The 57671-nt window shown below is 70.8% G+C and carries 46 protein-coding genes and 4 pseudogenes (2 of these 50 running past the window's edge); 27 read left to right on the top strand and 23 right to left on the bottom strand.

Annotated features, from left to right (window positions below; translation table 11 throughout):
- Positions 1 to 84 carry the start of a DUF6284 family protein gene (locus OHT74_RS25060; RefSeq protein WP_328621457.1) on the bottom strand. The gene continues 174 nt to the left of window position 1, outside the view, so 84 of the gene's 258 nt are visible here — the first part of the coding sequence; the start codon lies at positions 82 to 84; its stop codon lies off the left edge, out of view.
- 685 nt (positions 85 to 769) lie between these two features.
- Here OHT74_RS25060 and OHT74_RS25055 point away from each other — a divergent pair.
- Complete coding sequence (locus OHT74_RS25055) at positions 770 to 1201, top strand: winged helix-turn-helix domain-containing protein (protein ID WP_328621456.1); 432 nt, start codon at positions 770 to 772, stop codon at positions 1199 to 1201.
- Here OHT74_RS25055 and OHT74_RS25050 read toward each other — a convergent pair.
- Complete coding sequence (locus OHT74_RS25050; protein ID WP_328621455.1) at positions 1195 to 2139, bottom strand: NAD-dependent epimerase/dehydratase family protein; 945 nt, start codon at positions 2137 to 2139, stop codon at positions 1195 to 1197. The two genes, OHT74_RS25055 and OHT74_RS25050, sit on opposite strands and share 7 nt — an antisense overlap.
- A gap of 11 nt (positions 2140 to 2150) precedes the next feature.
- Positions 2151 to 3557: a helix-turn-helix transcriptional regulator gene (locus tag OHT74_RS25045; RefSeq protein ID WP_328621454.1), complete on the bottom strand. Its 1407-nt coding sequence runs from the start codon at positions 3555 to 3557 to the stop codon at positions 2151 to 2153.
- A gap of 839 nt (positions 3558 to 4396) precedes the next feature.
- On the opposite strand from OHT74_RS25045, the gene OHT74_RS25040 reads away from it, so the two are divergent.
- The gene (locus OHT74_RS25040) at positions 4397 to 5050 is read left to right on the top strand and encodes a hypothetical protein (RefSeq protein WP_328621453.1); all 654 of its coding nucleotides are present in this window, start codon (positions 4397 to 4399) and stop codon (positions 5048 to 5050) included.
- Between the two features lie 66 nt (positions 5051 to 5116).
- Here the strand turns inward: OHT74_RS25040 and OHT74_RS25035 are convergent, their stop codons facing one another.
- Positions 5117 to 6490: a DUF6414 family protein gene (locus OHT74_RS25035; RefSeq protein ID WP_328621452.1), complete on the bottom strand. Its 1374-nt coding sequence runs from the start codon at positions 6488 to 6490 to the stop codon at positions 5117 to 5119.
- 18 nt (positions 6491 to 6508) lie between these two features.
- A complete protein-coding gene (locus OHT74_RS25030; RefSeq protein ID WP_328621451.1) occupies positions 6509 to 7672 on the bottom strand; it encodes an ATP-binding protein in 1164 nt (387 codons plus the stop codon).
- Positions 7673 to 8183: 511 nt separating this feature from the next.
- Here OHT74_RS25030 and OHT74_RS25025 point away from each other — a divergent pair.
- Positions 8184 to 8288 (top strand): annotated as a pseudogene (locus OHT74_RS25025) (haloacid dehalogenase); the annotation flags it as partial.
- A gap of 447 nt (positions 8289 to 8735) precedes the next feature.
- Positions 8736 to 9497 carry a class I SAM-dependent methyltransferase gene (locus tag OHT74_RS25020; RefSeq protein WP_328621450.1) on the top strand — a complete coding sequence of 254 codons (762 nt, stop codon included), beginning with the start codon at positions 8736 to 8738 and terminating at the stop codon, positions 9495 to 9497.
- Here the strand turns inward: OHT74_RS25020 and OHT74_RS25015 are convergent.
- Together OHT74_RS25015 and OHT74_RS25010 are read right to left on the bottom strand one after the other, a co-directional pair.
- Positions 9473 to 9802, bottom strand: a pseudogene (locus OHT74_RS25015) (phosphate ABC transporter ATP-binding protein); the annotation flags it as partial. The gene OHT74_RS25020 and the pseudogene OHT74_RS25015 overlap by 25 nt on opposite strands.
- A gap of 385 nt (positions 9803 to 10187) precedes the next feature.
- Positions 10188 to 10661 (bottom strand): phospholipase, encoded by a 474-nt coding sequence (locus tag OHT74_RS25010; protein WP_328621449.1) that lies wholly within the window; start codon positions 10659 to 10661, stop codon positions 10188 to 10190.
- Positions 10662 to 10965: 304 nt separating this feature from the next.
- Between OHT74_RS25010 and OHT74_RS25005 the strand changes: the two genes are divergently transcribed.
- Complete coding sequence (locus tag OHT74_RS25005; RefSeq protein WP_328621448.1) at positions 10966 to 11490, top strand: hypothetical protein; 525 nt, start codon at positions 10966 to 10968, stop codon at positions 11488 to 11490.
- Here the strand turns inward: OHT74_RS25005 and OHT74_RS25000 are convergent.
- Positions 11487 to 12260: an alpha/beta fold hydrolase gene (locus OHT74_RS25000; protein ID WP_328621447.1), complete on the bottom strand. Its 774-nt coding sequence runs from the start codon at positions 12258 to 12260 to the stop codon at positions 11487 to 11489. The genes OHT74_RS25005 and OHT74_RS25000 overlap by 4 nt on opposite strands.
- An 89-nt stretch (positions 12261 to 12349) precedes the next feature.
- Between OHT74_RS25000 and OHT74_RS24995 the strand changes: the two genes are divergently transcribed.
- The 5 genes from OHT74_RS24995 (at position 12350) to OHT74_RS24975 (ending at position 17981) form a co-directional block, all read left to right on the top strand.
- A complete protein-coding gene (locus tag OHT74_RS24995) occupies positions 12350 to 13048 on the top strand; it encodes a 4'-phosphopantetheinyl transferase family protein (protein ID WP_328621446.1) in 699 nt (232 codons plus the stop codon).
- Positions 13049 to 13367: 319 nt separating this feature from the next.
- Positions 13368 to 13781, top strand: a complete 414-nt coding sequence (locus tag OHT74_RS24990; protein ID WP_266666920.1) for a GNAT family N-acetyltransferase — start codon at positions 13368 to 13370, stop codon at positions 13779 to 13781.
- A gap of 170 nt (positions 13782 to 13951) precedes the next feature.
- Entirely contained in the window at positions 13952 to 15142 is a 1191-nt protein-coding gene (locus OHT74_RS24985) for a S8 family peptidase (protein WP_328621445.1), read from the top strand.
- Between the two features lie 399 nt (positions 15143 to 15541).
- Positions 15542 to 16834, top strand: coding sequence for a hypothetical protein (locus OHT74_RS24980; protein ID WP_328621444.1), 1293 nt, complete (start codon positions 15542 to 15544; stop codon positions 16832 to 16834).
- Positions 16835 to 16946: 112 nt separating this feature from the next.
- On the top strand, positions 16947 to 17981 hold the full coding sequence (locus OHT74_RS24975) for a WxL protein peptidoglycan domain-containing protein (RefSeq protein ID WP_328621443.1): 1035 nt from the start codon (positions 16947 to 16949) through the stop codon (positions 17979 to 17981).
- Between the two features lie 101 nt (positions 17982 to 18082).
- Here the strand turns inward: OHT74_RS24975 and OHT74_RS24970 are convergent, their stop codons facing one another.
- The 4 genes from OHT74_RS24970 to iolC are packed head-to-tail and all read right to left on the bottom strand — an operon-like array spanning position 18083 to position 23219.
- Positions 18083 to 19582, bottom strand: coding sequence for a CoA-acylating methylmalonate-semialdehyde dehydrogenase (locus OHT74_RS24970; RefSeq protein WP_266666913.1), 1500 nt, complete (start codon positions 19580 to 19582; stop codon positions 18083 to 18085).
- A 12-nt stretch (positions 19583 to 19594) separates the two neighbouring features.
- A complete protein-coding gene (gene iolD / locus OHT74_RS24965; protein ID WP_328621442.1) occupies positions 19595 to 21463 on the bottom strand; it encodes a 3D-(3,5/4)-trihydroxycyclohexane-1,2-dione acylhydrolase (decyclizing) in 1869 nt (622 codons plus the stop codon).
- Positions 21460 to 22287, bottom strand: a complete 828-nt coding sequence (iolB, locus tag OHT74_RS24960; RefSeq protein ID WP_266673030.1) for a 5-deoxy-glucuronate isomerase — start codon at positions 22285 to 22287, stop codon at positions 21460 to 21462. Before iolB ends, iolD begins: the two co-directional genes overlap by 4 nt.
- A 20-nt stretch (positions 22288 to 22307) precedes the next feature.
- Entirely contained in the window at positions 22308 to 23219 is a 912-nt protein-coding gene (gene iolC / locus OHT74_RS24955) for a 5-dehydro-2-deoxygluconokinase (protein WP_328623384.1), read from the bottom strand.
- A gap of 80 nt (positions 23220 to 23299) precedes the next feature.
- On the opposite strand from iolC, the gene OHT74_RS24950 reads away from it, so the two are divergent.
- From OHT74_RS24950 to OHT74_RS24940, 3 genes are all read left to right on the top strand, one after another.
- Positions 23300 to 24214 (top strand): sugar phosphate isomerase/epimerase family protein, encoded by a 915-nt coding sequence (locus tag OHT74_RS24950; RefSeq protein WP_328621441.1) that lies wholly within the window; start codon positions 23300 to 23302, stop codon positions 24212 to 24214.
- A gap of 20 nt (positions 24215 to 24234) precedes the next feature.
- Positions 24235 to 25245, top strand: coding sequence for a Gfo/Idh/MocA family protein (locus tag OHT74_RS24945; protein WP_328621440.1), 1011 nt, complete (start codon positions 24235 to 24237; stop codon positions 25243 to 25245).
- Between the two features lie 244 nt (positions 25246 to 25489).
- Entirely contained in the window at positions 25490 to 25690 is a 201-nt protein-coding gene (locus tag OHT74_RS24940) for a helix-turn-helix transcriptional regulator (RefSeq protein WP_266666901.1), read from the top strand.
- A gap of 109 nt (positions 25691 to 25799) precedes the next feature.
- On the opposite strand, the gene OHT74_RS24935 is transcribed toward OHT74_RS24940, so the two are convergent.
- Entirely contained in the window at positions 25800 to 26702 is a 903-nt protein-coding gene (locus OHT74_RS24935; protein ID WP_328621439.1) for an IS630 family transposase, read from the bottom strand.
- Positions 26703 to 27157: 455 nt separating this feature from the next.
- On the opposite strand from OHT74_RS24935, the gene OHT74_RS24930 reads away from it, so the two are divergent.
- Both OHT74_RS24930 and OHT74_RS24925 read left to right on the top strand, forming a co-directional pair.
- Positions 27158 to 27370, top strand: coding sequence for a DUF397 domain-containing protein (locus tag OHT74_RS24930; RefSeq protein ID WP_328621438.1), 213 nt, complete (start codon positions 27158 to 27160; stop codon positions 27368 to 27370).
- A gap of 125 nt (positions 27371 to 27495) precedes the next feature.
- Positions 27496 to 28188, top strand: a complete 693-nt coding sequence (locus OHT74_RS24925) for a GNAT family N-acetyltransferase (RefSeq protein WP_266666895.1) — start codon at positions 27496 to 27498, stop codon at positions 28186 to 28188.
- A gap of 175 nt (positions 28189 to 28363) precedes the next feature.
- Here the strand turns inward: OHT74_RS24925 and OHT74_RS24920 are convergent, their stop codons facing one another.
- Positions 28364 to 30655: an MMPL family transporter gene (locus OHT74_RS24920; protein WP_328621437.1), complete on the bottom strand. Its 2292-nt coding sequence runs from the start codon at positions 30653 to 30655 to the stop codon at positions 28364 to 28366.
- A 131-nt stretch (positions 30656 to 30786) separates the two neighbouring features.
- Here OHT74_RS24920 and OHT74_RS24915 point away from each other — a divergent pair, with 131 nt between their 5' ends.
- The 3 genes from OHT74_RS24915 to OHT74_RS24905 all read left to right on the top strand — a co-directional run bounded on the left by OHT74_RS24915 (position 30787) and on the right by OHT74_RS24905 (position 34274).
- On the top strand, positions 30787 to 31455 hold the full coding sequence (locus tag OHT74_RS24915) for a TetR/AcrR family transcriptional regulator (RefSeq protein ID WP_328621436.1): 669 nt from the start codon (positions 30787 to 30789) through the stop codon (positions 31453 to 31455).
- A 202-nt stretch (positions 31456 to 31657) separates the two neighbouring features.
- Positions 31658 to 31894, top strand: coding sequence for a heavy-metal-associated domain-containing protein (locus OHT74_RS24910; protein ID WP_266666889.1), 237 nt, complete (start codon positions 31658 to 31660; stop codon positions 31892 to 31894).
- A gap of 88 nt (positions 31895 to 31982) precedes the next feature.
- On the top strand, positions 31983 to 34274 hold the full coding sequence (locus tag OHT74_RS24905; RefSeq protein ID WP_328621435.1) for a heavy metal translocating P-type ATPase: 2292 nt from the start codon (positions 31983 to 31985) through the stop codon (positions 34272 to 34274).
- Between the two features lie 424 nt (positions 34275 to 34698).
- Here the strand turns inward: OHT74_RS24905 and OHT74_RS24900 are convergent, their stop codons facing one another.
- Both OHT74_RS24900 and recD2 read right to left on the bottom strand, forming a co-directional pair.
- A complete protein-coding gene (locus tag OHT74_RS24900) occupies positions 34699 to 35988 on the bottom strand; it encodes a citrate synthase (RefSeq protein WP_031145430.1) in 1290 nt (429 codons plus the stop codon).
- A gap of 182 nt (positions 35989 to 36170) precedes the next feature.
- Positions 36171 to 38417 (bottom strand): SF1B family DNA helicase RecD2, encoded by a 2247-nt coding sequence (gene recD2, locus OHT74_RS24895; RefSeq protein ID WP_328621434.1) that lies wholly within the window; start codon positions 38415 to 38417, stop codon positions 36171 to 36173.
- A gap of 293 nt (positions 38418 to 38710) precedes the next feature.
- On the opposite strand from recD2, the gene OHT74_RS24890 reads away from it, so the two are divergent.
- Both OHT74_RS24890 and OHT74_RS24885 read left to right on the top strand, forming a co-directional pair.
- Complete coding sequence (locus tag OHT74_RS24890) at positions 38711 to 39238, top strand: DUF937 domain-containing protein (protein WP_328621433.1); 528 nt, start codon at positions 38711 to 38713, stop codon at positions 39236 to 39238.
- A gap of 76 nt (positions 39239 to 39314) precedes the next feature.
- Positions 39315 to 39812 (top strand): annotated as a pseudogene (locus OHT74_RS24885) (GNAT family N-acetyltransferase); the annotation flags it as partial.
- Here OHT74_RS24885 and OHT74_RS24880 read toward each other — a convergent pair.
- A complete protein-coding gene (locus tag OHT74_RS24880; protein ID WP_266666881.1) occupies positions 39763 to 40719 on the bottom strand; it encodes an EamA family transporter in 957 nt (318 codons plus the stop codon). The pseudogene OHT74_RS24885 and the gene OHT74_RS24880 overlap by 50 nt on opposite strands.
- A gap of 112 nt (positions 40720 to 40831) precedes the next feature.
- Between OHT74_RS24880 and OHT74_RS24875 the strand changes: the two genes are divergently transcribed.
- Both OHT74_RS24875 and OHT74_RS24870 read left to right on the top strand, forming a co-directional pair.
- Positions 40832 to 41788: a LysR family transcriptional regulator gene (locus OHT74_RS24875; protein WP_328621432.1), complete on the top strand. Its 957-nt coding sequence runs from the start codon at positions 40832 to 40834 to the stop codon at positions 41786 to 41788.
- 10 nt (positions 41789 to 41798) lie between these two features.
- Positions 41799 to 43727 (top strand): glycoside hydrolase family 3 protein, encoded by a 1929-nt coding sequence (locus tag OHT74_RS24870; protein WP_328621431.1) that lies wholly within the window; start codon positions 41799 to 41801, stop codon positions 43725 to 43727.
- A gap of 84 nt (positions 43728 to 43811) precedes the next feature.
- Here OHT74_RS24870 and OHT74_RS24865 read toward each other — a convergent pair whose 3' ends face one another.
- From OHT74_RS24865 to OHT74_RS24850, 4 genes are all read right to left on the bottom strand, one after another.
- Entirely contained in the window at positions 43812 to 45245 is a 1434-nt protein-coding gene (locus OHT74_RS24865; RefSeq protein WP_266666874.1) for a S28 family serine protease, read from the bottom strand.
- A gap of 84 nt (positions 45246 to 45329) precedes the next feature.
- Positions 45330 to 45731, bottom strand: coding sequence for a hypothetical protein (locus OHT74_RS24860; RefSeq protein WP_266666872.1), 402 nt, complete (start codon positions 45729 to 45731; stop codon positions 45330 to 45332).
- Positions 45732 to 45860: 129 nt separating this feature from the next.
- Positions 45861 to 49697, bottom strand: a complete 3837-nt coding sequence (locus OHT74_RS24855; RefSeq protein WP_328623383.1) for an ABC transporter ATP-binding protein — start codon at positions 49695 to 49697, stop codon at positions 45861 to 45863.
- A gap of 139 nt (positions 49698 to 49836) precedes the next feature.
- Positions 49837 to 50433, bottom strand: coding sequence for a GntR family transcriptional regulator (locus OHT74_RS24850; protein ID WP_328621430.1), 597 nt, complete (start codon positions 50431 to 50433; stop codon positions 49837 to 49839).
- 162 nt (positions 50434 to 50595) lie between these two features.
- On the opposite strand from OHT74_RS24850, the pseudogene OHT74_RS24845 reads away from it, so the two are divergent.
- Both OHT74_RS24845 and OHT74_RS24840 read left to right on the top strand, forming a co-directional pair.
- Positions 50596 to 50981 (top strand): annotated as a pseudogene (locus OHT74_RS24845) (recombinase family protein).
- Positions 50974 to 52620, top strand: coding sequence for a transposase (locus OHT74_RS24840; RefSeq protein WP_328621429.1), 1647 nt, complete (start codon positions 50974 to 50976; stop codon positions 52618 to 52620). The pseudogene OHT74_RS24845 and the gene OHT74_RS24840 overlap by 8 nt, the downstream one beginning before the upstream one ends.
- 6 nt (positions 52621 to 52626) lie before the next feature.
- On the opposite strand, the gene OHT74_RS24835 is transcribed toward OHT74_RS24840, so the two are convergent.
- A complete protein-coding gene (locus OHT74_RS24835; protein ID WP_328621428.1) occupies positions 52627 to 54312 on the bottom strand; it encodes a thiamine pyrophosphate-binding protein in 1686 nt (561 codons plus the stop codon).
- A gap of 40 nt (positions 54313 to 54352) precedes the next feature.
- Positions 54353 to 55330, bottom strand: a complete 978-nt coding sequence (gene speB / locus OHT74_RS24830) for an agmatinase (RefSeq protein WP_266666864.1) — start codon at positions 55328 to 55330, stop codon at positions 54353 to 54355.
- Positions 55331 to 55446: 116 nt separating this feature from the next.
- Between speB and OHT74_RS24825 the strand changes: the two genes are divergently transcribed.
- The 3 genes from OHT74_RS24825 to OHT74_RS24815 all read left to right on the top strand — a co-directional run.
- A complete protein-coding gene (locus OHT74_RS24825) occupies positions 55447 to 56925 on the top strand; it encodes a PucR family transcriptional regulator (RefSeq protein WP_328621427.1) in 1479 nt (492 codons plus the stop codon).
- A gap of 131 nt (positions 56926 to 57056) precedes the next feature.
- On the top strand, positions 57057 to 57380 hold the full coding sequence (locus tag OHT74_RS24820; RefSeq protein ID WP_266666860.1) for a hypothetical protein: 324 nt from the start codon (positions 57057 to 57059) through the stop codon (positions 57378 to 57380).
- 176 nt (positions 57381 to 57556) lie between these two features.
- Positions 57557 to 57671: the 5' portion of an acyl-CoA dehydrogenase family protein gene (locus OHT74_RS24815; RefSeq protein ID WP_266666858.1), read on the top strand. 1043 nt of this gene lie beyond the right edge of the window; the window shows 115 of its 1158 coding nt (coding positions 1-115); the start codon lies at positions 57557 to 57559; its stop codon lies off the right edge, out of view.

The following is a 57671-nucleotide window of genomic DNA, read 5'->3' as shown; positions in this document are numbered from 1 at the left end:
AATCGCAGCGAGCTCGGCGTCCGCCGGTTCCAGGTCCGATGGCAGGACGGTAACGGGCTTCTGACGTGCAACGATGTGCTTCATGAGTCGTGTTCTCCCTAGCAGGTGGACGGCTCGCAGCGGCCCCGGTGTTCCAGCACCGGGGCCGCACTTCGTTGAAGCGGCTACTCGATTCCACGAACAGCCACGGCCGCCAACGCCCGGAGTGCAGAGTCGGGCGTTGGGGACCGTGGTCATTGGTGAAGGTCGGACTGGGCTTCGCACGGCACCGCTTGTTCCGGGGGCGGTCCGAGTCCCCGGAAGTCGTCGCAGCCAATGTCTGGCCGTGCGGATCTTTAGAGCCGATGGCGTGTCCCCCTACGGGGTGTGGGGCCCGGTTGTGACGCGGGCCCGTTCTCGGTCGGCTGGTCTCCACTCGCCTCGGCCGGTGCGGTCACGGCTGTCTTGCTGCGGTGGATCACGCTGTTGAGTTGGTGGTTCAGCATTTGCGCAGCTCAGAGCAGCCCAAAGAAGGCCCCTCATGAGTCGTTCTTCAGCGATTGAGCCGCCATTTCCCCGGCGGCCCTGCTTGTTGACAAGCCTCTCCGCGCAGAGCTCCGGAATCGAATGACGGCTTGTCATATGAGGCTCGGCACGTCCGCGCCGCCCTCGGTTCAACATGGTGCACCTAGTGCACCATGTTGGCAAGTAGCTCGCCCCCGCCCATCGGGAATGGATGCGGGGAGACTGGTGTACTAGGTACGACATCCCCGACTGGAGGAATCTCCCCGTGACAGAGTTTCGAGGGCAGCCGGCATACCTTCAGCTGGCCGATGACCTGCGGGAACGCATTCGCAGCGGCGAGATCACCGACGGCTCCCCCCTGCCGTCGGCACAGGATCTGATCACCAGCTCCGGCGCCTCAAGCACCGTGGTGAAGAACGCCGTCTCACTCCTGCGAGCCGAGGGATACGTCGTCGGCCACCAAGGCAAAGGGGTCTTTGCCCAGTTCCCGCCCCGACTCGCAGATCACTCGCGCGGTGCCGCGGATTGGGCCCTGCCACTGCTGCAGGCAGGCATGGAGGTTGAAGCAGCCCTACGCGAGACTCTGGGGAAGGGCGGCGCCGGTACCGCACACAGCAAAGCGGTCCTTGAGCGCTGGCAGGCGGCGTTCGCCAACCTGCCTGCGGGCGTCAAGGACCGCTTGACCAAGTCTCAGTGACTGCCGGCAGATACGACGGACCACGCGTCGCTCACCAGCTGCTCAAGGCTGGAGCGTTCCGGCTTCCACCCAAGATCAGCGGTGATCCTGGAAATGTCGGCAACTAGCCGCGGCGGCTCGGGCTGCGGGGGACGGTGCAGCACAGGCACGCCCCTGCCCGTAACCCGTTCCACCGTGGCCACGATCTCCCGCATGCTCGCCGGGGTGGCACCGACGTTGTAGACCCGGTAGGAGGCACAGGTATTGGCCTCAAGCGCCATCACGTACGCGCGCGCCAGGTCGTCAACGTGCACGAAGTCCCGGACTGCATCACCGTCGCCGTTCATTTCAAGCTGCGGGTAGCGGCCAGCTGCCACCGCCACGGCCTTCGGGATGATCCGGCTCTCGTCGGCATCGCCCACTCCGTTGACGGCACCCGAGATGTTGAAGCACCGAAGGCTCACCGCCTTGATCGCGCCTGTTTCCGCGCGAGCCTGCAACGCCCTATCGGCGGCCAGCTTCGACGTGCCGTACGGGTTACTCGGAGCCGGAACGGTGTCCTCGCCGATGGGCTGCTGCTCGGGTGCTCCGTAGACCGCCGCAGTCGAGCCGAGGACAACCGTCGGGGCCTGTGAGCCCGTAGACGCGGCGGCCAGGGCATCGAGCAAGGTCACCGTGCCGCCGGCGTTGACGGCTTCGTACTCCTCCGGGTGTTCGAAGGACTCCCGCACCCGCGTGAGAGCCGCCAGGTGGCACACGCCCTGGACACCCTCAAGAGCCTCCCTGAGGGCGGCCCCGTCACGGATGTCGCCTCGGAACACTCGGGACACTGGCAGCTCTGGTACGGAGGCGTCCGCCGACCGATGCGTGAGAGCCACGGTGTCGTGGCCCGCCTCGGCGAGCCGCCGCACGACCGCATTGCCTACGAACCCGTATGCACCGGTCACAAGTACGCGCACTGATCTGCCTCTCAGCCCAGGATGAGCCCGCGGTGCTGCCACGCCAGGTCGAGGCACGCGGCGGCAGCGGACGCCAGGGGTTCATTGTCCAGCAGACGCCGGACGTTGGACTCGGTGAACTCGATTCCCGCGCCACTCCCGCTGGCGTTGCCTGCCACAACGGCACCCTCGGAGTTCCGGGACACCATGCCGGAGAAGACCGAGTCGTACACGTCTGCCTCGATGACCACCACGCTCAGGATCTCGCCTGCAAGCGTGAGCGGGTCCAGCCCGATCCCGAAACAGTACGGGCGTACTTTGCCGTCGCGGCGAGCCTGGTTGAGCGTGCGGAAGGGCTCCGTTCCGTCGTAGTCGATCGGCTCCCCGCTGCTGCCGTCAGCCTCCGGGTCCCCGAGGAATTCCTCGGCGTACTCGCGAAGGACGTTGCGCCAGAGGTTGAAGTCGTTCGCCTGGTCCCAGGGCATGACCGAAGACGGCTGGAACACCCCGGCCGGCATGACGTGGTACGTCCCCCCGGCCAGAGCAACGTTGCTCGCGGACCGGTGGTGGAGCGGGAACGACGCGCCATCGGGCCCGAGGCGGATCGTCAGGGTGTCGATGGACGGCAGAAGTGCCCGATGGCCCAGGTCGAACGGGTCCCCGACGAGCGATCGGAATGGGAGTTCCGCCCAACTTGGCTCACCGATCCACGCCGGGTCGCTGCCCGTCTTCAGCCAAGCGCTCGCCAGCTCGTGCGCCACGCCCTCGCAGATGTCAGCCATGTCGAAGTAGGTCGTGTAGCCGAACGACAGCTTCGGACGGCCTTCCGTTCGCCCCACGTCGAGCAGACGGAAACTCGGCCGGTTCACGAACAGCGACGGCCGGTCGATCATCCGAATCGCCTGGGTATAGCGATCGAACTTGGCGCCGTGCGGTGCGAGCGGCCGGACTCCCTCTGCCTCCTTCTCCCGCCCGCTGATCTCTGGCGGACTGGTCTGCGTCAGCCAGGCCAGCTCGATGTCCGCGAAGTCGACCGGCTCGGGCCACATCCACGCCTCGAGGGTGAGTACCGGGCTGCTTCCTGCACGAGAGACGTCCGGGTAAAGGCGGGCAGCAGCCTGTGTAAGGTCAGCCCGATGGCGATTGAGTTCGCGGCGCGTCATCCGCCAACGCCGCTGATCGTCCACAGCAGCGAGCGGACTCCGCTCGCCCGAGCCACCTGTGGCTGCTCCGACTGTGACCGCGGCCTCGGCTGGCGGAAGCAGGCCAAGCTCGTCTTCGGGTAGCGCCAGCGCGTGAGCAAGCCGACGAAGCTCGACCATGTCCCGGATGGTCCGCTTGCCGCGTTCGAGTAAGGACACGTACGACTGGTCATAGCCAAGCAGGTCGGCAAGGTCCTGCTGCTTGAGCTTGTGGAGTGCTCGATACGCCTTGAGCACCTCGGCCAGGTTCGACCCGTCGGGAGGGGCACTCCGCTCGGTATCACCACCAAGCCAGTGCGGCGAGGCAGCGGCCGATACGGCTTTTGAGGAGCTACCTGAGGCCGCAGGGCCGACAGCCCGGCGACAGGGACTACACACTGTGTCGGTGTTACTTCGGCTCAACTTCGTTCCGCACCTGGTGCAGAGGGACGACGCGATCGGTGAAACAGTCATGAGCTTCTGATCCCTTCAAAGGTAGAGAGGACAGCGACTTCAACGGCGGAACTGAGCTTCAGTGTTACGCAGTTGACTGCCAGACCATTTCAAGCCTATGGATACACCAAGCGGCCCCAGGCGGTTCTGGACGGGTTCGAGTCCGTCGGTAGAAGTCTCCCTACTGCATCAAGCACCCCGCTGCGCCGACGGCCGCCCTGCGAGTGGGGTAGGCCAAAGGGCCTGAGTCGAGCCCCGAGCGGCCGTCGATTCCATCCCTCACCGACGTGCCTCCGGCGGGAGCGCTCAGGCTCCGGAATGGCGGGGGCGCCGCTTGCGAGTGCCAGCCCGCGGATGGCTGGGGGCGGGGAACTCCCGTCCCGCCCGCCGTCGGCCCAGGCAAGCCAAGCAGACATGGCACCGTGGCGTCCAGGTCGTTCGTATAGTGGCGCGCTCCACCTGGACGCCCGGTGCCACGTCCGCTCCACATGCGTGTGGGCCGACGGGAGACGGGACGGGAGTTGGGTGAGGCGTGCCTACGGCGCGGCCTAGACCCCGTCTGCGACTGCTAGTCCAGTCCCTGCCACCGCCAACTCCCCATACCTGTACGGTAACTGAGATGCATACAGAAGGAGGGGGAGAGAGTGCCTGAAGACGATGCAGGAGAGGATCCGTCCGGCGCCAGTCCGGACGGTTTCTGGATTGACGGAAAGCGTCACGCCTGGCAGATAGGAAGAGAGCCAGAGACCGACCAGGACTGGGTTACTGAATATCGACTCCTACTCAGCGACAACAACGTAGTGACTAGGTTGTGGTCGAGCAAGGACAACGAAGCCGAGGAGCTTACGCGTAAAGTAGCCGAGCTGACTGAAGAAAATCGAAAAAACGCGGCTGCACGCGAGCAGCCTATGTATCACCTAGGCAAGCGCCCAGAAACACCTGAGGAAATTGAAGCCGAGGTCCGCCTTCGCGAACTTGAGCGACGCTGGGAGGTGGAGCTAGCAGATCGGAAGCATCGGGCAGACCTCACCTTCGAGCACTCTGGGCTCATCCGGCGCGCAGAGAGCGTTCGTGGCTGGGCGTTGGTTGCTGTCGTTTTCGCGATCATCGCCTCACCTTGGGTTGCCATGATCGCCGGGGTTGCCGCGCAGGACTTCAGTCTTTACGTCACTCCAGTCACAGGCATCGCTGGGGCCATCATCGGTTACTGGTTCGGCCAGGGACAACAGAACCCGCTCCTACCTCCCACGATCGCCGACTCCCCGGCCCCAGCGCCGAGATCAGGTTCATCGCAGTAAGTGCCGCACCCAGCGGCCCACAACATCGGTAGATCGCGGTTATCTAGCCGATCGAGCAAGCGATAATCACCAGTAGATGGCCACGATTTCGACATCAAGGAACTTCTCGTTCTGCGGCTCTTCCAGGCGCCCATCCCGGCTCTCGGGGCGAATCGAAAGACTTCCGTCGAGCATGAGCCCTGATTGGATTAGGGCTTCGCTGCGCATTCGAGCTTGATCGTCTCTCGAAATCTGGCATGCTAGCGCAGATGAGACCTGGCTCGCCACTTCTCCAAAGACAGCTCGGTTTCCTTCAATCGAGCCCATCTCGGAAGCCCTACTTGAAGCGATCGACTCAATCTGGACCCGACATTCATCGGGAAGGGTCAATCCTTGCGATTCGGCAATGAGCATGCCGTACTGGATTAGCGCACGCCTGCGAAGCTGAGCCGGGTCGTGAGTCGAGTCCACCCCTCCGGTCATCGCTCGGAGAGCCGAGGGCCCCAACGCTCCCATTACGCTTTCCATATCAGGCATAACTTCCCTGAGTACGTCGTAAAGCTTGACGGGGCTCCAGGAGTCTTGAACGTGATGGCGCCCGACGCGACAAAGGACCCTTACGGGAGAGCTGGAGAACAGAACCCGTCTGATATCTTTCCAGAAGAGCGCCTCTTCCAGTACGCCGACCACGTAGAGCGGCTTCCGCTCTCGCCCGTAAACTTCAGGCATGTGAGGGAAGAGATCCTTTCGGACCAGCAAATCCTTCCCGGCTACGGTAGTCACGTCATAGTCGAGCGCACGACATTTGATCGGAATGAGGCCGGACATCAATTCTCGGATGAATCCGTTAATCTCACTGGCCATCTGGAGTTGGCGAGTATCGACCTCGGCGGCAAGCGCAGCCGACTGACCGATGATACTCGTCATGCTGGCGATAATAGTGCTGGTGCGAAACAATGCGTCCGCGCGCAGTTCGACTTCCAGCTCAAGGAGCCTTCCCCGTCGAAGGTCGGCGCTCGGTACGATCCAGGGCGGAACGGCCAGGGATCCGGTCTGCGCGGTGCGGATTTTTCGCTTTAGTTTGGAGATATTTTCGGGCAATGGATCGGCCCGAAGGGTGAGAGATGATTCGACGTTGCTGTACAGATCTCTGAAGGTAGCTTGGATGGAAGCCTTGCGTAGCACCTGATAGTCGTTCGTACGCGTCGTTTCTCGCTTGACGCCGGCGTTAGGCTTGAAGGTTGCTTCTCTGGCCCCCATGCTGACACCAATACTGCGCTCTGATCGAGTAGAGTTCGTCAACTTCTCGGTAATTTCACTTGGAATTGCACCCAGAATAGACGCCAGAAGGCTCGTCACGCTCACTTCATCCAGGTAGATAAATTCGCGCAGGCGCTTCATCCTCCGCACGCCACGCCGGAGAACCTTAGCCTTAATCCAGACGATGAAGCGGTTGCTCACAGGAGACCTCTCAAGATATCAGACTGCAGAATTGCGCTGCCGTGCAACTCGCTCGAATCCACCCAAGTAGTCTTCCATCATTAGTAGAGTTCGCTCGTCAGAAACCGCCAAAAGGGCGGCCTCTGTCCAAATTGCGGCGAGTTCTGCCGGAGTCCATGACTCTGTCTTCTCGGCGACCCAGGAGTGTGGCAGCTCTTCACCCACCTGAAGTTTCCGCGAAGATGTTTGAAGAATTTCCTCCCGGTCTTCCCGGTTGGGGATCGGAAAGTGAACCTGCCAGTCAAATCGCCCCGGTCTGCGCAGTGCCGAGTCGATATCTTGCGGCCGGTTGGTGGTCCCGATAACCATCACGTTGGTGTCTCGGGAAAATCCGTCCATGAGCGAGAGGAGCTGACCTACTAGTCGGCGGGATGCTTCGTGGGAATCGTCGCCTCTCTGAGAGGCTAGGCTGTCGATTTCATCGAAGAAGATGATGGCACGATTGCGACGCTTGGCGTCTTCGAAGATGCCCCTGATGACTTCTTCACTTTGGCCGTACCATTTACTTAGGATCTCTGGACCGTTGATCGCATAAAAGGTTGCGTCGGCGTGATTGGCAATAATTCGAGCCAGTAGGGTTTTCCCTGTTCCTGATGGTCCGGTGAATAGCACCCCTTTGATGGCACGCGCGCCGATATTGCTGAGCGCGTCATGGTATTTTAGGGGGAGTTCAATCAGCTCGCGCGCCCGGTCGACGATTTCCCTATATCCGCCGAAATCTTCAAACGAGATGTTCTTGTCTGGCGGCACGATGAACCGTTCGGCGGACGTGTCACCAAGCATGTCATCCAACAGTTTGATCGGTTTATCGGAGATGACCCCAATGATACCGGTGGAATCTCTCCCTTCGACGGTTTGCCCGGCACGCATGCCAAGTTCCGGCGGGTTCGGGAAGAGTCGGAGGCGGCCGTTAACTTCCACCACGATTCTGTCGGCGAATGCCAACTTGGTGATCCCTACCCAGTGATCTTCCCTCCAAAGATCCTGCGGGGCTTCACTGATGGCTCCTTCGGCGTCAATGAATACAACGTCTCCGATGTTGTGAGGAAACCCGTTGGGGTAGTCGGCAGTCCCGAAATTGCCATTGCGTAGTTCGATGAATGCCGTGCAACCGTCCTCGCTGATGTGGCTGATACGTGCCACTATTCGGGACTGCCCTACGTCCAAAGTTGGTACCTCCGTTTGACCGTGGGAGCGGGTACCACCCACCCACCAGACGAGCTAGCCCCAACCTAGTGAGTGGAGGCGGCAACATGTACCGCAGGGACGACGGCAATGCACCAGCGAGGAGCGCCGATCTGATGGCAAAGGGTGACGGCAACGTCGCTGTACGCCAGAGGATGCCTACGGATGGGTCCCCCCCTGTCCATGCGAACAGGACAGGGCGGCGCAGGTGGATGTTGCGCCTTCAGGCGCACCGGAATCTGCGCCTCCGGTGGATACGCGGGGGACACGTCTGGAGAACGGCACTCTCGACCCGCTAAGCGGCAGGTCAGAGCCGCTTGAAGCGTGAACGGGGCCAGTCTCTTCTAAGCACTTGGCCGCAGGTTCGAGTCCTGCCGGGGGCACTCTCCACGTCCCACCCCAAGCCCTCCCTCCGGGGAGGGCTTTCGTGCAGGTCGGGGCACCTTGGTGACCCTCCCGTAGCAACGTCCGGGAGTACGGAACCTGGGCCGACTGGCTCGGCGTCCCCCGCCATACGTTCGCCGCCATGTTCGGCGCGGTCGTATCCCAGGGCCGCGACTACCGCGAGGTGTTCGGGTACTGGGGCCGGCGTGCGCTGATCCTGCACACCGGGCTGTACCACGGGCTGTGCGTGCAGCTCGGCGGTGGCTTCATTCACCACGTGCCGGAGCGTCCCGACCCGGCCAACCGCTCGCAGGGCAGCATCGAGGCGGCCGGGTACACCGTGGACCGGGCCCTGTGGCGGGGCCCCAGGAGGGATCGATCCCCGGTACGAGGACCTCGTCGAGCAGGTGCGACGGGCGCAGGGCGGCACCCATCGGTCAACGTCTGTACGTGGGTTCGTGGTGCTGGAGCCCGACGAGGATTGACCCTCCCGAGCAGCCCCGGCCGGGCCCCCTTCCGGCCGGGGCTGCTCGCGTACGAGGTGCGCGAGGGTATGCCGATCGCGTCGGCGGGCCGATAGCAGCCACGGCTCCGGTGTGCCCTGGTGTGGGAGTGGGGTCGGCGGGAGGATGGGGGGATGACGGATGGGGCTTGGGAGCGGGCGCGGTCGTTCGGTTCGGCGGCCCGGCTGTACGGGGAGCATCGGCCCTCGTATCCGCAAGCGCTGCTTGATGCCGTGGAGGAGCTCTCCGGGGTTGCGCTGGGCGGGGCGCGGGTTGCCGATGTGGGGGCCGGGACCGGGATTGCCACCGGGTTGCTGTACACCCGTGGGGCCGACGTGGTCGGCGTCGAGCCGGGGGCGGGGATGGCCGCCGAGTTCCGGCGGCGTAACCCGCGGGTGCCGCTCGTACGGGGAGATGGGGATCGGCTGCCGTTTGCGTCCGGGTCCCTTGATCTTCTTTCGTACGCGCAGTCCTGGCACTGGACCGACCCGGCCCTGTCCGGGCCGGAAGCCCTGCGCGTGCTGCGGCCCGGCGGGGCGGTGGCCGTCTGGTCGAACGACCCCGACGTCGGCGTCGAGTGGATCGCCGGCCAGCAGGCGCGGATCGAGGAGGGATTCGGCCCCGGTTGGTACGTCAACGAACACCCCCGGTCGCAGAGCGGCCTGGAGTTCACCACCCGGCTGCTGCGTTGGTCCCGCCGGATCCCCGTCGATGTCCACCTCGCCAAGCTGGGGACGCATTCGCTCTTCCTGATCGGACGGCCCGGGACCGACGAGTTCCTGGCCGAGGAGAGGGAGCACCTGCTCCGGCTGTTCCCCGACGGGTCGGTTCCGGAGCATTACGTCGTCGACCTGCGGGTTGCGCGAGTGGGTCAGCCGAAGCGGCCCTGGACGTAGTCGGACGTGCGGGGGTCCGCCGGGGTGGAGAACATCGCCTCCGTGGGGCCGTGTTCGACGATGTGGCCCGGGGTGCCCTGTTCCGCGAGGAAGAAGGCGCACTGGTCGGAGACGCGGGCCGCCTGCTGCATGTTGTGCGTGACGATCACGATGGTGACCTCCTCGGCCAGCTCCCGGATCGTCTCCTCGATGCGGCGCGTGGAGGTCGGGTCCAGCGCCGAACAGGGCTCGTCCATCAGCAGGATCTGCGGGCGGACCGCCAGGGAGCGGGCGATGCACAGGCGCTGCTGCTGGCCGCCCGAGAGGGCGCCGAACGAGCCGCCAGGCCACGGCGTCGGGGGAAGAGCTGCCGGGGCTGTCGCCGGAGCTTCTCCCCTGCGCCGGCACAGGTACCTGCCGTCGTGCGACGTCCACCCATGACACGAACAGAAAACGTGGTCGAGACACCGGGCCGCCCCCCTTCCCCACAGGCCGTACGTGGCCGGAAACGACCACCCACCCAGGGCCGCGGGCATGACAATCCACGGGGCGTAGGACTGAGGGACACACGGATCGGCGAAGCAGAAACGGAGAATGTGTGAACGCGAGAAGGGGGCGCGCGAGGGAGCGCAGAGCACGGCCGGCCCCGCCCGACGGGGGTGCGGGGCGGGGCCGGAGATCAAGGGGCGACAGGGTTGATCATGAGACGGCTCAGGCGGCGGGCGCGTCCTGCGGCGAGACGCCGAAGGCCTTGACGGCCTGGTAGTAGGTCCACGCGGCGCTGTCGCAAGAACCCTTCTTCACACCCGAGTACGCCGAGCAGACCCGCTTCAGGTCCGCGTAGAGGGCATCGTCCAGCCGGGACTTGTTGGCCGAAAATACACCTGCGGCCTTGTAGTTGCGGTAGCCGAAGTCATGGCGGGCGCAGGACGTCTGGAAGGGGAACCCGAACGGATTGTCGGGCGAGGTCGAGCAGTAGTCCGTCGACCAGTCGAATCCGTACGCCGCCCACGTGCCCTGGTTGCCGCGCGCCGCGACCCAGGCGTTGAAGCTGGCGGCGCTGGTCTGCGTCCAACCGCCGAGGACCTGCGGCTTGTCGGCCGGGACCGCCGACGCGGGGGTCGCGACGACGAGTACGGCGGCCGCGGCCACGGATGCGAGGAGCGGAGCGGAACGACGGCGCATGGCATTCCTCCAGGACGGGAGTGGGGGGCCGCCCGGGGTAACCCCCGGTACGGCGTCGGGTTCCACCCTCGGGGCACGTCCTATCGCCGCCCCTTAACGCCGCTATAACGCCGCTCGCCGGGTCCGGGTGTCGGGGTGACGAGGGGTCAGTGGCGTGTCCTGGCCCGGTCCTGGCCTTGTCCCGCAGCAGGCGTCGCTGACCGACGCAGCTCTCAGGTAGGACGCGGTATCAGACTTCCGGCAGACATCAGGTTCGTCCTGAGGAGGGACGCGCGCGGGAGCGCCGCGGCCGAGACTGGATCACATGAACCGCCGTCCCCTCGTCATCGCCGCCGCCACCGTGGGAGTCGTCGCCACCGCCGCCTTCGCGCTGCCCAATCTCCCGCCCAACCCGTTGACCGACTCCATCAACGACCGCGTCTTCAAGGAGAAGAGCAAGCACTTCGCGACCGCCGCCGACGCGCCCACCCGCGGTGAGAAGGCCTTCACGCTGCCGTCCTGGGTGCCCAAGGACGCCACCGACATACGCATACGCGTGCGCAGCGCCGGAGAGGCCCGGCTGATCCGCTTCACGCTCGGAGCGACCCCGCTGGACGGCCCGCAGTGCACCGCGGGCACGCCGAAGGACCAGGGCGGGCGGAAGCTGAGCGCCAAATGGTGGCCGCACGGCACCCGGGCCGAGGAGCGGCCCGAGTGCCGTGACTTCTACCAGTACCAGGTCGCGGTGCGCGGCAAGCGGGTCTACGCCTGGACGGACGGGACCCCTTCGCCGGGGGCGCAGACGCAGGACGGCACCCCGGCGACGGCCCACGCACGCAGCCGCGGCTAGTTCTCGCGGGCGAGTGCGGCCGCGGTGGCCCGGGCGAATGCCTCCGGGTTGTCGAGCATGATGTTGTGCCCGCAGTCCGGAACGGGGACCACGGACACCCCGGCGGCCTCCAGGGCCTCGGCTCCGGCGAGGGGCCCGTCGGCCGCGGGCAGCAGGTAGGTGCGCGGGATCTTCAGCTCCAGCAGCAGCTCGCGCATGGTCGGCGTCGTGCCGGCCGCGAGGTGTACGGCGGTGCGGTGCAGGGCCGTACGGTCCGCCAGGCGCATGGTGGACCACCAGTGCGCGCCGATCCGGTCGCGCACCTCGGCCCAGCCGCCGGCCAGGAACTCCTCCTCGGTGTAGGAGGCGATGCCGCTGCTGCCGGCGGTGCGCGGGACGACCGGCACCGGGTCCAGGTTGGCGTCGACCAGCACCAGCCGGGAGACGAGGCGGGGGTGGCGGTGGGCGAGCACGATGGCCACGGCGCCGCCCATGCTGTGGGCGATCAGCTCGACGCCGGTCGCACCGGCCGCGTCCAGGGCGGCGGCCAGGGTGTCGGCGTGCGCCTCGACGGTGTACGGGAAACCCTCGGGCCGGTCGCTGTGCCCGTGCCCCAGCAGGTCGACCAGCAGCGAGCGGCGGCCCGCGAGGAGCGGGTGCACGGCGCTCGCGGCGAAGTAGGCGGGCGAGGTCGATCCCAGCCCGTGCACGTACACCCGGGCGGGCTCCTCCCCGGGCAGCTCGACCCAGCGGATCCGGTCATCTTCCGGTGTGACGGCGGCACTTCGCATCAAGAGCTCCTTTGATCGGATGATCAGCTGATCGACGAGAGGACGAGATTAACCAGGGCCGCCTCGAACGGCTGGTCTACCCTCGTCGGGTGAGTACGTACGTGAACCGACTCGGCGAGGACCCACCGCGGACCGGCGAGGTCCCGACGGGGACGGCCGTGACGGTGTGGTCCCTGGACACCACCCTCGGCGTGGTCGGCGGCCACCGGATCGACGAGGCCCCGGCGCTCCTGGACGCGAACGAACGGGAGCGGGCCCAGCGGCTGGTGCGGGCCGAGGACCGGCACCGGTTCCTCGCCTCCCACGTGGGGCTGCGGGTGCTGCTCGGCGGCTACCTCGGGCTGGCCCCGCAGGACGTCGCCCTGGTCCGGGAGGACTGCCCGTGCTGCGACGGCCCGCACGGGCGGCCGGCGGTGGCGGGAGGCGCCGTGCAGTTCTCGCTCTCGCACAGCGACGAGCTGGCGTACCTCGCGTTCGCGGGGGTGCCGGTCGGGATCGACGTGGAGGCGACCCCGAGCGCGGCAGCTGTGGCGGACGTCCTGACCAGCCTGCATCCGGCGGAGACCGCGGAGCTCTCCGCGCTGCCCGCGGCGGAGCAGCCGGGGGCGCTGGCCCGCCTGTGGTCGCGCAAGGAGGCGTACCTCAAGGGCACGGGCACCGGCCTGGCCGCGGGTCTGGCCGACCCGTACGTCGGCACGGGCCCCGACCCGGCGCCCGTCCCCGGCTGGCGCGTGACGGACCTCCCGGCTCCGCCGGCCTACGCGGCGGCCCTCGCCCTGCGCACCTGACCCGCCCCAGCCCGAGGACTCCGCCCGGCGGCGCAGTCGCGCAGCAGAAACGGCATCAGGAGGTACGGCTCGCACGGGAGGCCGCGGCCGAGCGCACCGCCGGCCACAGCGGTGCCGGCCAGGTCTCCACCGCGGGGGACGCGGGCAGCCCCGGGGGCAAGGCGTCGTGGAGGGACGCCGTCTCCGGTCACCGCCGGCCCCCGGCCGCCAGTGCTTCGTGCGCCGGCCCGAGCGCCCTGCGCACCGCCTCCCGAGCGGTTCGCCACGCCGTGGGGAAATCAAGGTCGCCGCTCGTCATGCGCCCATTATCGTGACCGCCATGGACATCCGCCCCGCCCGTACCGTCGCCGAACTCCAGGCCGCGGAGGGGCTCTTCGACGGCCCCGCCCGACTCGACTGGTCCGAGCGCTTCCTCTCCGCGCCGGGACACCTGATGCTCATCGCCTACGTCGACGACATCCCCGCCGGCATGGTCTCCGGGGTCGAGATGAGCCACCCCGACAAGGGCACCGAGATGTGCCTGTACGAGCTCTCCGTCGACGAGGGCTACCGGCGCCGCGGCATCGGCCGCGCCCTGACCGCGGCCCTCGCCGACGAGGCCAAGGCGCGCGGCTGCTACGGCATGTGGGTGGGAGTCGACACCGACAACGAGGCCGCCCTCGCCACGTACGCTTCCGCCGGCTCCCGCGACGAGGGCGTCTTCGCCATGCGCGGCTGGCCCCTCGCGGGCTAGGTCGTGGACCGCGAGCGGGGCGCCCTCGAGGCCGTCGCCATCGGCGCGTCCGGCGGGCCGGGCCGGGCCGTGAACCGCCGGACACCGCCTCATCCGTCCGGCGGCGTGTCGTGCGCCCACTCGGCGCACCCTCCGCGCGCCCGGCCCGCACCTCGCCGAGCATCGGCCGCATGACCGCACTCACCGCGCTGCTCCCGGCCGCCGCCCTGCTCGCGGCGGCCACCGCCCTGCCGCCGCACTCCGCATCCGCCGCCGCCGACCGCGCCGAATCCGCCACCGCCCCGTACGTCGTGGTCCTCAAGGACACCGCCTCCCGCGCCCCGACCCGCGCCCTGGCCGCCGAAGCCGCGGGCGCCGGGGACCAGGTGGGGGCCGTCTACGACACCGTCCTCAGCGGCTTCGCCGTCCGCACCACCGCCGCCCGCGCCGCCGCCCTCGCCGCCGACCCCCGGGTGGCCTCGGTGGAGCCGGACGCCGAGTTCCGGATCAGCGACGCGCAGAACCCGGCGCCGTGGCCGCTGGACCGGATCGACCAGCGCGATCTCCCGCTCGACGGCTCGTACACGTACGCGACCACCGCGCAGGGCGTCACCGCGTACGTCGTGGACACCGGCATCAACACCGGCCACCAGGAGTTCGGGGGCCGGGCCCGGGTCGGCTACAACGGGGTGTTCCTCGAGAGCTCCAGCGACTGCAACGGCCACGGCACGCACGTCGCGGGCACCCTGGGCGGGGCGACGTACGGGGTCGCGAAGGGGGTCTCCCTCGTCGGCGTCAAGGTCGCCAACTGCAAGGGGTCCGCGACCCTGACGTCCATCCTGGGCGGCCTGGAGTGGCTGGTGAAGGACGCCGCCAAGGCCCCCGGCACCCCCGCCGTGGCCAACATGAGCATGGGCGGCACCCGCAGCTACTCCCTGGACGCGGCGGTGACGCGGGCCGTCGCCGCCGGGATCACGTTCACCGTCGCCGCCGGCAACTCCGCCGACGACGCCTGCACCGGCTCCCCCGCCGCCGTCCCCGCGGCGGTCACGGTCGGCGCGGCCGACGCCGCGGACCAGTGGGCCCCGTTCTCCAGTTATGGCAGCTGCGTGGACCTCGCCGCGCCGGGCGTGTCCGTCACCTCGGCCTGGAAGGGCTCGACAACAGCCCTCGCCCGTGCCTCCGGCACCTCCATGGCGGCCCCGCACGCGGCGGGCGTCGCCGCCCTGATCCTCGCGGACGGCCTCGCCGCGGGCGGTACGGCGAAGACCCCCGCCGAGGTCTCCGCCGCGCTGGTGCGGGGCGCCGTACCGGACCACCTCGCCGGGGTCCCGGCCGGCACCGCCAACCTGCTGCTGCGCGCCCCGGCGGCCGCGGGCTGACGGGCCCGCGCGGGCGGCCTCGGGCCCGCGGAGTGGTGACGGCTGCGAAACCGGCCCGGCCCGGCGGCCGCCGGCCGGCCGGCCCGCCCTCCGCCCGCCGCCCTCCGCCCGCCGCCCGCCGCCCGCCGCCCGCCGGATCACCGGACGCCAGGCCGACGCCCAGGCCGGCGCCCACGTCAGTGCCCACGTCAGCCCCCTGCCCGCACCCCACCCATCCCACCCGCACCGCACCCCCGAGGACCCGGCCTGATGGGACATCAATTTCTGTGTGCTTCGGGCGAAAGCAAGTCATTGACTTCTCATCACCGCGACGCGTCAATGTCGGCCACCGCACCGGCTCGGCCTCCCCCACACAGCGGGTGGGGGGAGGGGTTCGTCTGACGAAGGAGTCGCGACCCAGTGAGTACAACGTTCCGACGAAGAATTCTGGCCGGGGCGGGCGCCCTGTCCCTCGCGCTGACGGGCGGCGTGGTGGGCCTGACCGGCACCGCCCAGGCGGCGACCGTGACCACCCCCGTCTTCGAGAACTGCGACGCCCCGGCTCCGCAGCCGGACGGTTCGGGCAACCAGAACTACACGGTCACGGTGCCCGACACGGCCAAGGCCGGCGACGTCGTACCGATCACGATCGATCCGGGTGCGAGCCCGCTGATCCCCGGCTTCTCCGTCACGACGGTGAACACCACCAAGATCACCCTCAAGGTGGGGACGACCACCCAGGTGGTCACCAGCCCGCCCGAGACCGTCAGCGTTGTCGCCGGCACCCCGCTCGACCCGAAGGCCTTCTCCGGAACGATCAAGATCCCGGACGGCACCGAGGGCACCTCGGTCGGCATCAAGCTCGACCTCGCGGTCACCGACGCCGACCTCAGCGGCTCGGTGTTCACCACGACCTGCACCCCGGCGCCCCGGCCGAGCGCCACCCTCGGCTCGGTCGCCGTCGAGGCCCTGCCCAAGGACCCGGTCACCACCAAGCTGACGCCCAACAGCGGCAAGGCCGGCACGGCCGTCGTCGTCAGCGGCGCCAACTTCGCGGCCGGGCCGGTCACCTGCTCAGCCCTCCTCGCGGGCGCGGCCACCGGTGACACCGGCACCGGCACGGCGGACGCGACCGGCGCCGCCACCTGCAACATCACCGTCACCAAGAAGGCCGACGCCCTGAAGATCGACGGCTCGGTCACCCCGTACAAGTCCTTCGTGTACCTGGAGGACCAGGCGGGTGTGAAGAACCCGGTCGACATCGAGGTCCTCCCCGGCCCGCTGGCGCTCGGCCCGAAGGACGGCCAGCCGGCCGTCGCCTTCCCCTCGGTCACCATCAACGGCAAGGCCCAGTCGGTGGTCGGCGTGTTCAACGCCGCGACCGTCCAGGACTTCCGCGGCGGCACGCTCGGCTGGGACGTGACGGCGACCCGTACGCCGTTCCTGAACCAGGCGACCGGCCACTCGATGGCGAAGGCGCAGATCGGCATCCAGCCGTCCTGCACCGTGACCAACCCGGACAGCCCGAGCACCTGCACCGCGGGCACGCCCGGCGCGATCTCCGAGACCCCGATGAAGGTGGCCTCGCAGGCCGCCAGCGGGGACGAGCTGACCGGCGGTGAGTTCGCCGTCGGCGGCGCCGGGATGATCCAGCTCCCGCCGTTCATGTTCGCCGACACCTACCAGACGGTCGTCACCTTCTCGATCGCCTGACCCGGCAGGAGCAGTGCACCCAGGGTGGTGCGGCGCCACGGCGCCGCACCACCCCTTCGCCTTCCGCCCCCACCCCCGCCCCCGCCGCCCCGCGCCGACTGGAGAACCGCCCATGCGCCCCCGCGTCTCTGCTTCGTACGGTCCGCTCCTCGCCCTGTTGCTGCTGGTCGCGGGCCTGCTCCTGCCCGCCGCGACGGCGACGGCCGCGGACAACGGCACCTGGGGGGTGTTCCCGACGCCCCCGGCCGGCGCCGCGATGACCGATCGCGCGTACTTCTTCCACCAGGGCGCGGCCGGGACCACGGTCGGCGACAGCGTGACGATCCTGAACTCCTCCGACAAGGAGCTGACCTTCCAGGTCTTCGCCACCGACGCGGTGAACACCCCGGCCGGCGGCGCCTTCGCGCTGCTTCCGGTGGACCAGAAGCCCAAGGACGTGGGCACCTGGATAGCGCTGCCGCCCGAGACGGCGACCACGGTGACCGTGCCGCCCAAGGGCCGCAAGGACATCCCGTTCACGGTGAAGGTCCCCCAGGACGCGACGCCCGGCGACCACGTCGGCGGGATCGTCGCCCTCAACACCGCCGTGGAGGGCATCCGGCAGGAGGGCAAGGTCCAGGTCGGGGTGAAGCGGCAGGTCGGCTCGCGGCTGTACTTCCGGGTGCCGGGGCCGGTGACGCCGGGGCTGAGCGTGGAGAACGTGAAGGTCAGCCGGTCCGCGCCGCTGCTGCCGTGGGTCAAGGAGGCCCGCGCCACGGTCTCGTACACGCTGGTCAACCGGGGCAATGTGGTCGTCGAGCCCAAGGTGGCGGTGTCCGCCGAGGGGCTGTTCGGCCGTACGGTGCTCGACCGGCCGGCCCGCGAGCCGAAGCTGGTGCTGCTCCCCGGCCAGCGGATCGAGCTGACCGAACCGTGGGCGGACGCACCGCAGTCGGACTGGGTCACCGTACGGATCTCGGCCGGGGCGAGCGCCTATCCGGACCTCACCTCGGCATCCGAGGCGGAGTTCGTCGCCGTGCCGTGGCCCGCCGCCGGCGCACTGCTGATCCTGGCGGGCGCCGCGCTCACCGCCCGGGTGCTTCGGCGGCGCCGCCGGTCCCCTGCGGAACAGGCCGAGCCCGCACCGGACTTGGCCGCAACGCACTGACGGGAACGGAGCTCGCCCCCCGCGGAAGGGGTGCGGGGGGCGAGCGGGTCCTGCGGTGCCACGCGCCCTGCGGGGCGCGGTCGCGGGTCAGTGGTTGCGGGTCAGTGGTTGCGGGGGAAGCCCAGGTCCACGCCCGCCGGGGCCTCGGAGGGGTCCGGCCAGCGGGTCGTGACGACCTTGCCGCGGGTGTAGAAGTGGATGCCGTCGTTCCCGTAGATGTGGTGGTCGCCGAAGAGCGAGTCCTTCCAGCCGCCGAAGGAGTGGTAGCCCACCGGCACCGGGATCGGCACGTTGACGCCGACCATGCCCGCCTCGATCTCCAGCTGGAAGCGGCGGGCCGCGCCGCCGTCGCGGGTGAAGATCGCGGTGCCGTTGCCGAACGGCGAGGCGTTGATGAGCGCCACGCCCTCCTCGTAGGTCTCGGCGCGCAGCACGCACAGCACCGGCCCGAAGATCTCGTCGCGGTAGGCGTCGGAGTCGGTCTTCACGTTGTCCAGCAGCGAGAGGCCGATCCAGTGGCCCTTCTCGAAGCCGCCGACCGTGTAGCCGGTACCGTCCAGGACCACGTCGGCGCCCTGGTCGGCCGCCCCCTTCACGTACGAGGCGACCTTGTCGCGGTGGGCGGCGGTGATCAGCGGGCCCATCTCGGAGGTCGGGTCGTTGCCCGGGCCGATCTTGATCTTCTCGGCGCGCTCGCGGATCTTCTCGACCAGCTCGTCGGCGATGGAGCCGACCGCGACGACCGCCGAGATCGCCATGCAGCGCTCGCCCGCCGATCCGTACGCGGCCGAGACCGCCGCGTCGGCGGCCGCGTCCAGGTCGGCGTCCGGCAGCACCAGCATGTGGTTCTTGGCGCCGCCCAGGGCCTGGACCCGCTTGCCGTTCGCGGAGGCGGTGGTGTGGATGTGGCGGGCGATCGGCGTGGAGCCGACGAAGGAGACGGCCGCGATGCCCGGGTGGGCGAGCAGCGCGTCGACGGCGACCTTGTCACCGTGGACGACGTTGAGCACGCCGGCCGGCAGGCCGGCCTCGGACGCCAGCTCGGCCAGCTTGTTGGCGGCCGACGGGTCCTTCTCGCTCGGCTTGAGGATGAAGGTGTTTCCGCAGGCCACGGCCAGCGGGAACATCCACATCGGCACCATCGCCGGGAAGTTGAACGGGGTGATGCCCGCGACCACGCCGAGCGGCTGGCGGATCGAGGAGACGTCCACGCGGTTCGAGACGGACGTGGACAGCTCGCCCTTGAGCTGCGTGGTGATCCCACAGGCCAGCTCGACGATCTCCAGGCCGCGCGCGACCTCGCCCAGCGCGTCCGAGTGGACCTTGCCGTGCTCGGCGGTGATCAGCTCGGCGATGGCGTCGCGGTTGGCGTCCAGCAGCGCGCGGTAGGCGAACAGCACCTTGGTGCGGGCGGCCAGCGAGGACTGGCCCCAGGTCTGGAAGGCCTCCTGGGCGACCCGTACGGCCGCGTCGACCTCGTCGGCGGACGCGAGGGCGACCTGCGTGGTGACCTCGCCGGTGGCCGGGTCGGTGACCGGGCCGTAGTTGCCCGACGCGCCCTCGACGGTCTTGCCACCGATCCAGTGGTTGACGGTCTTCATTGCCTTGCTCCTTCACAGATGGCGACGTCGCTGCGCGGCTTGCCGGTCGTACTCTTCGCGGGCCGCGTTCGCGGACGCACGGGTCGCGGTCTCGGCCACAGGAACATCCCACCACGCCTGCGCCGGGGGCGGGCCCGACACAGTGTCGGGTGTTCGGGTCTGTGCGTAGACACATGTGGGACGGTCCGCCTCACGCGCTTCGGCGAGGGCTTTCCGCAGGTCACCGATGGTGCGGGTGCGGATCACGGCCATCCCGAGGGAGGCCGCGTTGGCCGCGAGGTCCACCGGCAGGGGCGCTCCGGTGTACGAGCCGTCGTCCGCCCGGAAGCGGTACGCGGTGCCGAAGCCCTCCCCGCCCACGGCCCCGGAGAGGCCGCCGATGGAGGCGTAGCCGTGGTTGTCGAGGATCACCACCTTGATCGGGATGCCCTCCTGCACGGCCGTGACGATCTCGGTCGGGTTCATCAGGTACGTCCCGTCGCCGACCAGCGCCCACACCGGGCGGCCGGGGGCGGCGAGCGCGACCCCGATCGCCGCCGGGATCTCGTAGCCCATGCAGGAGTACCCGTACTCCACGTGGTACTGGTCGGTGGAGCGGGCCCGCCAGAGCTTGTGCAGGTCCCCGGGCAGCGAGCCGGCGGCGTTGATCAGGATGTCGGAGGCATCGACGAGCGAGTCGAGCAGCCCGAGCACCTGGGCCTGCGTCGGGGCGGCGTCCTCGTCGGGGGTCGCGTAGGCCTGCTCGACCAGCTGCTCCCAGCTGCGTTTCTTTTCTTTGTACGCCGTCTCGTACGCGGGGTCCACGCGGTACCCGGCAGCCGCGTCCCGGAGGTCTTCCAGGCCCACCCGCGCATCGCAGACCAGCGGCCGGGCGGCGAGCTTGTGGGCGTCGTACGGGTCGAGGTTGAGCCCGAGGAAGCGGACGGCGGGGTTCTGGAACAGGGTCGCCGAGGCGGTGGTGAAGTCGGTGAGCCGGGTGCCGGCGGCGATGACCAGGTCGGCGCCGCGGGCCAGCTCGTCGGCGGTGGCCGTCCCGGTGTGCCCGATGCCGCCGACATCGGCGGGGTGGTCGTACGGGAGCACCCCCTTGCCCGCCTGCGTGGAGGCCACCGGAATCCCGGTGGCCTCGGCGAACTCCGCCAGCGCGGCCTGGGCCGCGCTGTGCCGGATCCCGCCTCCGGCGACGATCAGCGGGCGCGCGGAGCCCCGTACGGCCGCGGCGGCCCGGGCGAGCTCGTCCCGGTCGGGCCGGGGCCGGCGTACGCCCCACACCCGCTCGGCGAAGAACTCGGGCGGCCACTCGTACGCCTCGGCCTGGACGTCCTGGGGCAGCGCCAGGGTCACCGCGCCGGTCTGGACGGGGTCGGTGAGCACCCGCACGGCCTGGAGGGCGGCCGGGATCAGGGCCTCGGGGCGGGTGATCCGGTCGAAGTGGCGGGAGACGGGCCGCAGGGTGTCGTTGACGGAGAGGTCGCCCGCGTACGGCACCTCGAGCTGTTGCAGCACGGGATCGGCGGGCCGGGTGGCGAAGGTGTCGCCGGGCAGGAGGAGGACGGGGATCCGGTTGATGGTGGCGAGGGCGGCCCCGGTGACCAGGTTGGTGGCGCCGGGCCCGATCGAGGTGGTGACGGCGTGGGCCGAGAGCCGCCCGCACTGGCGGGCGTACCCGACGGCGGCATGCACCATGGCCTGTTCGCTCCGCCCCTGGAGGAAGGGCATCTCCCGCGGGCCGCTCTCGAGGAGGGCCTGCCCGATGCCGGCGACGTTCCCGTGTCCGAAGATCCCCCAGGTGGCGGCGATCAGCCGCTGCCTGCGCCCGTCGCGTTCGGTGTACTGGGCGGCCAGGAACCGTACGAGGGCCTGGGCGACGGTGAGCCTCATGGGGTCTCGTCCTCCGCTCGGTGTCGGTAGAAGGGCAGCCGGGGGTCGGTGTCCTGCCCGGTCCAGGTGTCCCGGATCCAGCCGTGGTCGGGGTGGTCCCGGATCAGCCACTCGCGGGGCGGGCCCGGGGGCCCGGCCATGACGTTGAGGTAGTACATGTCGTGCCCGGGCGCGGCGATGGACGGCCCGTGCCAGCCGTCCGGGATGAGCACCGCGTCGCCGGTCCTCACCTCCGTGAGGATGTCGGTCTTCCCCGCCGGGGAGGGGGTGACACGCTGGTAGCCGAGGCCGGGGGTGTCCCCGTGCGCGGCGATCTCGAAGTAGTAGATCTCCTCGAGGCGGGACTCGTGGCCGGGGTGGAACTCGTCGTGCTTGTGGGGCGGGTACGAGGACCAGTTCCCGCCGGGTGTGAGGACCTCGACGGCGATGAGGCGGTCGCAGTCGAAGACGCCGGCGGCGGCGAAGTTGTTGACCTGGCGCGTGCAGTGGGCTGCGCCGCGCAGCTCGACGGGGACGTCCCGGGCGGGCCCGTACCGGGCGGGCAGGATCTGCTCGCAGCGCGCCCCGACGAGCGCGAAGCGCCCTCCGGCGGGGGACCCGATCTCCGCTTCGCCGTCCCGGGGCAGATACACGAAGTCGCTCAGCCCGCTGAACACACTCTCGCGCCCGCGGAGTTCGAACACCGAGACGGTTCGGACGGGCTCCGCGCAGCGGATCGTGCAGCCGCCGGTCAGCGGGAGGACGATCCACTCGTGGTCCCCGCACGCATGCGCATACGTCTCGCCGGGCGCAAGCTCCAGCACCCGCAGCGCGGTGAACTCCATCTCGTGCGACGCGGTCACGGTCACGGCTCCAGCACCTCCTCCACTTCCTTCGCGTACGGCATCGCCGCCGAGCACGCCAGCCGCGACGCCACGATCGCCCCCGCCGCATTGGCGTAGCGGATCACCTGCGCCAAGTCCCAGCCCGCCAGGAGCCCGTGGCACAGCGCCCCGCCGAACGCGTCGCCCGCGCCCAGCCCGTTCACCACCTCCACCGGCACCGGCGCCGCCTCCACCACCGTTCCGTCCCGCCGCATCGCCAGTACCCCGTCCGGCCCCCGTTTCACCACCGCCAGTTCCACCCCGGCCGCCAGCAGCGCCCGCGCCGCGGCCCGCGGTTCTGACTCGCCCGTCGCGATCGCGCACTCCTGCGCGTTGCCGACCGCCACCGTGGCGAGGCCCAGCGCCTGCGCGTACGCGCCCTCCGGCTCGTCCTCCCACAGCATCGGCCTCCAGTCGAGGTCGAAGACCGTGATCCCGGACTTCGCGCGGGCTTCCAGCGCGGCCATGGTGGCGGACCGGCTCGGCTGCACGCTCAGGCCGGTCCCCGTCATCCAGAACACCCGTGCGGCCCGTACCGCCGCCAGATCCAGCTCCGCCGGTTCGATCTCCAGGTCGGGGGCCTTGGGCAGCCGGTAGAAGTAGAGGGGGAAATCGTCCGGCGGGAAGATCTCGCAGAACGTGAGCGGGGTCGGATAGCGCGCCTCCTCCCCCACCCACCGGTCGTCCACCCCGAACCCGCGCAGCTCGGCCCGCAGATAGGCGCCGAAGGGATCCGCTCCGGTCTTGGTGATCACCGCCACCCGGCGGCCCAGGCGGGCCGCCGCGACGGCGACGTTGGTGGGCGAGCCGCCCAGGAACTTCCCGAAGGTGTCCGCCTCCGCCAGCGGTACGCCCGTTTTCAGCGGGTAGAGATCCACCCCGATGCGCCCCATCGTGATCAGGTCGAACGCGACATCGTCCGCGGTGGTCACAGGCAGTCCTCCCACTCGTCTCGCACCCTAAGGTGGCCGTCATGACGTCCTCCCCGCCCGCGTTGACCCGTATCCGCATCGGTTCGGCTCCGGACTCCTGGGGTGTCTGGTTCCCCGACGATCCGCTGCAGACCCCGTGGGACCGATTCCTCGACGAGGTCGCCGACTCCGGGTACGAGTGGATCGAGCTCGGCCCGTACGGCTATCTCCCCACCGACCCCGCCCGCCTCGCCGAGGAGACCGCGAAACGGGGCCTGCGGGTCAGCGCGGGCACCGTCTTCACGGGACTCCATCACGGGCCCGCCGTCTGGGCGGACACCTGGGAGCACGTGTCGCGGATCGCGACGCTCACTCAGGCCATGGGCGCGGGGCACCTCGTCGTCATTCCCTCGTTCTGGCGGGACGACAAGACCGGCGAGGTGCTGGAGGACCGCACCCTCACGCCCGCGCAATGGCGTGAACTGACCACGCAGACCGAGCGCCTGGGCCGCGAGGTCCAGGACCGGTACGGGCTGCGGATCGTCGTCCATCCGCATGCGGACACGCACATCGACACCTCCGAGAACGTGGCCCGCTTCCTGGACGCCACCGAACCGGAGCTGGTCTCCCTGTGCCTGGACACCGGGCACTACGCCTACTGCGGCGGCGACAGCGTCCAGGCCGTCGAAACCTTCGCCGAGCGGATCGGCTACCTCCACCTCAAGCAGGTCGACCCGCGGATCCTCGCCGAAGTCGTCGCGGAGCAGCTGCCCTTCGGGCCGGCCGTGGCCCGCGGGGTGATGTGCGAACCGCCGTCGGGGGTGCCCGCGCTGGAGCCCGTACTCGCGGCCGCCCAGCGGCTCGGCGTGGACCTCTTCGCGATCGTGGAGCAGGACATGTACCCGTGCCCGCCCGACCGGCCGCTGCCGATCGCCCGCCGCACCCGCGCCTACCTGCGCTCCTGCGGCGCCCGCTGACCCCCTGGAGGGAACACGACATGAGCACGCTGGGCATCGCCGTCATCGGGACGGGGAAGATGGGCGCCGACCACGTCCGCCGGATCGGGCGGACCGTGGGCGGGGCCCGGGTGGTGGCCGTGGCCGACCCTGACGGCGACCGGGTCAAGGCGGTCGCGGCGGCGCTGGACGGCTCGAGCGCGCACACGGATCCGGCGGCCGCGATCGCAGCACCGGGGGTGCAGGCCGTACTGATCGCCTCCCCGGGGCCCGCCCACGAGGAGGCGATCCTGCAGGCCCTGGAGCGGGAGTTGCCGGTGCTGTGCGAGAAGCCGCTGACCCCGGATCCGGCGGGGGCGCTGCGGGTGATGGAGGCGGAGCAGCGGCTGGGCCGGCGCCTGGTGCAGGTGGGGTTCATGCGGCGGTTCGACGCCGAGTACGAGCGGCTCAAGGAGCTGCTGGACGCGGGCGGGATCGGCCGGCCGCTGTTCCTGCACTGCCGGCACCGCAATGCCTCCTCGCCGTCGTTCTTCACCAGCGACATGCTGATCACCGACTCCGTCGTGCACGAGGTCGACGCGGCGCGCTGGCTGCTCGGGCAGGAGATCACCGCGGTGTCCGTGCTCTCCCCGGCGCCCACCTCGGCGGCCCCCGAGGGGCTGCGCGATCCCCGGCTGGTCCTGCTGGAGACCTCGGGCGGGGTGATCGTGGACGTGGAGATCTTCGTCAACTGCGGCTTCGGCTACGAGGTCCGGTGCGAGGCGGTCGGCGAGGCGGGGAGCGCCCAGATCGGCGAGGGGCAGGCGATGGTCGTCCGTTCCGCGGGCCGCAACTACGGGGAGATCGCCCAGGACTTCACCGTCCGGTTCGCCGACGCGTACGACCGCCAGCTGCGGCGCTGGGTGGCCGCGGCCGCGCAGGGCCGGGTGGCCGGGCCCGACGCCTGGGACGGCTACGCGGCGGCCGCGGTCTCCGCAGCGGGGCTCACTGCCGCGCACAGCGGCGTACGGACCCCGGTGGAGCTGGTGGAACGGCCGGCCCTGTACCGCTGAGCAGCCGTCCTCCCGCTCCCCGTTCACCTCCCATCCGTTGTGCCGCATCTGTCACGGGCGTCGCCCTTGTGTCACGGATTTCCGCATGACGCAGGTTTTCCGTCACAGCAACTCAACAGCCCCACCCGCGCCTTCACCCTCGGTCGTTCTCCGGGCACAACCCGATTGATCGTCTGTGTCCACGCGTCGGCTCCCCCGACGGCTTCCAGGCCGGCCCCGCGGCGTGGACAAGGAGGTGTCGTGGATGAGCGACCGACAGCTGTGGTCGTACAAGGAGATCGCTGCCCACATCGGGGTCCAGCGGGACACGGTGCGCTCGTACCGCAAGCACGGACTGCTCCCCGCTCCCGACCACGTGGAAGGCGGCAAGCCCTACTGGTACGCCGACACGATCCGCACCTGGGTGGCCCGCCGCCCCGGCAACCGGGGCCGCCGCGAGGACTGACGCCCACGGCCCCGGCTGCGGACGGAACCGCCGGGGCCCCCTCCGCAGGGGGAGCCGCCCCCAGCCGCGGCGGCTCCCCCACCTCTAGTGCCGCAGAAGTTCGTGGAGGTCAGCTGGCCTCTTTCAGCGGGCTGCCGTCGTAGGTCCAGCGGAACGGGCAGGCGTGTTCGTTGCGTCGGATGGCCCAGGCGTCGATCTTCTCGATCAGGTCCTCGCGGCTGGAGAAGTCGCCGTGGCGCAGGACGGCGCGGGTGAGTGCCGAGAAGACGAGTTCGACTTGGTTGAGCCAGGAGGCGTGCGGCGGAGTCCAGTGGACGTGCCGGCGCGGGTGGGCGGCGAGCCACGCCAGGGTGTGCTTCGCGGTGTGCGAGGAGCCGTTGTCGATGACGACGTGGATGTCATTGCTGAGCGGCAGGAGCCGGTCGAGGCGGTCGAGAAACGTGGTGAAGGACGCGGCAGTGTTCCGCTCAAACGGCTCGATGAGAGCCTGTCCGGTGGTGACGTCCAGGGCGGCGATGATCGAGGCGGTGCTGTGGCGGCGGTACTCGAACTCGCGCCGGGCCGCTCTGCCGGGTGCCGTCGGCTGTCCGCGGTAGCGGCGTTCGCGCGCCTGGATGGCGGACTTTTCGTCGATGGACAGCACGATCGCTCCTTCGGGCGGGCGTCGGTACAGGGCGCAGATGTCGCGGACGCGGTCCCAGAAGTCGGGGGTGTCGCGGCGGGTGAGCCACCCGCGTACCTTGTGCGGTCTTAAGTCCAGGTCGGCCAGGATCCGGCCGACCTGGGAGGCGGATATCGGCGCGGTGACGTCGGCCGCGACCTGTGCGGCGATCGCGGTATGGGTCCAGGTGGCCTGCGGGCCGGGCGGCATGCTCGTGGCGGCGGCGACCACGGCCACGCGGACCAGATCGCCATAGCGGCGCGGCCGACCGGTGCGGGCGGCGTCCTTCAGACCCTCCAGCCCGTGCTGGGCATACCGCCCGCGCCACTTGCGGACCGTGTTCACACTCACCGCGAGCTGGCGGCGATGGACCCGTTGCTATCCCCATCGGCCGCAGCCAGCACAATCCTGGCCCGCAACACCTGCCTCACCTGGGCCTTCGCCGACGAGGCGAGCTGTTGCAGCACTGCCCTGGTCGCTTCGTTCAGCCTCACCGCCACTGCTGTGCTCCGCCCCGCCCCCTTGGTCATGAACAGTGATCAGGGCCAAGGGCCGCCGACCGGGCGACAGGATGGGGGTGTGCGAGGACGACGTGCTGCCCGGTGGGCTTCCCTCCGGCAGCCTCAAGGAATACCTGCACTGCGCCTGCATTCTTTACCCCGACAGCTCTGCGACCTGACGTCCCTCCACGAACTTCTGGGGCACAGCAGTAGGACGCTTAATTCTTACTCCATACGGGCGATATGGGGGGTTTTGTGGCCACGGGCAGGGAAGCTCACTGCGGAGGCACACCGAAGGAGCTGAGTATGGAGAAGAACGAACTCTACGCACGAGACATCAGCAGAGCGCAGTGGGGCAAGAGCAGCTACAGCCTACAAATCTGCGTCGAGGTCGCTGAGATCGGCGGCGGCGCTGTGGCGCTGCGGGACTCGAAGAATCCCGATCTTGGTGACCTGCGGTTCACCCCCGAGGAGTGGGCTGCCTTCCGCGAGGGGGTGCGGGCGGGCGAGTTCGGCTGATTCACGACGTTCGCGAGTGTGGGGCTCTGCCAGCATGGCCAGGGCCCCACTGGTCTTGATCGATTCGCCGATCTCCTCTCGGCGCCCAATTTCCACTTCCACGACACAGACACACGGATGGACGCGTGATCGACCAAGAACGAACAGGTCAGGCAGCACTGGAACATGTGGACGGCACAGGGCCTATGGACCTGTCCCGTCCTGTCTGGGCGGCAGAGAACACCGTTCTGCGTCGAGTGGAGCCAAGCGACTGGGAAGTCGTCCTTGCGCTTGAGTCCTCATCGTCCTACCAGCGCGCCTGGGAGCGAGTCACCGCACCGCGCTCGCCTGACAACTGCCGGGAATGGCTGAAGCAGGAAGCAGCGAAGGGCCCCCTGGACGACAACTTCTTCCTCGCGATCACCGATCGGCAGCACAGGGGCATGGTGGGCTGCGTCAATACGACTCAAGCTGACCCCGTGGCAGGCCGCTTCTATCTGGGGATGGCGGTCGCCCCGGAACACCAGCGCAAGGGGTATGCCCGGGAGGCCGGACTTCTGGTACTCGGCTACATGTTCGGTGAGCGCCGCTACCAGAAGGCCCAAGCCTACGTGCACGACTTCAACAAGGTCTCACAAGCAGGCATGCTCGCCTTCGGAGCGACCCTGGAGGGCCGTCTGCGGCGACACGACTACTTCGGCGGCCGCTACCACGACAACCTCATTTTCGGCCTCACGGCCGAGGAATTCTTCGCTGCCCATGGCACCCCACGCGGGGGCGCGGGAATCCGTTCCCAGCCAGAGTCTCCCGCCTCGCCGCGTGTGACTGTGCAAGCCTGACGGATCCGTGGGTGAGTTGTTGACCTCGATTCTTCAGCAGGTTCGGCTGCCGACCCGATCGGCGGTTCGCCCGTAACGTCCCCCCTGACGGCGAGGCGGGCCATTGCATGACGTTGCGGCTGCGCCGCCTGCTCAAAGGGGCCAGCTGACCTCCACGAACTTCTGCGGCGCGGCACTAGCGACTGCCCGCGGGTATCCGGTCCGGCTCCGGTGTCTCCCCCGGCACCTGCGGCAGCGGTCCCGGCGCGGGCTCCCCTTCGCTCAGCCCGAACCGCTCGTGCAGGCGCCGCAGCGGGCCCGGCGCCCACCAGGTGGCCTTCCCCGTCAGCTTCATGACCGCCGGAACCAGCAGGCTCCGTACGACCAGCGCGTCCATCAGTACGGCCAGCGCGATCCCGAGTCCCAGCATCTTGGTGTTCGTCACCCGGGAGCTGCCGATGGCCACCATCACCACCGCCAGGATCACGGCCGCCGCGGTGATCAGCCCGCCCGTGCGGACCAGTCCGGTACGCACCGCCCCCTCGTGGTCCCCGGTCCGCTCGTACTCCTCCTTGATGCGGGATATGAGGAACACCCCGTAGTCCATGGAGAGTCCGAAGGCGATGCAGAACATCAGGACGGGCAGGGTGGTCTCGATGTCCCCGGTGGAGGTGAAGGAGAGCAGTCCGGAGAGGTTGCCCTCCTGGAAGACCCACACCACCGCCCCGAACATCGCCGTCAGGCTCAGCGCGTTGAGCAGTACCGCCTGGACGGGTATCAGCACGCTCCCGGTGAGCAGGAAGACCAGCAGCAGCGTGGCCAGAACCACCAGGGCCAGGGCGGCCGGCAGCTTCTCCGCTATCGCCTTCTGGGCGTCGACGAGCACCGCCGCCTGTCCTGTCACCGAGGTGTCGAAGGGGGCGTCCAACCCCCGCACCTCGCCGACGAGGTCCTGGGCCTGCTGCCCCACCGCCTCGCCCTCGGTGACCACCGAGAAGTACGCGTACCCCGGCCGGGCCTCGGAGCTCACCGGCCCGTCCACCCGCACCCCGGGCAGGGCGGCCAGCCGGTCCCGGTAGGCGGCCAGGTCCGCGGGGCCGGCCGCGCCCTCGGCCAGCACGGTCAGCCCGGCGCCGGGGCTGCCCGGGAAGCCGTCGCGGATCTGCTGCTGGACCAGGTGGGACGAGGCGGTCTTCGGCAGCTGCCGGTCGTCCACGGTGCCGAACTTCACCCCGAGGAAGGGCAGTCCGAGGAGGAGCAGCCCGGCCGTGGTGGCGATGGCGAACACGGGGGCCCGGCGCATCACCTGCGCGGTCGCCCGCGCCCAGCCCCGACCGGCCTCGGCATCCGCACCCGGCGCCCCTGCGGCCGCCCCGGCGCGCCCCCGCCGCCACAGCCGCCACAGCCGCCGCAGGTCGAGGGAGTTGACCCGGTCCCCGAGCAGCACCAGCGCCGCCGGCAGCAGGATCAGGGCGGCGGCCGCCGCGAGCAGGACCACCGCGACCCCGGCGTAGGCGAAGGACCGCAGGAAGTACATCGGGAAGAACAGCATCGCCGAGAGCGAGACGGCCACGGTCAGTGCCGAGAACAGCACCGTACGCCCGGCGGTCCGCAGCGTGGCCCCGACGGCTGCCACCGGATCCCGCCCGGCGGCGAGCTCCTCGCGGAACCTCCGCACGATGAACAGGGCGTAGTCGATGGCGAGCCCGAGGCCCAGCGCGGTGGTCAGGTTCTGGGCGAAGACGGAGACGTCGGTGAACTCGGTGAGGCCGCGCAGCACGGCATTGGTGCCGAGGATGGCGACGATGCCCACGCCCAGCGGCAGCAGCGCGGCCACGGCGCTGCCGAAGACGATGACGAGCAGGACGAGGGTCACCGGCAGGGCGATCACCTCGGCGCGCAGCAGGTCCTCCTGGATGGTGGTGGTCACCTCGCGCTGGACGGCGACCGGCCCCCCGAGGGAGACGCGCACCGGTCCGTGCCCGCCCCGGTAGCGCGGGGCGATCCGCTCCAGCACCGCGGCGCGGGTCTTCTCGTCGCCCAGCACCCGGGCGGCGATCAGGGCCTGCCTGCCGTCCTCGGAGCGCAGCGCGGGCAGGTGCGTGCGCCAGTACGAGCCGACTCCGGCCACCCCCTGCTCGGAGGCGAGTTGCGCGGTCAGCCGCTCGGCCTCGGCGGCGACGGCCGGTTCGTCCACCCCGGCCGACCCCGACCCGGCGCCCGCCCCGGTGCCGGCGTCCACCAGCAGGAGCAGGTTGGGCTGGGAGCCGGGGAACTCGCGCTCGAGGACCTTGGAGGCGTAGGTGGACCGGGCGTCCGGGTCCTCCCAGCCGCCGCTGCCCATCCGGTCGGCGACGCCGCCGCCCGCGAGGACGGCCAGTGCCGTGACCACGAGGGCGAGCAGCAGCGAGAGCCGCGGCCGGGCCGTGACGATCCGGGTCCACCGGCCGCTCTCCCCTGGCGACGGCGGTTTTTTGACTTCGGACATGACTCGGTGTCCCCTTCACCGTGATTGCCAGGCCAATTAGACTGGCAAACACGAGCAGTCGCTCGCGTTTTCCAAGAATGCGAGCGCCCTCTCGCGTTTGTCAATCACCCACGGGAAGCAAAGGACGTGACATGCCGGAGAGGCCCCAGGCCGATACCGCCGCAAAGGCCCCGAAGGCCCCGAAGAAGGCCGCCGCGCCCCGGCGCCAGGCCCGCGGGGAGCGCCGGATCGCCCAGCTCCTGGCGGCCGCCGCCAGCGTGTTCTGCCGTACCGGCTACGCCGCGGCCAGCACCAACGCCATCGCCCGCGAGGCCGAGGTCTCGCCGGGCACGCTCTACCAGTTCTTCCCGAACAAGGAGGCCATCGCCATCGAGCTGGGCGGCCAGCTGCTCCGGCGCGCCCACGAGATGCACGGCCAGGCCTTCCTCCCCGAGAACCTGGACCGGCCCCTGCCCGAGCTGCTCGACGCCGTCCTGGACCCGGTCATCGCCTTCAACTGCGAGAACCCGGCGTTCTGGGCCCTCATGCACGGCTCCGGCATCCCCGGCATCACCCAGGAGCACGAGGAGCTGCACTCCGGGCTGCTGACCCGGGTCCAGGGCATCCTGCGCAGCTTCTGCCCGGACGGCACGCCGGACGAGATCACCCACGTCTCCAACATGATCCTGGGCATCTTCAAGGCGTCGCTCGACCTGATCCTGGCGAGCGAGGGCGCCGAGCGGGCCGCGTACGTCGCCGAGCTGAAGACGGTGCTGCTTCGCTACCTGGAGCCGATGGTCACCACGTCCGGCGCGCACTGACGTACGCCTTCGCCCTCCCGCGCCCGTCACGGTCGCCGCAGTCGCCGCGGTCGCCGCTCCGGACGCATCCGGAACCGGCCGGAAGTGGCGGCGAACGCTCGCATCAATACCCCCTAGGGGTATAGTCTCCAAGAGTCGGGAGGACGGTGGTGCGCAACCGCCGGCCCCGGCGACCGGAAACGCCCTTGAAGAGGAGAACGACATGACCGCCGAGACGGACACCCAGACCACCACCGTCTACCGGGTGACCGGCATGACCTGCGGGCACTGCGAGGGCGCGGTGACCACCGAGATCTCCGCCCTGCCGGGCGTCAGCTCGGTCAAGGCCGTCGCCGCGACCGGCGAGGTCACCGTGGTCTCCGCCGCCGCGCTCACCGACGAGGACGTCGCCGCCGCCGTGGACGAGGCCGGGTACGAGTTCGCCGGCCGGGCCGCCTGAGCACCCTCTCCTTCGCAGTACCCCGCCGGGTCGTGCCGGCCAGCTCATACTGGTTCCGTACGACCCGGCCCTCCCCCTGGAGCCGGACATGAGCAGCAGCACAGTGCACGACGGGCCCATAGCGGCGGCCGGAGCCGCCGAGGTCGAGCTGAGCATCGGCGGGATGACCTGCGCCTCCTGCGCGGCCCGCATCGAGAAGAAGCTGAACCGGATGGACGGGGTCACCGCCACGGTGAACTACGCCACCGAAAAGGCGCGCGTCTCGTACGGCGGCGGAGTCCAGGTCGCCGACCTGATCGAGACCGTCGTCAAGACCGGGTACACCGCCGAGGAGCCCCCGCCGCCGGAACCGGAACCGGAGACCGCGCACCCCGGGGCCGAGGCCGCGCGCGACCCCGAACTGGCCGCGCTGCGCCAGCGGCTGCTGGTCTCCGCCGTGCTGGCCCTGCCCGTCGTGCTGCTCTCGATGATCCCGGCCCTCCAGTTCGACAACTGGCAGTGGCTCTCGCTGACCCTGGCCGCCCCCGTGGTGGTCTGGGGCGCCCTCCCCTTCCACAAGGCCGCCTGGACCAACGCCCGGCACGGCGCCGCCACCATGGACACCCTGGTCTCGGTCGGCACGCTCGCCGCCTTCGTCTGGTCGCTGTGGGCCCTGTTCTTCGGCCACGCCGGGATGCCGGGCATGCGGCACGGCTTCGACCTCTTCACAGTTCAGGGCGGCGCCGTCTCGCGCACGGACGGCTCCTCCGCGATCTACCTGGAGGTCGCCGCCGGCGTCGTCAGCTTCATCCTGCTCGGCCGCTACCTGGAGGCCCGCTCCAAGCGGAAGGCGGGCGCCGCCCTCAAGGCCCTGCTGGAGCTGGGCGCCAAGGACGTCGCCGTCCTGCGCGGCGGCAGCGAGGTACGGATCCCCGTGGCGCAGCTCGCGGTCGGCGACCGGTTCGTCGTCCGCCCCGGCGAGAAGATCGCCACCGACGGCACGGTCGTCGAGGGCGGTTCCGCCGTGGACGCCTCGATGCTGACCGGCGAGTCGGTCCCCGTCGAGGTCGGCGTGGGCGACTCCGTCACCGGCGCCACCGTCAACACGTCGGGACGACTCGTCGTCGAGGCCACCCGGATCGGCGCCGACACCCAGCTCGCCCGCATGGCCCGGCTCGTCGAGGAGGCGCAGAACGGCAAGGCCGAGGTGCAGCGCCTCGCCGACCGGATCTCCGGGGTCTTCGTGCCGGTCGTGCTGGTCCTGGCGCTCGGCACCTGGGTCACCTGGCTGCTGATCACCGACAACCCCACCGCCGCCTTCACCGCCGCCGTGGCCGTCCTGATCATCGCCTGCCCCTGCGCCCTGGGCCTGGCCACCCCGACCGCGCTGATGGTCGGCACCGGGCGGGGCGCGCAGCTCGGCATCCTGATCAAGGGCCCCGAGGTGCTGGAGTCCACCCGCCGCGTCGACACGGTCGTGCTCGACAAGACCGGTACGGTCACCACCGGCCGGATGGCCCTGTCCGGCGTGCACACCGCCGCCGGCACGGACGAGCGCGAACTGCTGCGCCTCGCGGGCTCGCTGGAGCACTCCTCCGAGCACCCGATCGCCCGGGCCATCGCCACCGGCGCCGCCGAGAGGGCCGGCTCCCTGCCGGTCCCGGAGTCCTTCGAGGCCCTGGCCGGGCTCGGCGTCCAGGGCGTCGTCGACGGGCACGCCGTCCTGGTCGGCCGCGAGCGGCTGCTGGCCGACTGGTCGATCCCCCTGCCCGCCGGCCTCGCCGAGGCCAAGGCTGCCGCCGAGGCCGCGGGCAGCACCGCCGTCCTGGTGGCCTGGGACGGGGCGGCGCGCGGGGTCCTGACCGTGGCCGACGCGGTCAAGGAGACCAGCGCCGAGGCGGTGTCCCGGCTGCGGGCGCTGGGCCTGACCCCGGTGCTGCTGACCGGCGACAACAAGGCCGTGGCCGAGACGGTGGCCCGCGAGGTGGGCATCGACGAGGTGATCGCCGAGGTGCTCCCGCAGGACAAGGTGGAGGTCGTACGCCGACTCCAGGCGGAGGGCCGTACGGTCGCCATGGTGGGCGACGGGGTCAACGACGCGGCCGCGCTGGCTCAGGCGGACCTCGGCCTGGCCATGGGCACCGGCACCGACGCCGCGATCGAGGCGGGCGACCTGACCCTCGTACGGGGAGACCTGCGGGTGGCGGCGGACGCGATCAGGCTCTCCCGGCGGACCCTGGCCACCATCAAGGGCAACCTGTTCTGGGCGTTCGGCTACAACGTCCTGGCCTTGCCGCTCGCGGCCGCCGGCCTGCTCAACCCGATGATTGCGGGGGCAGCGATGGCGTTCTCCTCCGTTTTCGTGGTGAGCAACAGCCTCCGGTTGCGATCCTTCCGATAGTGGATCTTCTCCCCACTGCGCGCACACTTCCTTCACAGGAGACGCAGATCACAGTGATCGCAACGTAACCATCCGGCACTGCAGTGGGTCTAATAGGGCGATGCCAGGAACGTCTTGGGGGACGTTCACGGGGGTCTTGGGGGACGTCCGGGGCATCAGCCGGCCGGGACGCGTGCTCAACGGGGTGCTTTGAGCGGCCCTCCCGACCCGTACGGGTCCCGGCAGACACCCACTGGAGCGCACCGCGCGTGCGCTCCTCGCCGACACCCCGGCTCGGATCCCGTGGGGGGAATCCGTTCCGGGGACAGGAAAGCGCCCCGACCGTCGACCCGTGGGGGGATCGACGGCGGGGCGCTTTTCGCTTGCCTGGCGGCCTCTTCGCCCGACTGAACGCATCGGCTGAAGGCCTCGGTTGAGCCTCGGGTCAGCGGGCCTCGACCGGGACGAAGTCGCGCAGGACCTCGCCGGTGTAGATCTGGCGCGGACGGCCGATGCGGGAACCCGGCTCCTTGATCATCTCGTGCCACTGGGCGATCCAGCCGGGAAGGCGGCCGAGCGCGAAGAGCACGGTGAACATCTCGGTCGGGAAGCCCATGGCCCGGTAGATCAGGCCGGTGTAGAAGTCCACGTTCGGGTAGAGGTTGCGCGAGACGAAGTACTCGTCGGCCAGCGCGTGCTCTTCCAGCTTGAGCGCGATGTCGAGCAGCTCGTCGCTCTTGCCGAGCGCCGAGAGGACGTCGTGCGCCGCCGCCTTGATGATCTTCGCCCGGGGGTCGAAGCTCTTGTAGACGCGGTGCCCGAAGCCCATGAGGCGGACGCCGTCTTCCTTGTTCTTCACCTTGCGGATGAAGGCGTCGACGTCGCCGCCGTCGTTCTTGATGCCCTCGAGCATCTCGAGGACGGACTGGTTGGCGCCACCGTGCAGCGGACCCCACAGGGCCGAGATGCCGGCGGAGATCGAGGCGAACATGTTCGCCTGCGAGGAGCCGACCAGGCGCACGGTGGAGGTCGAGCAGTTCTGCTCGTGGTCCGCGTGCAGGATCAGCAGCTTGTCGAGCGCCGAGACCACGACCGGGTCCAGGTCGTACTCCTGGGCCGGCACGGAGAAGGTCATGCGCAGGAAGTTCTCGACGTAGCCGAGGTCGTTGCGCGGGTAGACCACCGGATGGCCGACCGACTTCTTGTACGCGTACGCCGCGATCGTCGGCAGCTTGGCCAGCAGCCGGATCGTCGAGAGGTTGCGCTGCTTCTCGTCGAACGGGTTGTGGCTGTCCTGGTAGAACGTCGACAGCGCGCTGACCACGGAGGACAGCATCGCCATCGGGTGCGCGTCGCGCGGGAAGCCGTCGTAGAACCGCTTGACGTCCTCGTGCAGCAGCGTGTGCTGGGTGATCTCGTTGCGGAACGACGCGAGCTGGTCGACGGTCGGCAGCTCACCGTTGATCAGCAGGTACGCGACCTCGATGAAGGTCGAACGCTCGGCCAGCTGCTCGATCGGGTAACCGCGGTAACGCAGGATTCCCTGCTCACCGTCGAGGTAGGTGATCGCGGACTTGTAGGCGGCGGTGTTGCCGTATCCGCTGTCCAAGGTGACGAGCCCGGTCTGGGCCCTCAGCTTCGAGATGTCGAAGCCCTGGTCACCGACGGTGCTTTCGACCACCGGGTAGGTGTATTCACCGTCCGCGTACCGGAGTACTACAGAGTTGTCGCTCACGTCATCCCTCACCGACGTAGTGCCTCTTCTTCGAGGTGCCCTGACTGCCTCTACCTTCCCCCATTTGGCGCAGGAGAGTGCACTCGGGGTCGGCCTTTGGTTCTTTTGACGGCACTGAGTGCCTTCAACCTGCTCATCCTGCCCCCTGCGCGCCGGTGCCGGAACCCCAAATGATCGATCATTTAGGTGATGTTTCCCACCGGTACGCGTCCGGACAGCCTGGGCGCGACCGCCGTGTACCTCCTGCCTGCAGAAACGGTACGCACAGCCTGGCCGAGGGCCTTGCGGGACCCGACCAGCACGACGAGTTTCTTCGCCCTGGTCACCGCCGTGTAGAGCAAGTTGCGCTGGAGCATCATCCAAGCCCCGGTGGTGACCGGGATCACCACGGCCGGATATTCACTCCCCTGGGAGCGGTGAATGGTGACGGCGTACGCGTGGGCCAGCTCGTCCAGTTCGGCGAACTCGTAGCCGACCTCCTCGTCCTCCTCCGTCCGTACCGTCAGCCGCTGTTCGTCCACGTCGAGGGCGGTGACCACGCCGACCGTGCCGTTGAAGACGCCGTTCGCGCCCTTCTCGTAGTTGTTCCGGATCTGGGTGACCTTGTCGCCGACCCGGAAGACACGGCCGCCGAACCGCTTCTCGGGCAGGTTCGGCCGGGCCGGCGTGATGGCCTGCTGAAGCAGGCTGTTGAGGTTTCCGGCGCCGGCCGGGCCGCGGTGCATGGGCGCGAGCACCTGGATGTCGCGGCGCGGGTCCAGCCCGAACCTGGCCGGAATCCTCCGGGCCGCCACGTCCACGGCGAGCCGCCCGGCCTCCTCGGTGTCCTCCTCCGGGAACAGGAAGAAGTCCGGCAGCCCGTCGGTGAGCGGCGGCAGGCCCGTGTTGATCCGGTGGGCGTTGGTGACCACGCCCGACTGCTGGGCCTGCCGGAAGATCCGGGTCAGCCGGACCGCGGGCACCGGCCCGCCCTCGGCCAGCAGGTCTCGCAGCACCTCCCCGGCGCCGACCGAGGGCAGCTGGTCCACATCCCCGACGAGCAGCAGGTGCGCACCCGGTGCCACCGCCTTGACCAGCTTGTTCGCCAGCAGCAGGTCCAGCATCGAGGCCTCGTCGACGACCACCAGGTCCGCGTCCAGCGGGCGTTCCCGGTCGTACGCCGCATCCCCGCCCGGCTTCAGCTCCAGCAGCCGGTGCACGGTGGAGGCCTCGGCCCCGGTGAGCTCCGCGAGCCGTTTCGCGGCCCGGCCGGTGGGCGCGGCGAGCACGACCTTGGCCTTCTTGGCTCTGGCCAGCTCCACGATCGAGCGCACGGTGAAGGACTTCCCGCAGCCCGGCCCGCCAGTGAGGACGGCCACTCTGCAGGTCAGCGCCAGTCTGACGGCATCCCGCTGCTCGGGGGCCAGCTTGGCCCCGGTGCGCCCGGCCAGCCAGCTCAGGGCCTTGTCCCAGTCCACGTCCTGGAAGCCGGGCATCCGGTCGTCCTCGGCGCCCAGGAGCCGCCGTACCTGCCCCACCAGCGAGAGCTCGGCGCGGTGGAAGGGCACCAGGTAGACGGCGGTCAGCGGGTCCGGACCGCCCTGCGGATCCGGCACGGATTCCCGTACGACGCCCTCCGGGTCGGCGGCGAGCTCGGCCAGGCATTCGATGACCAGCCCGGTGTCCACCTGGAGCAGCTTGACCCCGTCGGCGATCAGCCGCTCCTCGGGCAGGAAGCAGTGCCCCTGGTCGGTGGACTGGGACAGGGCGTACTGGAGCCCGGCCTTGACCCGTTCGGGGCTGTCGTGCGGTATGCCGACGGCCTGGGCGATCCGGTCGGCGGTGAGGAAGCCGATGCCCCACACGTCGGCGGCGAGCCGGTACGGCTGGTTCCTGACCACCGAGATGGAGGCGTCGGCGTACTTCTTGTAGATGCGGACGGCGATGGAGGTGGAGACGCCGACGCCCTGGAGGAAGACCATGACCTCCTTGATCGCCTTCTGCTCCTCCCACGCGGCGCCGATCAGCTTGGTCCGCTTGGGACCGAGCCCGGGCACCTCGATCAGCCGCTTCGGCTCGGCCTCGATGACGTCGAGGGTGTCGGTGCCGAAGTGCTCCACGATCCGGTCGGCGATCTTCGGGCCGATGCCCTTGATCAGGCCGGAGCCGAGGTAGCGGCGGATGCCCTGGATGGTCGCGGGGAGCACGGTGCGGTAGTTCTCCACCGTGAACTGCTTGCCGTACTGGGGGTGGGAGCCCCAGCGGCCCTCCATGCGCAGCGATTCGCCGGGCTGGGCCCCGAGCAGGGAGCCGACGACCGTGAGCAGGTCCCCGCTGCCGCGGCCGGTGTCGACCCGGGCGACCGTGTACCCGCTCTCCTCGTTGGCGTAGGTGATGCGCTCGAGCACCCCCTCGACCACTGCCTGTTGCACCGCCCCGTTGGTTGCCATGGCAATGAAACTACCGCCCGCCGCCGACAGCCCGTCAGGCCTGTGGACAACCAGAAGGGGGGACAACCAGAAGGGGGTCCGGCCTCGCGGCCGGACCCCCTCACGGTTACCCCTCCCGTGTCGGACTTCCCGATCCCCCCAGATCCCTCCCCGGAAGTGCCGACGCACCATACGACCCACTGCCCCGCCCGGGGGTTGCACACGGAATCGGAACTTTACGTTTCCATTACCTACAGGCGCTCCGACGCCGGTCCGAAGTGCCCTTGAACCACCACAGAAGTAGCGTTTCCGGCATGAGTGAATCTTCATTCCAGGATGACGTGCTCGGCGAGCTGGGCCCCGGCGGGCTGACCGAGATCGCCGGCCTGCTCGGCACCGACGCGGCGGGTGCCCGCGAGACCGTCACGACCACGGTCGGCGCCATGACCGGCGATCTCCAGCAGAAGGCCGACTCCGATGACGACGACGGCCACGAGGTCCGCCAGGCCTTCGCCGAGGTCGCCGAACCCCCGTTGCAGGGCGTGGCCACGCTCGGCGGCGGGCTGCTCGGCGGCGGTCTGATGGCCGGGGTGCTCGCGAAGGTGAGCAAGCCGGTCGCCGCGGCCCTCTCCAAGAAGACCGGCATCCCCCCGGCCACCGTCAGCCGCGTCATCGAACTGCTGATCCCGGTGCTGCTGACGGTCTTCGCCAAGCGCGCGGCCGCCGGCAAGGGCGCCGCCGCCGGAGCCCCTGCTCCCGGGTCCGCCGCCGGGTCCGCCCCGGCGGAGAGCGGCGGACTCGCCGACCTGCTCGGCCAGATCCTGGGCGGCGGCAAGAAGTGACCCGACCGCCGCCCCGCCGGCCGCCGCGCTATCCTCGGGCGCCATGGAGCCCCCTGCTGACAACTCCGCCGCAGCGGTACGGCTGCGGGACCCCGAGCCCGGGGAGCTGGGCTGGATCGTGCAGCGGCACGGCGCGCTCTACGCCGCCGAGTACGGCTGGAACACGGACTTCGAGGGCCTGGTGGCCCGGATCGTCGCGGACTTCGCCGAGGACCACGACCCGTATCTGGAGCGGGTCTGGATCGCCGAGCTGAACGGCCGCCCGGTCGGCTCGGTGATGTGCGTCCGCGAGGACGGCTCACCGGGCACGGCGCGGCTGCGGCTGCTCCTCGTCGAGCCGGAGGGGCGCGGGCACGGCATCGGGTCCCTCCTCGTCGACACCGTCGTCGCGTTCGCCCGCTCGGTCGGCTACCGCGAGCTGGTGCTGTGGACCAACGACGTGCTGACCTCGGCCCGTTCCCTCTACCAGCGCGCCGGGTTCACCCTGGTCGCCGAGCGCCCGCACCGCTCGTACGGCGTCACGCTCACGGGGCAGGACTGGCGGCTGCCGTTGCAGGAGGACTCCCCGCGCTGACCGCCGCGGCGCCGCCTTGCGCCGCGCCGCCGCCCTTCGTACGGGTTCCCGCTCGGGCGGGGGCCAGCGAGGTCATGCCCACCCCGCCGACCAGCAGCAGCGCCGCCACCCAGCGCAGTCCCGAGATGCTCTCGCCGAGCACCAGCGCGGCCGAGGACATCCCGAACACCGGTACCAGCAGCGAGAACGGCGCGACCGACGAAGCCGGGTAGCGCTTCAGCAGGTGGTTCCAGGCGCCGAAGCCGAACACGGTGGACACCCAGGCCACGTAGCCGATGACCGCGACCCCGGACCAGTCCAGCCCGCGCAGCGCGGCCAGGTCCCGCTCGGGCCCCTCCAGCAGCAGCGAGAGCCCGAACAGCGGCAGCACCGGGACGGTGCACACCCAGACCATGAAGTTGAGCGCGTCGGGCGGGGACGCCTTGCGCGTCAGTACGTTGGACACGCCCCAGCAGGCGGCGGCCGCGACGACCAGGGTGAAGCCGAGCACCGGCCCTGAGGTGCCCCCGTCCACGGCGGCGACGGCGATCCCGGCGAGCGCCACCGCCATGCCGCCGATCCGGACCCGCCCGGGCCGCTCGCGCAGTACGAGCGAGGCGAGGACGGCGGTGAAGACGGACTGGACCTGGAGTACGAGGGAGGACAGCCCGGCCGGCATCCCGGCGGCCATCCCGGTGAACAGGAGGCCGAACTTGGCGATGCCGAGGGCCACTCCGACCGCGATGATCCACTTCCAGGCGGTCTTGGGCCGGCCGACGAAGAACACGGCGGGCAGCGCGGCGACGAGGAAGCGCAGGGCGGACAGGAGCAGCGGCGGGAAGTGGCCGAGGCCGATCTCGATGACGACGAAGTTGAAGCCCCAGACGGCGGCGACGAGTACGGCGAGTGCAGTGTGGACGGGACGCATGCTTCGAGCATCGGCGGCGCGACCATGTAGCACCAGCGCGGATCTCTTCCGGAATGGATGAAGCATTGCTTACGCGTGCTCCCGTGGTCCGGCGGTGCCTACGATGGGCCGCATGCTCGACCTCTCCCGGCTGCGCGCCCTGCACGCCGTCTCCGTCCACGGCTCGGTCGCGGGCGCGGCGGCCGCCCTCGGATACACCCCCTCCGCCGTGTCCCAGCAGATCGCGAAGCTGGAGCGGGAGACCCGGACCACGCTGCTGGAGCGGCGCGGGCGCGGGGTCGCGCTCACCGAGGAGGCCCGGCATCTCGCCGAGACCGCCCAGGAGTTGCTGGCGATCGTGGAGCGCGCCGAGACCACCCTGGAGGAGCGGCGCGGGCAGCCGAGCGGGCTGCTGACCGTGGCCGCCTTCGCCTCGGCGGCGCGCGGGCTCATGCCGGGGGTGCTCGCCGATCTCGCGCGCCGTCATCCCGCGCTGGACGTGCGCCTCACGGAGGTCGACCCCCATCTGTCGGTGGACCTGGTGGCCCGGGGGGTCACCGATCTGGCGGTGGCCCACGACTGGGACATCGCCCCGCTGCCGGCCCCGGAGGGCGTCGAGCAGGCGGTCATCGGGGACGACCCGTGCGACCTGGTGGTGCCGTACGACCACCCCTTCACGGCGCGGGCGGTCGTCCGCAGGGGCGACCTCGGCGGCCAGCGCTGGGTCTGCCAGCCGCCCGGCCGGGTCTGCCACGACTGGCTGATGCGGACGCTGCGCACGGCCGGGTTCGAGCCCGACATCGCGCACGTGGCCGAGGAGAACCACACCATCGTGGCACTGGTCGCGGCCGGGCTCGGGGTGGCCGTCGTACCGCGGCTGGGCACCGGAGCCCTGCCGCCGGGCGCGGTGGCCGTGCCGCTGGAGCCCGGCCCCGTACGCAGGCTGTACGCCCTGTGGCGGACGGGGGCGGCCCGCCGGCCGGCGATCACCGAGGCCGTGCGGACCCTGCAGGAGCACTGGGCGTACGCGGCACCCCTTCCGGGGGACCTCCCGAGTGTCCGCGGGGCCGGGGGCGCGGCCCGGCAGTAGGGTCCGGCGCGTGTCGTACCACGCGTCCCGCAGGTCCCTGCTCACCGCGGCCGCCCTGGCCGCCGTCTCGGCCGCCGGAGTGGCCTCGTACGCCGTGGGCGGTGGCCCGGGCGGCGGGGACGGCGAACCGCACGCCGACGACCCGCGTCCCGGCGACCGTCCGCCCGGCCGGGCACCCGACCGGGCGGCGCTGCGCCGCCTGGTGGCCGGGATGAGCCTGGCCGAGAAGGTCGGGCAGCTCTTCGTGTCCCGCGCGTACGGCCATTCGGCGACCGACCCCGACCCGGCGGACGCCGAGCAGAACCTGAAGCTGTTCGGGGTGCGCACGGCCGCGGAGCTGGTCGCCCGCTACCACCTCGGCGGGATCATCTACTTCTCCTGGGCCCACAACACCCGTGGCCCACAGCAGATCGCCGAGCTGTCGGCCGCCCTCCAGCGGGCGGCCGCCGGCACCGGTTCCGGCATCCCGCTGATGCTCTCGACCGACCAGGAGCACGGCGCCGTGGCGCGCATCGGCAAGCCGGCGACGCTGCTGCCCGGGGCGATGGCCCTGGGCGCGCGGCACGGCGCGGGTGGTACGAGCGGTACGGGCGGTACGGGTAGCAGTACGGGCAGTGCCGGCACCGCCGGACCGGACGCAGGCACCGGCACCGACTCCGCGGCCACCGCCGAGGCCCGCCGCGCCGCGCGCATCGCGGGCGCCGAGCTGGCCGCGATGGGCATCCGGCAGGACTACGCGCCGGTGGCCGACGTGAACGTCAACCCGGCCAACCCGGTGATCGGCGTACGGTCCTTCGGCGCCGATCCGCAGGCGGTGGCGGCCCTGGTCGCCGCCCAGGTCCGCGGTTACCAGGGCGCCGGGGTCGCCGCGACCGCCAAGCACTTCCCCGGCCACGGGGACACCGAGACCGACAGCCACGTCGGTCTGCCGGTGATGCGGCACAGCCGGGCCCAGTGGGAGGAGCTCGACGAGCCGCCGTTCCGGGCGGCGGTGGAGGCGGGCGTGGACGCCGTCATGACGGCGCACATCGTCTTCCCCGCGCTCGACCCTTCGGGGGACCCGGCGACCCTCTCGGGACCGATCGTGACCGGCATCCTGCGCGAACGCCTCGGCTTCCGGGGAGTGGTGGTCACCGACGCCCTCGACATGGCCGGGGTCCGCCAGAAGTACGGGGACGACCGGGTACCGGTGCTGGCGCTGAAGGCGGGGTGCGACCAGCTGCTGAACCCGCCGGACCTGGGGCTCGCGCACCGCAGCGTGCTCGCGGCCGTGGAGGCGGGCGAGCTGACGCAGGACCGGATCGAGGAGTCGGTGCTGCGGATCCTCGAACTGAAGGCCCGCCGGGGCCTGTTCGACGCGGCGCACACCGCTGCCGGGCAGATGGACGCGATGGTGGGGATCCCGGCGCACCTGACCGCCGCCGACGAGATCGCGGCGGGTACGACGACCCTGCTGGCCAATCCCGTGAAACTGCTGCCCCTGGATGCGACGGCCGGGCCCCGGGTGCTGGTCACCGGGACCGACCCGGCCTCCCCCAGCGGCACGACAGGCCCCCCTACGGCGGTACTGGCCCGGGAGCTGACCGCCCTGGGCTGCCGTGCGACGGCCGTACCGCCCGCCAGGGCGGTGGCCGCGGCTCCCGGCAACGCGGCGGTGCTGGTGTGCACGTACAACGTCCCGGAGGGGGACGGTCCGCAGCGCACGCTGGTCACGGAGCTGCTGGCCACCGGGGTGCCGGTGGTCGTGGTGGCGATCCGCAATCCGTACGACCCGGCCCGGCTGCCCACGTGCGCGGCGGAACTGGCGACGTACACCTGGACGGACGTGGAGATGCGGGCGGCGGCCCGGGTGGTCACCGGGGCGGCACGGCCTTCGGGCCGCCTCCCGGTCCCGGTGCCGGGCCGCTACCCGCTGGGCCACGGGCTGTCGTACGGCTAGTACCCCTGGGACGCCTGGTACGCCCAGGTGTACCAGGACCAGCCGTACCACCTCTCCCGTGGCCCCTCGGGCCCTGCCCGGGAGCTACGGCCGCAGCTGCGGCTCGCGCTCCTGGTCCTTCTGGTCGAGCACCGCATCGGGCTTCGCCAGCGGCGTCGCCCGGCCCGCGTCGGCGAGCGCGGCGGCCGGGGCGACCCCGGCCCACTGCAGGATCTTCTGCGTGGCCAGCGCCTTCTCGCCCTCCTGGAGCTTGGCGACGTTGGCCCCGTGGTTGGCGCCGGGCGCGATCATCACGTAGCTGTCGCGGACGGTGTAGCCGAGGTGGAACGGTTCGGCACCCCACGGGTCGTTCTGCCCGTACACGAACAGCATCCGGTCGGCGTTGCGCTTCACCCAGCTGTCCACGTCCGCCATGACCCCCGGCTGGAAGGTCATCGGGATCTCGCGGGGCACGAAGTTGCGCGGCGGCTGGTAGCCGTAGCGGCTCAGGCCCCCCAGGTGCGGCTGCTTGATGTCGGGCGAACCGAGCTGCGTACCCGCCTGGTAGTAGTACGGCGTGTACGTCTCGAGGCCCTGGTCGGCGTAGGCCGAGAAGCCGGAGATCGTGTCGATCGAGTCCCAGATCTCCTGGTCGCTCGCGGTCGCGGCGGCCGGGACGGAGGCGCAGTCTGCGAGCAGGCTGTACTGCCAGAAGGCCCACACGTAGTCGAGCACGACGGCCTCGTAGGCCTTGTCGAGGTTGCCGACGGTGGTGAAGGTCCAGCCGTTCGCGGCGGCGGCGGCCGCGTACTTGGCCTCCAGCGGCTCACGGCGGACGAGCGCCTCGCGCTGCACCGCGTTCAGCTTGTCGCGGCACTCCTTGGTGCCGACCTTGGCGAAGAACCGGTCGTACGCCGAGTCCTCCTTGTTGACGACGTCGTTGGGCGCGACGTACGCGACGACACCGTCCATGTCACGCGGGTAGTAGCGCTCGTAGTACGTCGCCGTCATACCGCCCTTGCTGCCGCCCGTGGCGAGCCAGTTCTTCTTGTAGACCTTCTTCAGGGCGGTGAAGATGCGGTGCTGGTCGCTGGCGGCCTGCCAGATGTCCAGGTTCGCCCAGTTGGCCGGATCGGGCCGGGAGGGCGTGAAGAATCGATACTCCAGCGACACCTGGTTGCCGTCGACGATGGTCGTCGGCTCGCTGCGGCGCGGGCTGGTGTTGACGTTGTAGCCGGAGGTGAAGAACACCGTGGGCCGGGAGACGTCCTTGTGCAGCAGGGTGAGGCGCTGCTTGAAGGTGCCCTTCGACGGGTTCCGGTGGTCGACCGGCTGTTCGTAGTTGAGTACGAAGAAGCGGTACCCGGGGTACTCCTTCTCCTCGATCAGACTCATCCCCGCAATGGCGAGGATCTCGTCCTTGATGTCCGTCGCGGCGGACGGCCCTGCGGCGGTGGCCGCCTGAGCCGTGAAGCCGGCTGCGCCCATGGTGCCGATCAGCACCACGAGCGACAGCAGCCAGCCGAGCGTCTTGCGCATTCACCCTCCCCTGAGTTCACTTCGGTCGCCCGTGAACCTAGCGGGGTCAACGCACGGCTGACCAGACCTAGTTGGGACGCTCGTTCAGCACAGGATCCAGCCGGATTCGGCGGATCCGGCCTCGATGCTCCCCTTTACATACACGCAGCGGCTGATCGCGCCGACGGTGACAGGACCGGCATATCGGGTGAATCGCCCCGCATCGCCGACCGGGACCCCGCCGCGGGGCTGGATGCTGACCGCCATCGCCCGGCGCCGGCCCGGGTCGTGGGCCACCGTCACCGCGCAGGCCTGCGTACGGCTCTTGTAGATGCGCACCTCGCCCGTCGGCAGAGGCAGCGTCCTGACCAGGCCGCCCCCGCAGCCACCGGTCGCCGCGTGCGCCGGCGGCGCCGCGATGAGGCCGCCGAGGCAGAGCACGAGCCCCGCCGTGAACACCCCTGCCGACGCGGCCCCCCGGCCGCGCCCCTTCCGCCCGTGCTCCACCCTGCCCCCCGATCGGTCGTACGTAACACGTACACACGTACGACGCACGGACCCCCCGGAAGGTTGCATACAGCAAGATCCGGGGGGCGGGGCGGAGCAGCGGCGAGTACTGCGGTCAGACGGGGCGACTCATGCCGCTGCGGGCTCGTCCTCGCCGACGAAGGTGCGCCACAGTTCGGCGTAGCGGCCGCCGCGGGCGACGAGTTCGGCGTGGGTGCCGTCCTCCACGACCCGGCCGCGGTCCATGACCACGACCCGGTCGGCGCGCGCGGCCGTGGTCAGCCGGTGTGCCACCACGAGGGTGGTGCGCTTGCCTGCGAGCCGGTCGGTGGCCTGGTTGACCTGGGCCTCGGTGGCCAGGTCGAGCGCGGCGGTGGCCTCGTCGAGCAGCAGCACGTCCGGGTCGACGAGTTCGGCCCGGGCCAGGGCGATCAGCTGACGCTGGCCGGCCGAGAGGTTGCGCCCGCGCTCGGCGACGGTGTGCAGGTAGCCGCCGTCGAGGGTGGCGATCATGTCGTGGGCGCCGACCGCGCGGGCGGCCGCCTCCACCTCGGCGTCGCCCGCCTCGGGCCGCCCGTAGGCGATGGCGTCGCGGACCGTCCCCGGGAAGAGGTACGGCTCCTGGGGGACGACCCCGAGCCGGTGGCGGTACGCCGTCAGGTCGAGCTCCCGCAGATCGGCGCCGTCGGCGGTGACCCGGCCCGAGGTCGGGTCGTAGAACCGGGCCACGAGCTTGACCAGCGTGGACTTGCCGGCGCCGGTCTCGCCCACGAAGGCGACGGTCTGGCCGGCGGGTATCCGCAGGCTGATTCCGGCCAGCGCGTCGCCCTTCTCGCCGCGCTCCTCGGCCGTGCCGTACGCGAACCGCACGTCCTCGAACGCGATCTCGCCGCGCAGCTCCCCGACCTCGCGGGGCTCGGCCGGGCGCGGGGTGCTGGTGGGCTCGCGCAGCAGCCCCTGGATCCGGCCGAGGGAGACGGTGGCCTGCTGGTAGCCGTCGAAGACCTGGGAGAGCTGCTGGACGGGGGCGAAGAACAGGTCGATGTAGAGGAGGTACGCCACCAGCGCTCCGGTGGTGAGGGTGCCGGCCTCGACCCGCCCCGCGCCGACGATCAGCACGGCGGCCGCGGCCCCGGAGGACAGCAGCTGCACGAACGGGAAGTAGACGGATATCAGCCACTGGCCGCGCACCCGGGCCTCGCGGTACGAGTCGCTCCGCTCGGCGAACCGGGCGGCGCCGGCGCGCTGGCGGCGGAAGGCCTGGACGATGCGCAGCCCGGAGACGGACTCCTGGAGGTCGGCGTTGACCAGGCTGACCCGGTCGCGGGCGAGCTCGTACGCGGCGACCGACTTGCGGCGGAACACGATCGTGCCGAGGACCAGCACGGGGAGGGTCGCGAAGACGATCAGCGCGAGCTCGACGTCGAGGACGAGCAGGGCGATCAGGATGCCGAAGAAGGTGAAGACGGAGACGACGGCGGTGACGAGCCCGGTCTGGAGGAAGGAGGAGAGGGCGTCCACGTCGGTGGTCATCCGGGTCATGATCTTGCCGGTCAGCTCGCGCTCGTAGTAGTCGAGGCCGAGGCGCTGGAGCTGGGCGAAGATCTTGACGCGCAGGGCGTACAGCACGCGCTCGCCGGTACGCCCGGTCATCCGGGTCTCGGCGAACTGGGCGGCCCACTGGGCGACGACGACGACGAGCGCGAGGACGGCGGCCACCCAGACGGCGCCGAGCGCGGCCTGCTCGACGCCCTTGTCGATGCCGTGCCGGATCAGGATCGGGAGCAGCAGCCCGGAGCCGGCGTCGACGGCGACGAGGCCGAGGCTGACGGCGAGGGGCGCCCAGAAGCCGTGGAGCAGCCGGCGCAGGTTGTAGCTCTTCTCGGCGGACGCGGCCTGCTCCTCGTCCACGGCGGGCTCGTCGTCGGCGGGCGGCAGCGCGGCCACCTGCGCGAGCAGCTCGGGGGTGGCCGGCATGCCGGCCACGGCGCCGGCCATGGAGGGGGCGGCGCCGGGTGCGCCGGTTCCCGCGGCGGTCCCGGCCGCGGAGGCGGACTCCGATTCCTCCTGGCGGCGCCAGAGCTCGGGGGTCACCCCGCCGGCGACCCGCCGCTTGGCGTTGACCGGCTCGGAGTCGATCTCGGCCTCGAGTTCGATGTCCCGTTCGAGGTTCCCCTCGATGTCCCGCTCGAACTCGGCCATCGCGGGCGCGTCGGGGGTGCGCGGCGAGGCGGCGCCGAGCGCGTCCGGGTCGGTGAGCAGCCGCCGGTAGAGGGGCGACCTGCGCTCCAGCTCCTCGTGCGTTCCGATGTCGGAGAGCCGCCCGCGGTCGAGTACGGCGATCCGGTCGGCCAGCGCGAGCGTGGAGCGGCGGTGGGCGATGAGGAGGGTGGTGCGGCCGGCCATGACGGCGCGCAGCGCCTCGTGGATCTCGTGCTCCACGCGGGCGTCCACGGCGGAGGTGGCGTCGTCGAGGAGCAGCAGCCGGGGGTCGGTGAGGATGGCGCGGGCGAGCGCGATGCGCTGGCGCTGGCCGCCGGAGAGGGTGAGCCCCTGCTCGCCGACCGTGGTCTCGTACCCGGCGGGCAGGGCCTTGATGAACCCCTCGGCCTGGGCTGCGCGGGCGGCCGCCTCGATCTGTGCGTCGGTGGCTTCGGGGTGGCCGTAGGCGATGTTGGCGCGGATGGTGTCGGAGAACAGGAAGGAGTCCTCCGGCACGAGCCCGATGGCGGCGCGCAGGGAGTCGTACGTCAGCCCGCGCACGTCGTGTCCGCCGACGCGGACGGTGCCGCGGTCGGCGTCGTAGAAGCGGGGCAGGAGGAGGGAGACGGTGGACTTGCCGGAACCGGAGGCGCCGACGACGGCGACGGTCTCGCCCTCGGTGATGGTGAGCGAGAACCCGTCCAGGACGGGCCGCTCGGGGTCGTACCCGAAGACGACCTCGTCGAATTCGACGGTGGCGGGGGCGTCGGCGGGCAGCTCGTGCGTGCCCTCTTCGATGACGGGCTCGGTGTCGATGAGCTCGAAGACACGCTCGACGCCGGCGCGGGCCTGCTGGCCGACGGTGAGGACCATGGCGAGCATGCGGACGGGGCCGACGAGCTGGGCGAGGTAGGTGGAGAAGGCCACGAAGGTGCCGAGGGTGACCTGGCCGTTGGTGGCCATCCAGCCGCCGAGGGCCAGCATGGCGACCTGGGCGAGGGCGGGCACGGCCTGCAGGGCGGGGGTGTAGCGGGAGTTGAGCCGGATGGTCCGCATCCGCCCGGCGAACAGCCGCCGCCCGGCGGCGCGCAGCTTGCCGGTCTCCTGCTCCTCCTGGCCGAAGCCCTTGACGACGCGGACGCCGGTGACGGCCCCGTCGACGACGGTGGCGACGGCGGCGGCCTGGCCCTGGGCCCACCAGGTGGCGGGGAAGAGCTTCTTGCGGCTGCGCTTGGCGATGAACCAGAGGGCGGGGGCCATGAGCAGCGCGACGAGGGTCAGCAGCGGGGACAGCCACAGCATGACGCCGAGGGATATCCCGAACAGCAGGAAGTTCCCGATGGTCATGGGCAGCATGAAGAGCAGCCCCTGGATCAGCTGGAGGTCGCTGGTGGCCCGCCCGACGACCTGGCCGGTGGACAGCTCGTCCTGGCGGCGCCCGTCGAGGCGCGCGATGGTGTCGTACATGTCGGTGCGCAGGTCGTGCTGGACGTCGAGCGCCAGGCGGCCGCCGTAGTACCTGCGGATGTACGTCATCACGTACACGAGGACCGCGGCGCCTATGAGCAGCCCGGCCCATATCCCCATGGGCTTGCTGTGGTCGCCGATGACGTCGTCGATGATGACCTTGGTGACCAGCGGCACGAGCGCCATGACCGCCATGCCGCCCAGGGAGGACCCGAGCGCCAGCAGCACATTGAGCCGGTACCGCCAGGTGTATGCGGCGAGCCGCCGGGCCCAGCCCTGTTTCTCGCCCGCTGCCATCTCTGCCGCCGCCACGTGACGCCTCCCCGTTGATCCTGTCCTGCCGCCTCCCCCAACGCCGCGACCGGCGGATTTCATCCCCCGGCAACAATCGCACCGGCGTTCGCACCGGGCGAGCGCGCTTCACCCGACCGGGGGACTACGGCGCGTCGAACTCGTACTCGAGTACGTATGCGGAGGCATCGAGGACCATCTCGTCGACCTCGACCGCGCGCCCGTCGGCGGCGAAGGCGGTACGGCAGACCAGCACCACCGGGGTCCCGGCCGCCAGGCCGAGCCGCTCGGTCTCCTCCGGGGACGGCATCCGCGACCGGAGCTCCTCGCGGAACCGCACGGGCTCGTACCCCAGCTCGGCGAGCCGCGCGTAGATCCCGCCGGGCCCGCTGTCGGGCTCCGCGATGGGCGTACCGGCGACGAGGACGGCGTCGAGGTAGGACGTGGCGAGCAGCACGGGCTTCCCGTCGAGCAGGAGCCTCCGGCGCCGGACGCAGGCCGACGCCCCCTCGGCGAGTCCCAGCACGGCCGAGACGGCCGCCGGTGCGGGCTCGTCCCCGACGGAGAGGAACTCGACGGCGGGTTCCCGGCCCTCGGTGTCGCCCTCCCGGACGGAGCTCCCCGCACCCCGCACCCCGACGGCCGGCCGCTGGATCCCGCGCCGCCGCAGGATGGGCCCGGAGCCTTCGCGTGCCTCGGCCGGCTCCTCGGCGCGGAGCCGTCCGTCGCCCTCACCCGGCATACGGATCCTCCCTGATCACCCCTGGATGGATCTGGACATCTCCGGACATCCTAGGCAGAAGATCGGAAGGGCGCTCCGATTCGGGGGCGGTGGACTGCTGCCGTGTTGGTTCACTCTTGTGAGTTATGGTGCGTTTGGGTGAGTGTCGTTACGGTCGTGTGAATGAACCTCAAGGAGTGGGCGAAGGCGCAGGGTGTGCATCCGCAGACTGCGTATCGCTGGTTCCGTGAGGGCACTTTGCCGGTGTCGGCCCAGAGGGTCGGGACGCGCGTGATCCTGGTGAATGTGGAGGCCGGCACCGCTCCTGAAGCGGTTGGTGGTCTTGGGCTGTATGCCCGTGTCTCCTCTCACGACCAGAATTCGGATCTGGAACGCCAGGTCGCCAGGCTGTCGGCGTGGGCTGCGAAGGCCGGTCATCGGGTTGTGCGGGTCGAGTCCGAGTGCGGGACGTGGTGGAGGTGCTGACCTCGTTCTGCGCCCGTCTGTACGGGCGGCGCTCCGCGAAGAACCGGGCCCGGAGGGCGCTCGAGGCGGCCGAACATGGCTGAGCCCAAGAAGCAGCTCCGCGCCATCGACGCGCCGTTCGTGGCGCTCGGCCCGTCCGGTGTCGCGGTACGCGACCGCCTCAAGGGCTTGACCGCGCAGGACGAGACGGTTCTGCGTGGCGTGGGGGAGCACTTGGGTGTTCTCGCGTCCCGTGACCTCAAGCGGTGGTGCGCGGAAGGGCTGGAGCACTGCACGGACACGTGGGCGGCCCGGAAGCGGGCGCTGACAGCCGAGTCGTCTTCTCGCTGGGCCGGGTCGATCACGAAGGCCACCCATGATCAGTGGGCGCTGTCCCGCCGTTGTCAGCTCGCGCACATCCAGAACCTTGAGGCCGGTGTCCGCACGCTGACGCACCGCCTGTCCCAGCCCATTGGGGAGAAGGGCAGCAAGCGGGCACCGGGCGGATACCGCTCCAAGGGCGAGTGGTTCCACAAATCCCGGCGTCTGCACATCCTGGAGCACCGTCTCGACGTCGCCCGGGCCGACCGGGAGAACGGCGTCGTGCACATCGTGCGCGGCGGCCGGCGGTTGCTCAACAACCGGCACAACCTCGAAGCAGCGCAGCTCACCGAGGACGAGTGGCGGCAGCGGTGGGAAGCAGAACGCTGGTTTATGGCCGCTGACGGCGAGTCCGGCAAACGCTTCGGCAACGAGACCATCCGAGTCACCCCCGGCGGTGAGGTGTCGGTCAAGCTGCCCGCGCCGCTGACACACCTGGCGAACGCGAAGCATGGCCGGTACGTCCTGACCTCCCGCATCGCTTTCGCGCACCGGGGCCAGGAATGGCGGGACCGGATCGACGGCAACCGGGCCGTCGCCTACCGCATCCACTACGACGTCCCGCGCGGGCGCTGGTACCTCACCGCATCCTGGCAACGCCGCGTGGTCCAGACGATGCCGCTGGAGACGGCCCGGGACAAGGGCCTGATCGGGGTGGACACCAACGCTGACCATTTCGCCGCCTACCGGCTCGATGCCCACGGCAACCCGACCGGCGAACCGCGCCGCTTCTCCTACGACCTCAGCGGGTCGGCGGACCACCGGGACGCGCAGATCCGGCACGCCATCACCCAGGTACTGCACTGGGCCAAGCGGGTAGGCGTCGCTGCGATCGCGATCGAGGACCTGGACTTCCAGACGGAGAAGACCCGCGAGAAGCACGGCCGCAAGAAGCGGTTCCGGCAGCTCATCTCCGGTATCCCCACCGGCAGGCTCAAGGCCCGACTCGTCTCCATGGCTGCCGAGACCGGCCTTGCGATCGTCGCGGTCGATCCCGCCTACACCTCTATGTGGGGCGATCAGCACTGGCGCAAGCCGCTGGCCACCTCACGACGCAAGATGTCCCGTCACGATGCCGCTGGTATCGCGATCGGACGACGCGCCCTCGGGCACCCGATCCAGCGACGGACGGCACCGCCCCACGACGACCAGAGTGATCGTCGCGGGCATCGGACCGTCCAGGCCGACCATGGTGCCCAAGGGCGTGAGGGAACCCGCCGCCCCGTCACGGAGCGTGCACACGATGCACGTGCCCGAACGGGGACAAGACAAAGAACGCGGGCGACCAGTGCATCCAAAACCGTCCGGGATGCGCGCAGTGCCAGGACGTGGGTCCAAGACTCACTCCTGCTCACTGATTAGGAACGGTCAGAGGTGCGTCGGAGCGAACATTTTGAGCGTGGCCGGGAGGAGCAGGAGCGTCGGGCCCGGGGTGTCGAGGGACTTGGCCAGGTCCTCGCGGAGGGTTTCCGGAGAAGTCACGGCCGCCGGGACGCCGAAGGACCGGGCCAGGGCCACGAAGTCCGGGCGCGTGAGTTCCGTGCCCGTCGTGCGGCCCTCGAAGGAGTCCGTCATGTACTCGCGCAGAATGCCGTAGCCGCCGTCGTCCACGATCAGCCAGGTCACGTCCAGATCGTGCTGCTTCGCCGTCGCCAGGTCGGCGATCGAGTACATCGCGCCGCCGTCGCCCGAGACGGCCAGGACCGGGGTGTCCGGTTCCGCGATGCAGGCGCCGAGGGCCGCCGGGAAGGCGTAGCCGAGGCCGCCCGCGCCCTGGGCCGAGTGCATCGTGTTGGGGTGCTTCGCGTCGAACGCCGACCAGGCCCAGTAGGACAGGATCGTCATGTCCCAGAAGGAAGGGGAGCGGGCGGGGAGCGCCGCGCGGATCGAAGCGAGGAGTTGGCGCTCCAGAGTCACGTCCTGGCCGGCGAGTCGCGTTTCGATCTCCGACAGGACCATCCGGACGCGCTCCGGCGCTTGGGCGTCCTCGCGTTCCGGGACCGTTTCCAGGAGGGCCTGGAGGGCGAGGCGGGCGTCCGCGTGGATGCCGAGGGCTGCGTGGTTGGACTCCAGCTTGCCGAGGTCCGCCTCGATCTGGACGACCCGGCCCGTCGGGAAGAACGTGTGGTAGTTCGAACTCAGTTCGCCCAGGCCGGAGCCGACGACCAGGAGTACGTCCGCGTCCTCGAGGAAGTCCGTCATGTGGCGGTCCTCCAGCCAGGACTGGAGGGACAGCGGGTGCGTCCACGGGAAGGCGCCCTTGCCGCCGAAGGTGGTGACCACCGGGGCGTTGAGGCGTTCGGCCAGCTGCCGGAGCTTTCCTGCCGCGTCCGAACGGATGACCCCGCCGCCCGCGATGATCACCGGGCGGGAGGCCCGCCCCAGCCAGTGCGCCGCGAGAGCGGTGAGCTCGGGGCGCGGGGCGAGCTCGTGCGGGGTCGCGTCCACGCCCGTGACCTGGGGGATCACCGTTTCGGCGCGGAGGACGTCCTCCGGGATCTCCACCCAGACCGGGCCGTGCGGAGTCGTCAGCGCCGATTCCCAGGCCTCCGCGATCACGGAGGGGATCTGCGACGGGGTGCGGGCCGTGTGGACCGACTTCACCACGTCCCGGAACGACGCCGACTGGTCCCGCAGCTCGTGCAGGTGCCCCCGCCTGCCGCCGCCCAGGCCCGCAACCGGGACCTGCGAGGCGATGGCGAGGACCGGCGCCGATGCGGCGGCAGCCTCCGCCAGGGCCGGCAGGGCCATCAGCGCACCCGGCCCGGTGGAGAGCAGGAGGGGGACCGCCTCGCCGGTGATGCGGCCGTACGCGTCGGCCGCGAACCCGGCGTTGTTCTCCGTCCGCAGCCCGATCAGCCGCAGGTCGGAGCGCCCCACCGCGTCGAAGACGCCGAGTGCGTGCTGCCCCGGCAGCCCGAACACGGTGGTCGCGCCGAGCGAGCGCAGCGTCTCCACGACCAGGTCCCCGCCCGTCCGCCCCGGCGGCGGCGCGAGCGCGGCCGCCGTCTGGGCCTCGGTGGGACGGAGAACCAGGTCGTGGTCGTGCGTCACGTGCGCTTACTCGCCCTTCATCGGTTCTTGCTTCGCCGCCTTACTTCGCCTTCGCGGCAGCGATCTGGCGGCTCATGATCGTGGTCAGCTCGTACGCGGTGTGCGAGGCCGCGACCGAGGTGATCTCGGCGTGATCGTACGCCGGGGCGACCTCGACGACGTCCGCCGAGACCAGGTTGCAGGAGGACAGGCCCCGGATGATCTCCAGCAGCTCGCGGGAGGTCATGCCGCCCGCCTCCGGGGTGCCGGTGCCGGGCGCGTGCGCCGGGTCCAGCACGTCGATGTCGATCGAGATGTACAGCGGGCGGTCGCCGATGCGCTGGCGCAGCTGGTCCGCGACCTCGTCGGCGCCGCGGCGGTAGACGTCGGCCGAGGTCACGATGCCGAAGCCCATCTTGGCGTCGTCGTCGAGGTCCTGCTTGCCGTAGAGCGGGCCGCGCGTGCCGACGTGGGAGAGCGCCTCGGTGTCGAGGATCCCCTCCTCCACGGCGCGGCGGAACGGCGTGCCGTGCGTGTACTCGGCGCCGAAGTACGTGTCCCAGGTGTCCAGGTGCGCGTCGAAGTGCAGCAGCGCCACCGGGCCGTGCTTCTTGGCGACGGAGCGGAGCAGCGGGAGGGCGATGGTGTGGTCGCCGCCCAGGGTCATCAGGCGGGAGCCGGCGCCGAGCAGTTCGTCGGCGGCCGCCTCGACCGTCTCGACGGCCTCGTTGATGTTGAAGGGGTTCACCGCGATGTCACCGGCGTCCGCCACCTGGGCGAGCGCGAACGGGGAGGCGTCCTGCGCCGGGTTGTACGGACGCAGCAGACGGGAGGCCTCGCGGATGGCGTTGCCGCCGAAGCGGGCACCGGGGCGGTACGAGACACCCGAGTCGAACGGCACGCCGACGACGGCGACGTCCGCCGAGCCGACCTCGTCCAGGCGCGGCAGCCGGGCGAAGGTCGCGGGGCCCGCGTAGCGCGGGATGCGGGAGGAGTCGACCGGTCCGCGCGGCGTCTGCTCGGTGCGCTCGTTGCTCATCGGGGTGTGCCCTTCTGGAGGTCCTACGGTGCGGTCCTTCGAGCGTAAGCGGCGGGTACCGGGGCGCGAAGTGTACGTTTTATCCACCGAGCGACCTCGAACTGTACGGAGCATCCATGCCGAAGCCTGCCGGGGCCGACAGCCCGCCCACGCCCGCGGTCGGGCTCGGCGTGCTGCTCGCCGACCAGGCGCTGGACCTGCGGCTGGTCGCCGGGCCGGAGCAGGCGGAGGTGCACGGGGTGCACGCCTCGGAGATGGCGGACCCGTCCCCCTACCTCCTGGGCGGCGAGCTGCTCCTCACGGCGGGGGCGGGGCTGACGGAGCCGGGGGCCGGCCCGGCCGACGCGACGGGCGCGACGGACGCGACGGGCGCGACGGACGCGGGCGACGCGACCCATGCCGCCGACGCCGCCGACGCGTACGTGCGGCGACTGGTCGGCTCGGGGGTGGCCGCGCTCGGGTTCGGGGTGGCGCCGCTGCACGCGGAGGTGCCCCCGGAGCTCGTCCGGGCGAGTGCCCGGCACGGGCTGCCGCTGCTCGAGGTCCCGCCGCAGACCCGGTTCACGGCCGTCGCCCGCGCCGTCTGGCGCCTCATGGCCGAAGCGCGGACCCGCGAGCTGCGCCGGGTCACCGAAGCCCAGCAGGCCCTCGCCGCCGCGGCCGCCCGCCCCGATCCGGTCCCGGCGGTGCTGGCCCGCCTCGCGGCGAGCCTCGGCGGACACGTACGGCTGTGGCCGGACGGCCGGGCCGCGGGCAGCCCGCCGCCTCCGGAGGCCGGGGCCGTACCCGCGGCCCTCGACGCACTGCTGGCCCGCGTCGGCCGCGCCGAAGGTCCCGCGACCGCCACCGACCAGGCCGACGGCTGGCACCTGGCCGCCTACGCCCTCGGCCGCCACGCCGCGCTCGGCACGGCCACTCCGGCGCGGACCCCCGGCGACCACACCGTCGCCTCGGTCGCCGCCGTCCTGCTGGCCCTGCTCACCGCCGACCGGCCGGCCGGGGCCGAGGCCGCCGCGCTGGCCCGGCTGCTGCTGGGCGGCTCCCCCGCCGAGGCGCTGGCCGGGCCCGGGCCCTGGTACGCCGTCCACGCCCGCGGCGGCGCCGACCCGCAGGGCCTCGCCGCCGCGCTGGGCACCGTACTGCTGGACCCGGCCGGTCCGGCCGTACGGCTCCTCACCGACCGGGAGCCCTCCGCGCAGCCCGGGTGGCGGCTCGGGGTGAGCGCCCCGGCCGCGCCCGACACCCTGGCCACCGCCGACACGCAGGCCCGCCGGGCGCTGGAGCGGGCGGAGGCGGCACGTACCCCGCTGGTCCGGCACACCGGCGCGGGGCTCGGCGCCCTGGTGGACCCCGCCGAGGCCCGCGCCCACGCCGAGGCCCTGCTCGCCCCGCTGCCCCCGGCCCACCGGGAGACCCTGCGCGTCTGGCTGGCGCACCACGGCAGCTGGGACCGGACGGCCGCGGCCCTGGGCGTCCACCGCAACACCGTCCGCCAGCGCATCGCCCGTGCCGGCGCCCTGCTCCGCAGCGACCTCGACGACCCGGACACCCGGATGGAGCTGTGGTTCGCGCTGACCCGGGACACCGGGGTCTGACGGGCACCGGCCGGGGACGGCTGCGCCGTACGGATGGACTCGGGCCGTACGGCGGCGGGTGCGGTGCCTCGCGGTGCGCGGCGGCCTACGTTCGCACTGTTCCCCCACCCCCTCCTCGAAAGGCACTACTCGTGCGATCGATCCGCCTCGCCCTGACCGCTCTCGCCGCCGGCGGCGTCATCCTGGCCGGTGCGTCCGCCGCCTCCGCCGACGACAACTTCGTCGTGTACGCGCCGATCGAGAGCACGTACTCGATCGTGTTCGGCGACCTGACCCAGCTGGCCGGCGACGACGTGTTCAACGCCGGACGCGACAACACGGTCGGCTCCCACAACGGCGCAGCGCCGACCGGCGACATCGGCATGGCCGGGCTGCCCGGGACCCAGGTCCTGAGCAACGAGGCCCTGATGCAGGGCGCCGCCGGCCAGTGGACCGGCAGCATGCTCGGCAAGTAGGCCCGGGCACCGGGTGTGGTGTCCGGCGGCCCGCACGACAGGGCCGTCGGACATCACACCCGGTCCCCCTCCCCGACTCTGGACAGCCCGCCCAACCCACGGGTAACTTAATAGTCTGAGCAAGCGCTTAGACACGGCGCGACAGCGCGACGGGCGACAGGATCGAGGAGGCGGCTGTGCGCCGTACCGTTTTCAACGAGGACCACGAGGCGTTCCGCGAGACCATCCGCGCCTTCATAGAGGCCGAGGTCGTCCCCGTCTACGACGAGTGGTTCGCTGCCGGCCAGGCCC

This window comes from Streptomyces sp. NBC_00354, from assembly GCF_036106915.1.
GTDB lineage: Bacteria > Actinomycetota > Actinomycetes > Streptomycetales > Streptomycetaceae > Streptomyces.
Note: the sequence above shows the minus strand (reverse complement) of the source record. Positions and strands in the feature narration are given on the sequence as shown.

Bases quoted from the DNA above. Each gene is read 5' to 3' on its own strand.
- OHT74_RS25020 (WP_328621450.1), top strand. From the start codon at position 8,736: ATGACGGATGGGGCTTGGGAGCGGGCGCGGTCGTTCGGTTCGGCGGCC.
- OHT74_RS25010 (WP_328621449.1), bottom strand. From the start codon at position 10,661: ATGCGCCGTCGTTCCGCTCCGCTCCTCGCATCCGTGGCCGCGGCCGCC.
- OHT74_RS25005 (WP_328621448.1), top strand. From the start codon at position 10,966: ATGAACCGCCGTCCCCTCGTCATCGCCGCCGCCACCGTGGGAGTCGTC.
- OHT74_RS25000 (WP_328621447.1), bottom strand. From the start codon at position 12,260: ATGCGAAGTGCCGCCGTCACACCGGAAGATGACCGGATCCGCTGGGTC.
- OHT74_RS24990 (WP_266666920.1), top strand. From the start codon at position 13,368: ATGGACATCCGCCCCGCCCGTACCGTCGCCGAACTCCAGGCCGCGGAG.
- OHT74_RS24985 (WP_328621445.1), top strand. From the start codon at position 13,952: ATGACCGCACTCACCGCGCTGCTCCCGGCCGCCGCCCTGCTCGCGGCG.
- OHT74_RS24975 (WP_328621443.1), top strand. From the start codon at position 16,947: ATGCGCCCCCGCGTCTCTGCTTCGTACGGTCCGCTCCTCGCCCTGTTG.
- OHT74_RS24970 (WP_266666913.1), bottom strand. From the start codon at position 19,582: ATGAAGACCGTCAACCACTGGATCGGTGGCAAGACCGTCGAGGGCGCG.
- iolD (WP_328621442.1), bottom strand. From the start codon at position 21,463: ATGAGGCTCACCGTCGCCCAGGCCCTCGTACGGTTCCTGGCCGCCCAG.
- iolB (WP_266673030.1), bottom strand. From the start codon at position 22,287: ATGGAGTTCACCGCGCTGCGGGTGCTGGAGCTTGCGCCCGGCGAGACG.
- iolC (WP_328623384.1), bottom strand. From the start codon at position 23,219: ATGGGGCGCATCGGGGTGGATCTCTACCCGCTGAAAACGGGCGTACCG.
- OHT74_RS24950 (WP_328621441.1), top strand. From the start codon at position 23,300: ATGACGTCCTCCCCGCCCGCGTTGACCCGTATCCGCATCGGTTCGGCT.
- OHT74_RS24945 (WP_328621440.1), top strand. From the start codon at position 24,235: ATGAGCACGCTGGGCATCGCCGTCATCGGGACGGGGAAGATGGGCGCC.
- OHT74_RS24940 (WP_266666901.1), top strand. From the start codon at position 25,490: ATGAGCGACCGACAGCTGTGGTCGTACAAGGAGATCGCTGCCCACATC.
- OHT74_RS24930 (WP_328621438.1), top strand. From the start codon at position 27,158: ATGGAGAAGAACGAACTCTACGCACGAGACATCAGCAGAGCGCAGTGG.
- OHT74_RS24920 (WP_328621437.1), bottom strand. From the start codon at position 30,655: ATGTCCGAAGTCAAAAAACCGCCGTCGCCAGGGGAGAGCGGCCGGTGG.
- OHT74_RS24915 (WP_328621436.1), top strand. From the start codon at position 30,787: ATGCCGGAGAGGCCCCAGGCCGATACCGCCGCAAAGGCCCCGAAGGCC.
- OHT74_RS24910 (WP_266666889.1), top strand. From the start codon at position 31,658: ATGACCGCCGAGACGGACACCCAGACCACCACCGTCTACCGGGTGACC.
- OHT74_RS24905 (WP_328621435.1), top strand. From the start codon at position 31,983: ATGAGCAGCAGCACAGTGCACGACGGGCCCATAGCGGCGGCCGGAGCC.
- recD2 (WP_328621434.1), bottom strand. From the start codon at position 38,417: ATGGCAACCAACGGGGCGGTGCAACAGGCAGTGGTCGAGGGGGTGCTC.
- OHT74_RS24890 (WP_328621433.1), top strand. From the start codon at position 38,711: ATGAGTGAATCTTCATTCCAGGATGACGTGCTCGGCGAGCTGGGCCCC.
- OHT74_RS24880 (WP_266666881.1), bottom strand. From the start codon at position 40,719: ATGCGTCCCGTCCACACTGCACTCGCCGTACTCGTCGCCGCCGTCTGG.
- OHT74_RS24875 (WP_328621432.1), top strand. From the start codon at position 40,832: ATGCTCGACCTCTCCCGGCTGCGCGCCCTGCACGCCGTCTCCGTCCAC.
- OHT74_RS24865 (WP_266666874.1), bottom strand. From the start codon at position 45,245: ATGCGCAAGACGCTCGGCTGGCTGCTGTCGCTCGTGGTGCTGATCGGC.
- OHT74_RS24855 (WP_328623383.1), bottom strand. From the start codon at position 49,697: ATGGCAGCGGGCGAGAAACAGGGCTGGGCCCGGCGGCTCGCCGCATAC.
- OHT74_RS24850 (WP_328621430.1), bottom strand. From the start codon at position 50,433: ATGCCGGGTGAGGGCGACGGACGGCTCCGCGCCGAGGAGCCGGCCGAG.
- OHT74_RS24840 (WP_328621429.1), top strand. From the start codon at position 50,974: ATGGCTGAGCCCAAGAAGCAGCTCCGCGCCATCGACGCGCCGTTCGTG.
- speB (WP_266666864.1), bottom strand. From the start codon at position 55,330: ATGAGCAACGAGCGCACCGAGCAGACGCCGCGCGGACCGGTCGACTCC.
- OHT74_RS24825 (WP_328621427.1), top strand. From the start codon at position 55,447: ATGCCGAAGCCTGCCGGGGCCGACAGCCCGCCCACGCCCGCGGTCGGG.